The organism is Carboxydothermus ferrireducens DSM 11255 (assembly GCF_000427565.1).
In the GTDB taxonomy this organism is placed as follows: domain Bacteria; phylum Bacillota; class Z-2901; order Carboxydothermales; family Carboxydothermaceae; genus Carboxydothermus; species Carboxydothermus hydrogenoformans.
Map to the genome: position 1 here is coordinate 20,874 of NZ_KE386561.1, position 56,218 is coordinate 77,091.

General features: G+C 39.2%; 63 protein-coding genes (1 of these 63 running past the window's edge). 53 read left to right on the top strand and 10 right to left on the bottom strand.

Going from position 1 to position 56,218, the window contains the following annotated elements; all coding sequences use genetic code 11:
- A partial coding sequence (gene ylbJ, locus CARFE_RS15220) for a sporulation integral membrane protein YlbJ (protein ID WP_084138952.1) occupies positions 1-839 on the bottom strand: 839 nt, incomplete at its 3' end.
- Positions 840-976: 137 nt separating this feature from the next.
- Here ylbJ and pta point away from each other — a divergent pair.
- From pta to CARFE_RS0112725, 20 genes are all read left to right on the top strand, one after another.
- Complete coding sequence (gene pta, locus CARFE_RS0112630) at positions 977-1,981, top strand: phosphate acetyltransferase (RefSeq protein WP_028052992.1); 1,005 nt, start codon at positions 977-979, stop codon at positions 1,979-1,981.
- A gap of 45 nt (positions 1,982-2,026) precedes the next feature.
- Positions 2,027-3,223 (top strand): acetate/propionate family kinase, encoded by a 1,197-nt coding sequence (locus tag CARFE_RS0112635; RefSeq protein ID WP_028052993.1) that lies wholly within the window; start codon positions 2,027-2,029, stop codon positions 3,221-3,223.
- A 60-nt stretch (positions 3,224-3,283) separates the two neighbouring features.
- Entirely contained in the window at positions 3,284-3,784 is a 501-nt protein-coding gene (locus CARFE_RS15800; RefSeq protein WP_051250321.1) for a YceD family protein, read from the top strand.
- 3 nt (positions 3,785-3,787) lie between these two features.
- Positions 3,788-3,964, top strand: a complete 177-nt coding sequence (rpmF, locus tag CARFE_RS0112645; protein ID WP_028052994.1) for a 50S ribosomal protein L32 — start codon at positions 3,788-3,790, stop codon at positions 3,962-3,964.
- Positions 3,965-4,066: 102 nt separating this feature from the next.
- Complete coding sequence (gene fapR / locus CARFE_RS0112650; RefSeq protein WP_028052995.1) at positions 4,067-4,627, top strand: transcription factor FapR; 561 nt, start codon at positions 4,067-4,069, stop codon at positions 4,625-4,627.
- 8 nt (positions 4,628-4,635) lie between these two features.
- Positions 4,636-5,622, top strand: coding sequence for a phosphate acyltransferase PlsX (gene plsX, locus CARFE_RS0112655; protein ID WP_245570803.1), 987 nt, complete (start codon positions 4,636-4,638; stop codon positions 5,620-5,622).
- The gene (locus CARFE_RS0112660) at positions 5,606-6,598 is read left to right on the top strand and encodes a beta-ketoacyl-ACP synthase III (protein WP_028052997.1); all 993 of its coding nucleotides are present in this window, start codon (positions 5,606-5,608) and stop codon (positions 6,596-6,598) included. Before plsX ends, CARFE_RS0112660 begins: the two co-directional genes overlap by 17 nt.
- Positions 6,599-6,610: 12 nt before the next feature.
- Positions 6,611-7,555: an enoyl-[acyl-carrier-protein] reductase FabK gene (gene fabK / locus CARFE_RS0112665; protein WP_028052998.1), complete on the top strand. Its 945-nt coding sequence runs from the start codon at positions 6,611-6,613 to the stop codon at positions 7,553-7,555.
- Positions 7,548-8,486: an ACP S-malonyltransferase gene (gene fabD / locus CARFE_RS0112670; protein WP_028052999.1), complete on the top strand. Its 939-nt coding sequence runs from the start codon at positions 7,548-7,550 to the stop codon at positions 8,484-8,486. Before fabK ends, fabD begins: the two co-directional genes overlap by 8 nt.
- Before the next feature lies 1 nt (position 8,487).
- Positions 8,488-9,231 (top strand): 3-oxoacyl-[acyl-carrier-protein] reductase, encoded by a 744-nt coding sequence (gene fabG / locus CARFE_RS0112675; protein WP_028053000.1) that lies wholly within the window; start codon positions 8,488-8,490, stop codon positions 9,229-9,231.
- Positions 9,232-9,246: 15 nt separating this feature from the next.
- A complete protein-coding gene (locus CARFE_RS0112680; RefSeq protein WP_011344353.1) occupies positions 9,247-9,480 on the top strand; it encodes an acyl carrier protein in 234 nt (77 codons plus the stop codon).
- A gap of 53 nt (positions 9,481-9,533) precedes the next feature.
- Positions 9,534-10,772 (top strand): beta-ketoacyl-ACP synthase II, encoded by a 1,239-nt coding sequence (gene fabF, locus CARFE_RS0112685; RefSeq protein WP_028053001.1) that lies wholly within the window; start codon positions 9,534-9,536, stop codon positions 10,770-10,772.
- A gap of 4 nt (positions 10,773-10,776) precedes the next feature.
- Positions 10,777-11,484 (top strand): ribonuclease III, encoded by a 708-nt coding sequence (rnc, locus tag CARFE_RS0112690; protein ID WP_028053002.1) that lies wholly within the window; start codon positions 10,777-10,779, stop codon positions 11,482-11,484.
- 1 nt (position 11,485) lies between these two features.
- Positions 11,486-15,043, top strand: a complete 3,558-nt coding sequence (smc, locus tag CARFE_RS0112695; protein WP_028053003.1) for a chromosome segregation protein SMC — start codon at positions 11,486-11,488, stop codon at positions 15,041-15,043.
- Positions 15,044-15,076: 33 nt separating this feature from the next.
- On the top strand, positions 15,077-15,988 hold the full coding sequence (gene ftsY, locus CARFE_RS0112700) for a signal recognition particle-docking protein FtsY (RefSeq protein WP_011344349.1): 912 nt from the start codon (positions 15,077-15,079) through the stop codon (positions 15,986-15,988).
- A 26-nt stretch (positions 15,989-16,014) separates the two neighbouring features.
- A complete protein-coding gene (mtnP, locus tag CARFE_RS0112705) occupies positions 16,015-16,812 on the top strand; it encodes an S-methyl-5'-thioadenosine phosphorylase (RefSeq protein ID WP_028053004.1) in 798 nt (265 codons plus the stop codon).
- A 26-nt stretch (positions 16,813-16,838) separates the two neighbouring features.
- Positions 16,839-18,074, top strand: coding sequence for an adenosylhomocysteinase (locus tag CARFE_RS0112710; protein WP_028053005.1), 1,236 nt, complete (start codon positions 16,839-16,841; stop codon positions 18,072-18,074).
- A gap of 15 nt (positions 18,075-18,089) precedes the next feature.
- Entirely contained in the window at positions 18,090-18,722 is a 633-nt protein-coding gene (locus tag CARFE_RS0112715; protein WP_028053006.1) for a class II aldolase/adducin family protein, read from the top strand.
- A gap of 9 nt (positions 18,723-18,731) precedes the next feature.
- Positions 18,732-20,030 carry an amidohydrolase gene (locus CARFE_RS0112720; RefSeq protein ID WP_245570799.1) on the top strand — a complete coding sequence of 433 codons (1,299 nt, stop codon included), beginning with the start codon at positions 18,732-18,734 and terminating at the stop codon, positions 20,028-20,030.
- 5 nt (positions 20,031-20,035) lie between these two features.
- Positions 20,036-21,208: a class I SAM-dependent rRNA methyltransferase gene (locus CARFE_RS0112725; protein ID WP_028053008.1), complete on the top strand. Its 1,173-nt coding sequence runs from the start codon at positions 20,036-20,038 to the stop codon at positions 21,206-21,208.
- Here the strand turns inward: CARFE_RS0112725 and CARFE_RS0112730 are convergent.
- A complete protein-coding gene (locus tag CARFE_RS0112730; protein ID WP_051250322.1) occupies positions 21,198-22,571 on the bottom strand; it encodes an aspartate aminotransferase family protein in 1,374 nt (457 codons plus the stop codon). The genes CARFE_RS0112725 and CARFE_RS0112730 overlap by 11 nt on opposite strands.
- An 88-nt stretch (positions 22,572-22,659) precedes the next feature.
- Here CARFE_RS0112730 and ylxM point away from each other — a divergent pair, with 88 nt between their 5' ends.
- The 24 genes from ylxM (at position 22,660) to CARFE_RS0112850 (ending at position 41,223) form a co-directional block, all read left to right on the top strand.
- Positions 22,660-23,001, top strand: coding sequence for a YlxM family DNA-binding protein (ylxM, locus tag CARFE_RS0112735; RefSeq protein ID WP_028053010.1), 342 nt, complete (start codon positions 22,660-22,662; stop codon positions 22,999-23,001).
- A 14-nt stretch (positions 23,002-23,015) separates the two neighbouring features.
- Positions 23,016-24,356, top strand: a complete 1,341-nt coding sequence (gene ffh / locus CARFE_RS0112740) for a signal recognition particle protein (RefSeq protein WP_028053011.1) — start codon at positions 23,016-23,018, stop codon at positions 24,354-24,356.
- A gap of 36 nt (positions 24,357-24,392) precedes the next feature.
- Complete coding sequence (gene rpsP / locus CARFE_RS0112745) at positions 24,393-24,653, top strand: 30S ribosomal protein S16 (protein WP_011344340.1); 261 nt, start codon at positions 24,393-24,395, stop codon at positions 24,651-24,653.
- Between the two features lie 18 nt (positions 24,654-24,671).
- Entirely contained in the window at positions 24,672-24,899 is a 228-nt protein-coding gene (locus CARFE_RS0112750; protein WP_028053012.1) for a KH domain-containing protein, read from the top strand.
- Positions 24,900-24,940: 41 nt separating this feature from the next.
- The gene (gene rimM / locus CARFE_RS0112755) at positions 24,941-25,459 is read left to right on the top strand and encodes a ribosome maturation factor RimM (RefSeq protein WP_028053013.1); all 519 of its coding nucleotides are present in this window, start codon (positions 24,941-24,943) and stop codon (positions 25,457-25,459) included.
- Entirely contained in the window at positions 25,459-26,220 is a 762-nt protein-coding gene (gene trmD, locus CARFE_RS0112760) for a tRNA (guanosine(37)-N1)-methyltransferase TrmD (protein ID WP_028053014.1), read from the top strand. Before rimM ends, trmD begins: the two co-directional genes overlap by 1 nt.
- A 2-nt stretch (positions 26,221-26,222) precedes the next feature.
- Positions 26,223-26,795, top strand: a complete 573-nt coding sequence (locus CARFE_RS0112765; protein WP_028053015.1) for an RNA methyltransferase — start codon at positions 26,223-26,225, stop codon at positions 26,793-26,795.
- 101 nt (positions 26,796-26,896) lie between these two features.
- Complete coding sequence (gene rplS / locus CARFE_RS0112770; protein ID WP_011344335.1) at positions 26,897-27,238, top strand: 50S ribosomal protein L19; 342 nt, start codon at positions 26,897-26,899, stop codon at positions 27,236-27,238.
- 74 nt (positions 27,239-27,312) lie between these two features.
- Entirely contained in the window at positions 27,313-28,143 is an 831-nt protein-coding gene (gene ylqF / locus CARFE_RS0112775; RefSeq protein ID WP_034542151.1) for a ribosome biogenesis GTPase YlqF, read from the top strand.
- 87 nt (positions 28,144-28,230) lie between these two features.
- Complete coding sequence (locus CARFE_RS15230) at positions 28,231-28,884, top strand: ribonuclease HII (RefSeq protein WP_049752085.1); 654 nt, start codon at positions 28,231-28,233, stop codon at positions 28,882-28,884.
- Between the two features lie 80 nt (positions 28,885-28,964).
- A complete protein-coding gene (locus tag CARFE_RS0112785; RefSeq protein ID WP_011344332.1) occupies positions 28,965-29,321 on the top strand; it encodes an NADH-quinone oxidoreductase subunit A in 357 nt (118 codons plus the stop codon).
- Positions 29,312-29,812, top strand: coding sequence for an NADH-quinone oxidoreductase subunit B (locus CARFE_RS0112790; RefSeq protein WP_011344331.1), 501 nt, complete (start codon positions 29,312-29,314; stop codon positions 29,810-29,812). Before CARFE_RS0112785 ends, CARFE_RS0112790 begins: the two co-directional genes overlap by 10 nt.
- Positions 29,812-30,243, top strand: coding sequence for an NADH-quinone oxidoreductase subunit C (locus CARFE_RS0112795; RefSeq protein WP_028053017.1), 432 nt, complete (start codon positions 29,812-29,814; stop codon positions 30,241-30,243). The genes CARFE_RS0112790 and CARFE_RS0112795 overlap by 1 nt, the downstream gene beginning before the upstream one ends.
- 12 nt (positions 30,244-30,255) lie before the next feature.
- A complete protein-coding gene (locus CARFE_RS0112800) occupies positions 30,256-31,353 on the top strand; it encodes an NADH-quinone oxidoreductase subunit D (RefSeq protein WP_011344329.1) in 1,098 nt (365 codons plus the stop codon).
- A 23-nt stretch (positions 31,354-31,376) separates the two neighbouring features.
- Positions 31,377-32,429, top strand: coding sequence for an NADH-quinone oxidoreductase subunit NuoH (nuoH, locus tag CARFE_RS0112805; RefSeq protein ID WP_028053018.1), 1,053 nt, complete (start codon positions 31,377-31,379; stop codon positions 32,427-32,429).
- Between the two features lie 5 nt (positions 32,430-32,434).
- Positions 32,435-32,857, top strand: coding sequence for a NuoI/complex I 23 kDa subunit family protein (locus tag CARFE_RS0112810; RefSeq protein ID WP_011344327.1), 423 nt, complete (start codon positions 32,435-32,437; stop codon positions 32,855-32,857).
- The gene (locus CARFE_RS0112815; protein WP_011344326.1) at positions 32,850-33,359 is read left to right on the top strand and encodes an NADH-quinone oxidoreductase subunit J family protein; all 510 of its coding nucleotides are present in this window, start codon (positions 32,850-32,852) and stop codon (positions 33,357-33,359) included. The genes CARFE_RS0112810 and CARFE_RS0112815 overlap by 8 nt, the downstream gene beginning before the upstream one ends.
- Positions 33,356-33,664, top strand: a complete 309-nt coding sequence (gene nuoK / locus CARFE_RS0112820; RefSeq protein WP_011344325.1) for an NADH-quinone oxidoreductase subunit NuoK — start codon at positions 33,356-33,358, stop codon at positions 33,662-33,664. Before CARFE_RS0112815 ends, nuoK begins: the two co-directional genes overlap by 4 nt.
- 22 nt (positions 33,665-33,686) lie before the next feature.
- A complete protein-coding gene (gene nuoL, locus CARFE_RS0112825) occupies positions 33,687-35,618 on the top strand; it encodes an NADH-quinone oxidoreductase subunit L (RefSeq protein ID WP_028053019.1) in 1,932 nt (643 codons plus the stop codon).
- On the top strand, positions 35,618-37,138 hold the full coding sequence (locus CARFE_RS0112830; protein WP_028053020.1) for a complex I subunit 4 family protein: 1,521 nt from the start codon (positions 35,618-35,620) through the stop codon (positions 37,136-37,138). Before nuoL ends, CARFE_RS0112830 begins: the two co-directional genes overlap by 1 nt.
- On the top strand, positions 37,139-38,569 hold the full coding sequence (locus CARFE_RS0112835; RefSeq protein ID WP_028053021.1) for an NADH-quinone oxidoreductase subunit N: 1,431 nt from the start codon (positions 37,139-37,141) through the stop codon (positions 38,567-38,569). It begins immediately after the preceding gene.
- A gap of 44 nt (positions 38,570-38,613) precedes the next feature.
- Positions 38,614-38,970 (top strand): YraN family protein, encoded by a 357-nt coding sequence (locus CARFE_RS0112840; protein ID WP_028053022.1) that lies wholly within the window; start codon positions 38,614-38,616, stop codon positions 38,968-38,970.
- A 107-nt stretch (positions 38,971-39,077) separates the two neighbouring features.
- Positions 39,078-39,764, top strand: a complete 687-nt coding sequence (locus CARFE_RS0112845) for a response regulator transcription factor (RefSeq protein WP_011344320.1) — start codon at positions 39,078-39,080, stop codon at positions 39,762-39,764.
- The gene (locus CARFE_RS0112850; RefSeq protein WP_028053023.1) at positions 39,757-41,223 is read left to right on the top strand and encodes a sensor histidine kinase; all 1,467 of its coding nucleotides are present in this window, start codon (positions 39,757-39,759) and stop codon (positions 41,221-41,223) included. Before CARFE_RS0112845 ends, CARFE_RS0112850 begins: the two co-directional genes overlap by 8 nt.
- On the opposite strand, the gene CARFE_RS0112855 is transcribed toward CARFE_RS0112850, so the two are convergent.
- From CARFE_RS0112855 to CARFE_RS0112865, 3 genes are read right to left on the bottom strand one after another with little or no spacing between them, the layout of a single operon-like run.
- Entirely contained in the window at positions 41,177-42,127 is a 951-nt protein-coding gene (locus CARFE_RS0112855) for an acyl-CoA dehydratase activase (RefSeq protein ID WP_011344318.1), read from the bottom strand. The two genes, CARFE_RS0112850 and CARFE_RS0112855, sit on opposite strands and share 47 nt — an antisense overlap.
- 14 nt (positions 42,128-42,141) lie before the next feature.
- Positions 42,142-43,242 (bottom strand): acyl-CoA dehydratase activase-related protein, encoded by a 1,101-nt coding sequence (locus CARFE_RS0112860; RefSeq protein ID WP_028053024.1) that lies wholly within the window; start codon positions 43,240-43,242, stop codon positions 42,142-42,144.
- 11 nt (positions 43,243-43,253) lie between these two features.
- Positions 43,254-44,222 (bottom strand): acyl-CoA dehydratase activase-related protein, encoded by a 969-nt coding sequence (locus tag CARFE_RS0112865; RefSeq protein WP_028053025.1) that lies wholly within the window; start codon positions 44,220-44,222, stop codon positions 43,254-43,256.
- A 205-nt stretch (positions 44,223-44,427) separates the two neighbouring features.
- Between CARFE_RS0112865 and CARFE_RS0112870 the strand changes: the two genes are divergently transcribed.
- The 3 genes from CARFE_RS0112870 to CARFE_RS0112880 are packed head-to-tail and all read left to right on the top strand — an operon-like array spanning position 44,428 to position 45,795.
- Positions 44,428-44,613, top strand: a complete 186-nt coding sequence (locus CARFE_RS0112870; RefSeq protein ID WP_011344315.1) for a hypothetical protein — start codon at positions 44,428-44,430, stop codon at positions 44,611-44,613.
- Positions 44,614-44,673: 60 nt separating this feature from the next.
- The gene (locus tag CARFE_RS15235; RefSeq protein ID WP_051250323.1) at positions 44,674-45,258 is read left to right on the top strand and encodes a DUF3786 domain-containing protein; all 585 of its coding nucleotides are present in this window, start codon (positions 44,674-44,676) and stop codon (positions 45,256-45,258) included.
- Positions 45,259-45,270: 12 nt separating this feature from the next.
- Positions 45,271-45,795 carry an NUDIX domain-containing protein gene (locus CARFE_RS0112880; protein ID WP_028053026.1) on the top strand — a complete coding sequence of 175 codons (525 nt, stop codon included), beginning with the start codon at positions 45,271-45,273 and terminating at the stop codon, positions 45,793-45,795.
- Here CARFE_RS0112880 and minC read toward each other — a convergent pair.
- Positions 45,792-46,415: a septum site-determining protein MinC gene (gene minC / locus CARFE_RS0112885; protein ID WP_028053027.1), complete on the bottom strand. Its 624-nt coding sequence runs from the start codon at positions 46,413-46,415 to the stop codon at positions 45,792-45,794. The genes CARFE_RS0112880 and minC overlap by 4 nt on opposite strands.
- An 86-nt stretch (positions 46,416-46,501) precedes the next feature.
- Here minC and CARFE_RS0112890 point away from each other — a divergent pair, with 86 nt between their 5' ends.
- The gene (locus CARFE_RS0112890) at positions 46,502-47,581 is read left to right on the top strand and encodes a GerAB/ArcD/ProY family transporter (RefSeq protein ID WP_028053028.1); all 1,080 of its coding nucleotides are present in this window, start codon (positions 46,502-46,504) and stop codon (positions 47,579-47,581) included.
- On the opposite strand, the gene CARFE_RS0112895 is transcribed toward CARFE_RS0112890, so the two are convergent.
- Together CARFE_RS0112895 and CARFE_RS0112900 are read right to left on the bottom strand one after the other, a co-directional pair.
- Complete coding sequence (locus tag CARFE_RS0112895; protein WP_028053029.1) at positions 47,564-48,343, bottom strand: NAD(P)-binding protein; 780 nt, start codon at positions 48,341-48,343, stop codon at positions 47,564-47,566. The two genes, CARFE_RS0112890 and CARFE_RS0112895, sit on opposite strands and share 18 nt — an antisense overlap.
- Positions 48,340-49,407 (bottom strand): NAD(P)/FAD-dependent oxidoreductase, encoded by a 1,068-nt coding sequence (locus CARFE_RS0112900; protein WP_028053030.1) that lies wholly within the window; start codon positions 49,405-49,407, stop codon positions 48,340-48,342. Before CARFE_RS0112900 ends, CARFE_RS0112895 begins: the two co-directional genes overlap by 4 nt.
- A 30-nt stretch (positions 49,408-49,437) precedes the next feature.
- Between CARFE_RS0112900 and CARFE_RS0112905 the strand changes: the two genes are divergently transcribed.
- Positions 49,438-49,872 carry a hypothetical protein gene (locus CARFE_RS0112905; protein ID WP_028053031.1) on the top strand — a complete coding sequence of 145 codons (435 nt, stop codon included), beginning with the start codon at positions 49,438-49,440 and terminating at the stop codon, positions 49,870-49,872.
- Here CARFE_RS0112905 and CARFE_RS0112910 read toward each other — a convergent pair.
- Both CARFE_RS0112910 and CARFE_RS0112915 read right to left on the bottom strand, forming a co-directional pair.
- Positions 49,858-50,082, bottom strand: a complete 225-nt coding sequence (locus tag CARFE_RS0112910) for a hypothetical protein (protein ID WP_011344307.1) — start codon at positions 50,080-50,082, stop codon at positions 49,858-49,860. The genes CARFE_RS0112905 and CARFE_RS0112910 overlap by 15 nt on opposite strands.
- Positions 50,073-50,300 carry a hypothetical protein gene (locus tag CARFE_RS0112915; RefSeq protein ID WP_028053032.1) on the bottom strand — a complete coding sequence of 76 codons (228 nt, stop codon included), beginning with the start codon at positions 50,298-50,300 and terminating at the stop codon, positions 50,073-50,075. The genes CARFE_RS0112910 and CARFE_RS0112915 overlap by 10 nt, the downstream gene beginning before the upstream one ends.
- Positions 50,301-50,390: 90 nt before the next feature.
- Between CARFE_RS0112915 and miaB the strand changes: the two genes are divergently transcribed.
- The 4 genes in view from miaB to CARFE_RS0112935 are tightly spaced (at most 19 nt apart) and all read left to right on the top strand, a layout consistent with a single transcriptional unit that may run on beyond the window.
- On the top strand, positions 50,391-51,713 hold the full coding sequence (gene miaB, locus CARFE_RS0112920) for a tRNA (N6-isopentenyl adenosine(37)-C2)-methylthiotransferase MiaB (protein WP_028053033.1): 1,323 nt from the start codon (positions 50,391-50,393) through the stop codon (positions 51,711-51,713).
- Position 51,714: 1 nt separating this feature from the next.
- Positions 51,715-54,240, top strand: a complete 2,526-nt coding sequence (gene mutS, locus CARFE_RS0112925) for a DNA mismatch repair protein MutS (protein ID WP_028053034.1) — start codon at positions 51,715-51,717, stop codon at positions 54,238-54,240.
- 1 nt (position 54,241) lies between these two features.
- Positions 54,242-55,978 (top strand): DNA mismatch repair endonuclease MutL, encoded by a 1,737-nt coding sequence (gene mutL, locus CARFE_RS0112930; protein WP_161625145.1) that lies wholly within the window; start codon positions 54,242-54,244, stop codon positions 55,976-55,978.
- Positions 55,979-55,997: 19 nt separating this feature from the next.
- A protein-coding gene (locus CARFE_RS0112935) for a class I SAM-dependent methyltransferase (RefSeq protein WP_028053036.1) crosses the window boundary here: on the top strand, positions 55,998-56,218 show its beginning. Its footprint extends 553 nt past the window's final position; the window shows 221 of its 774 coding nt (coding positions 1-221); its start codon is at positions 55,998-56,000; the stop codon falls past the right edge of the window.

Genomic DNA, 56,218 nt, shown 5'->3' on the forward strand with positions numbered 1-56,218 from the left:
ATTTGGGCCAGTACTGAAATTCCTCCAAAACTTAAAATAAAACTCGTTAAGATAAATTTTGTTAGCGGAGTGAAATTTAACTCCGCAATTTTTTTTATTCCGTTGGAAATTTCCAAGAAACCAGCAAAAAGAGCTGTTATTATTCCGGAATTTGGTAAAAAAGTTTTTTCGGCTAACGATATTACCACAGCAAAAAAGATAATAAAGCCTCCTACTAAAAATATTTTGTGAAAAGCAGTTTCAATGGCTTCCTGGAGAGTTTTGCCGAATGGAAGATTGGAAGAAGAAGTTATGATCGCAAAATTTGTCGATTTACTTATTTCTCTTTTTCTCCGTGCACCAATTCCCAAGATCAAACCTATTGTTATACTTGCACCGTAATGGCCGATTAACAAAAATGAACCGTAAAGGGGGTTGTTAAACAATGTTATGCCTACGGTTGATATAAGAAAAAGGGGACTTACGTTATTGGTGAACGCTAAAAGCCGTTCTCCTTCTTCCCGGGTGATTAACCTTTGCTCCCTAAGGTTTGCAACCACAATGCTGCCTACCGGGAAACCGGACATAAATCCCATAACAATCGATAGGGCTGCAACTCCCGGAACGTTGAAAAGAGGCCTTAAAATAAACTCGAAAATGGAACCAAGCATTAAAAACACATCGTTTTTATTTAAAAGTTCAGCTACTATGAAAAAAGGAAGTAAGGTAGGAATGATGATTTGCAGCCACAGGTCTACCCCGGACTTTGCACCCTGGTAAACTGCCATTGGGTTTGAAATGAAAATAAGAAAAAACAAAAATAATAACCAGGCTTTATTTTTTCTTACTAATAACCACAAAGCTTTTCACTCCTGAGTCTGAAATATAAGAAATATAAAAAAATTTAAAATTTAATATTTTGGATAGAAAAACTTTATTGGGTATGATATAAATAAATTGGTAAAAATAATGTTGAAAAAAGTCGGGAGGCTTTTTTATGTTAAATTTTATTGAAAAAGTGAAAAGCAAAGCCCGAGAATTTAAAAGAACAATTGTACTTCCGGAAAGTAAAGATGATCGTGTTATTAAAGCTGCGAGTGAAATTATCAATCAACAATTAGCTAAAATAATTTTATTAGGCAACGAAAAAGAAATTGCCGAAAGAGCAAAAAATTTAAATGTGGATCTTAATGGAGTTACTATCATTGATCCGTTAAAAGATAATAACCGGGATAGATATGCTAATCTTTTGTATGAACTTAGAAAAAATAAGGGAATGACCTTGGAAAAAGCGTATGAACTAATAAATGATCCCCTTTACTATGCAACGCTTATGGTTAAAGCTGAAGATGCCGATGGTTTAGTGGCAGGATCATTAAGTCCAACCCCCAATGTTTTACGTCCGGCCTTACAAATAATAAAAACCAAGCCGGAGTTTTCAGTTGTTTCCGGAGCATTTATTATGGTAATTCCTAATCCGCAATTTGGCGAGCATGGAATAATGCTTTTTGCCGATTGCGCTGTTAACCCCGATCCTAATTCCCAGCAGTTAGCGGAAATTGCTATTGCATCAGCTATGACTGCGCAAAAGTTGTTAGGAATAACTCCTTATGTGGGATTGTTATCTTTTTCAACTAAAGGAAGTGCCGAACATGAGCTGGTTGAAAAAGTGCGGGAGGCCGCACGAATTGCCAATCGTCTCCGACCCGATTTAAAAATTGAAGGAGAACTTCAGGTAGATGCGGCAATTGTCCCTGCGGTAGGTGCCCAGAAAGCTCCTGGAAGTGAAGTGGCCGGACGAGCAAATGTTTTGATATTCCCCGATTTGCAGTCGGGAAACATAGGATATAAACTTGCTCAGAGAATGTCTGGGGGAGAAGCGATCGGACCAATATTGCAGGGTATGGCCAAGCCGGTAAATGATTTGTCCCGGGGCTGTAGTGTGGATGAAATTGTAAACTTGGTAGCTATAACTGCTGTTCAATCATATTATGGTATTTAAGGCGCCTTTGGCGCTTTTAAATTTTCGTAAAAGGGGGCATATTTTGTGAAAGTACTCGTGCTAAACTGCGGTAGTTCATCCCTTAAATATCAGTTACTGGACATGGAGAAGGAAACGGTATTAGCAAAAGGCTTGGTAGAAAGGATTGGGTTAGAAGGTTCGCGGTTAATAATTGATCTTCCCGGCCGGGAAAAAATCAAAAAGGAACAACCTTTTGCCAATCATGAGGTTGCAATTAATGCAGTTTTAGAAGAGTTAGTACGGGAAGAATACGGCATTTTGCGTAATTTAGAAGAAATTACTGCGATTGGCCACAGAATTGTGCATGGTGGAGAAAAATTTTCCGGCTCAGTTATTATCAATGAAGAAATCCTTAAAGCTGTTGAGGAATGTGTTAACCTGGCTCCTTTGCACAACCCTCCAAATATTTTAGGCATAAGAGCTTGTCAAAAACTCCTGCCAAATACTCCGCAGGTGGGTGTTTTTGATACGGCTTTTCATCAGACCATGCCCAGGAAAGCGTACCTTTACGGTGTACCGTATTACTGGTATGAAAAATACGGTATTAGACGGTATGGTTTTCACGGAACTTCCCACAAGTACGTTGCCTATAAAGCTTCTGAAATCCTTGGAAAGCCACTAAATGAACTAAAAATAATTACCTGTCACCTGGGAAATGGTTCAAGTGTGGCGGCGGTAAAAGAAGGGAAATCGATAGATACTTCTATGGGTTTTACTCCTTTAGAGGGTCTTATGATGGGAACCCGTTCGGGGAATATTGATCCAGCTATTGTGACCTTTATCCAAGAAAAGGAAGGATTGTCGGCCGCTCAGGTTAATGATATTTTAAATAAAAAGAGCGGTGTTTTAGGAATATCTGGCTACAGCGACTTTAGAGATATTGAGGAAAGGGCATCCGCCGGGGATGATAAAGCTAAGCTTGCTCTGGAAATGTTTTGTTACCAGGTAGCAAAATACATTGGGGCTTATGCCGCTGCCATGAATGGCGTTGATGCCATAGTTTTTACGGCAGGTGTGGGGGAGAATTCGGATGTGGTTCGCAAGGAGGTTTGCAAATATTTGGAGTTTCTCGGGGCAACCCTTGATGAAGAGAAAAATAAAATAAGAGGTAAGGAAGCAATAATTTCTAAGCCGGATTCTAAAGTGAAAATCATGGTAATTCCAACCAATGAAGAATTGATGATCGCTAAAGAAACCCTTGAACTGGTAGCTAACAAGTAAAATAGTTGACAGTATTTTTTACCCCGGTTATAATGTTACTTGTTATTGGGGGTTTTAAAGATGTACTTAGATTTAACTTCCATAAAAAATGACAAAAATGTCGTGCTGGAGTTTGCCGAAAAAATTAATCTTGAAACGCTGGGAGAGGGCTTTGGTAATTTTACCAGCGATAAGCCTTTTTTAATTACCGGCACCGTGCAAAATACCAATGATGGTTTTTATTTAAAAGGGAGAATAACCGGGGAAGTTCATACCAACTGTAGCCTTTGTCTTAGCAATATCGAGCTAAAAATTGATCTTTTTGTGGAACGTTTATATAAGTTAGTTGCCGATGAAGATAGTTATGCTCTGGTTGATTTTAAAATAAATCTTGATGAACTGGTTTTTGAAGAAACGGTATTAAATTTACCTTTGAAACCTGTTTGCCATCATGATTGTAAAGGCCTGTGCCCGGTTTGTGGTGAAAATTTAAATGAGCGGGAATGCAGCTGTACCCAGGAAGAAATCGATATTCGGCTGTTGCCGTTAAAACAGCTCTTAGAAAAGCAAAAGGGGGTGTAAGGTATGGGAGTACCAAAAAGACGGGTGTCAAAGGCAAGAAAAAATAAACGGCGTTCGCAGTGGAAGATTGCTGCTCCTAAACTTGTAAGCTGTCCCCACTGCCATCAATTAATGATACCTCATCGGGTGTGTAAAAGCTGCGGGTATTATGATGGCCGGCAGGTTGTGAATATGGAATAGTCAAAAATCTCCAGTTGCAACTGGAGATTTTTTTTTACTTGCAAGACAATCGGGGATAAGTTAAACTATTATATAGTAGCAGGTAATAATAGGTGGTGTTAAATGAGTAAGTCTCCGGAAGCGAGAAGAAAAAAATTACTGGAAATAATTGAAAAAAACCCTTTTTTGACTGATGAACAATTGGCAGCAACTTTAGGGGTAAGTGTGCAAACTATCCGTTTGGACCGGATGATTTTAGCCATCCCCGAACAACGGGAACGTATTGAAATGATGGCGCAACGAGCTTATCAAAATTTAACATCGCTTGCCAAAGAGGATATTATTGGACGGTTGCTTTTATTAGAACCGGGAGAAAAGGCGGCATCAATGTTGGAAATTACACCGGAAATGTGCTTTAAGGATGGAAATATTGCTCGCGGACACTTTCTTTTTGCCCAGGCAAACTCTCTGGCAGTTGCTTTGTGTCCGGGTAAAAATGTCTTGACGGGGATTGCCCGGGTGAGCTTTAAAAAACCGACATATTTGGGTCAAAAGGTTATTGCTACCGCGGTGGTTCGGGTAAAAAAACAAAATAAATATTACATAAAAGTTGTGGGCAATGTAGAAAATGAAATTGTTTATGTTGGAAGATTTGTGGTTTTTAAAATTTCAAGGGAGGGTTAGGATTGTTAGTGGTTGACGCCATGGGGGGAGATTATGCTCCCCGGGAAATAGTTTTAGGGGTCCAGGATTTTGTTGAAGAAACCGGAGAGAAAATTGTCTTAGTTGGTCGGGAAAATGAAATAAAAAAGGAATTAACAAAAAAAGGAAAATCCCTTGGTTATATTGAAATAATAAATGCCGACGAAGTTGTAACGATGGAAGAAAAACCAACAGTTGCGATAAAGAAAAAGGAAAGCTCGGTATGGAAAGGTCTTCAATTAGTAAGGGAAGGAGTAGCTCAGGGTTTTTTCTCTGCCGGCAATACCGGAGCGGTGATGGCTTCGGCGGTGCTATGCTTGGGTAAGATTAACGGAATTGATCGACCGGCAATTATTACCCTGCTGCCCACCCTGACCGGGCAGACGTTTTTAATTGATGCTGGTGCCAACGTTGATGTCAAACCTGAAAACCTTTTTCAATTTGCGGTCATGGCCCAGGTTTATTTAAAAACTGCGTACCAAATAAAAAATCCTCGGGTGGCGTTGTTAAGTAACGGAGAAGAAGAAGGAAAAGGTAATGACCTGATAAAAAAGACCTTTCCCATTTTAAAGGAAAAAATTTCTGGCTTTATAGGGAATATTGAAGGGAAGGACATTTTTAGAGGTGTGGCGGACATAATTGTTGCCGATGGGTTTGTTGGTAATATCGTTCTTAAAACTGGAGAAGGACTGGCAGAAAGTATTTTTGTTCTTTTGAAAAATGAGGTTTTTACCGGTTTAAGGGGGAGTCTTGGGGGATTAATTTTAAGAGAGTCTTTACAAAAAATAAAAAAGCGTCTTGATTATGCAGAATATGGCGGTGCTCCGCTTTTGGGGGTAAACGGGATAGTTTTTATTGCCCACGGGCGCTCCCGGCGACTGGCGGTACGCAATGGTTTAAAAGTAATGACAAAGACCGTTGAATCCGGTTTTTTAACTGAATTGATAAAGGGGGATTTTAATGTCTGGAAGGATTGAAGGCATTGAAATTTTAGGAACAGGGTATTATGTGCCGGAAAAGGTTTTAACGAACAAAGAGCTTGAGTCAAGATTGGATACTACCGATGAATGGATAGTAACCCGAACTGGAATCAGGGAAAGGCGTATTGCCTCCCCGGAAGAAACTACCCTATCAATGGCGTACTATGCTTCAGAAAAGGCAATACAGAGGGCAAAAATCGAACCAGGGGAAATTGGTTTAATAATTGTGGCTACCGCTACTCCGGATATGATTTTTCCCGCAACGGCGGCCCAGTTGCAGGAAAAGATTGGGGCTACCAATGCCGGGGCTTTTGATTTGTCTATTGGTTGCACCGGGTTTATTTATGCTTTAGTTACCGGGGCTTTATATACTAAAGTGCTGTATCCGCAAAAGGTACTTGTAGTGGGCGCTGAAAAGCTTTCAGCAATAGTTGACTGGCAGGATAGAAGTACCGCAGTTTTATTTGGTGATGGTGCAGGTGCTGTGATATTGGGTGTAAATCCTCAAAAAGCGGGGATTTTGGCCTTTGAACTTGGAGCCGACGGAAGCGGTGCTGAGCTATTAAAATTGCCTGCCGGTGGGTCTAAACTTCCAGCATCAGCAGAAACTGTCGAAAAAAGGCTCCATTTTATTAAAATGAATGGAAGTGAAGTTTTTAAATTTGCTGTAAAGAAAATTGAAGAGTCGGTAAACGGTTTACTTGAAAAAGCCAAATTACAACCGGACGATATTGATTTATATTTATTTCACCAAGCCAATCGTCGAATAATTGTTAACTCTTTGGAACGTTTAGCTTTAGATATTGAAAAGACCTTTATTAATATCGAGCTTTACGGAAATACCTCGGCGGCGTCTATACCAATAGCATTGGATGAAGCTATTCATGCGGGAAAACTAAAGAAAGGTGATAAGCTCTTACTCAGTGGTTTTGGAGCGGGGCTTGCCTGGGGCGGTTTAATTATGGAATATTAGGGGGGCGATAAATTGAAGACGAAGATTACGGAACTTTTAAAGATAAAGTATCCCATTATCCAGGGGGGAATGGCCTGGGTGGCAACCGCGCGCTTAGCAGCAGCGGTTTCCAATGCCGGTGGCCTTGGGATTATAGGTGCGGGTAATGCACCGGCGGAATGGGTTTTAGCGGAGGTTCGGAAGGTAAAAAACCTTACCGATAAACCCTTTGGGGTGAATGTAATGTTGCTTTCTCCCCATGTAGATGAAGTTATGGAAGTAATCATTGAAGAAAGGGTTCCGGTGATAACTACCGGTGCTGGCAATCCCGGCAAATATATAAAAAAACTCAAGGAAAATAACGTAAAAATAATTCCAGTGGTGGCTTCGGTGGCCTTGGCAAAGCGCCTGGAAAAAACGGGAGTGGATGCGGTGATAGCTGAGGGTCATGAATCGGGGGGACATATAGGAGAACTTACCACCATGGCCCTGGTACCGCAAGTTGTAGATAATGTTTCGATTCCGGTAGTTGCAGCCGGTGGAATTGCTGATGGTCGGGGATTGGTTGCTGCTTTAGCCTTAGGAGCCCAAGCGGTACAAATTGGAACCCGTTTTCTTTGTGCGGAAGAAACGGAAATTCATCCAGCAGTGAAAGAAGCGGTAATTAAAGCCGGCGACAGAGATACGGTTATTACCGGGGCTTCGACCGGTCATCCTGTGCGGGTCATAAAAAATAAGCTTGCCCGGCGTTTTTTGGAGTTAGAACAAAAAGGAGCTCCTCCCGAGGAACTTGAAAAACTTGGTGCGGGAAGTTTGAGGCGATGCATGCAGGAAGGGGATATAGAAGAAGGTTCACTGATGGCGGGACAAATTGCCGGATTAATAAAAGAAATAAAACCGGTTAAGGAAATTATTGAAGAAATTATGCATGAGGCGAGAGAAATAATGAAAAGGATTGTGAGGGAATTCGATGAGTAAAACTGCTTTTGTTTTTCCCGGTCAAGGTTCCCAGTATGTTGGTATGGGCAAAGATTTATATGATGAACTACCAGTTGTACGAAAATACTTTAATTTAGCCAATGAAATTTTAGGTTATGACCTAACTAAAATTATTTTTGAAGGACCCGAAGAGGAACTCAATAAAACCGAAAATACCCAGCCGGCAATCTTAACTTTAAGCTATGCTCTGTATGTAACTTTAGAAGAAAAGGGAATAAAAGCTAAAATTTATGGCGGTCATAGTTTAGGAGAGTTTACTGCCCTTACCGCTGCCGGAGTAATAAATTTTGCCGATGCAGTTAGACTTGTACATGTCAGGGGAAAACTGATGCAGGAAGCTGTTCCGTTGGGGCAAGGGGTAATGCTTGCGGTTATGGGCATAGAAAAAGAAGAACTTGTGGCTACGGTAAAAAAACTCCAGGAATATGGTATCATGGAAATCGTGAACTTTAACGGTGGGGGCCAGTACGTATTGGCCGGTGAAAGTAAAATAAAAGAGCTTACAAAAACCCAATTAAAGGAAGTGGGGGCTCGAAAGATTGTAGAACTTCCGGTTTCAGCACCTTTTCATTCGTCCCTGATGAGGGCTGCCGCGTTAAAGTTTCAGGAGTACTTAGAAAAGGTTGAGTTTTTACCTCCTAAAGTACCGGTTATCAGTAATGTTACCGCTGAAATCTTAACTGACCCTGTGAAAATAAAGGATTTACTTTCTAAGCAAATGGCTTCTCCGGTTTTATGGGAGCAGTCGGTGCTGGAAATGGCTAAGGCCGAAGTTACGAAATTTATTGAAATAGGTCCTGGCAAGGTATTAACTAACTTAATTAAGCGCATTGTCCCTGTTGCCACTTTTAGTGTAAATAATCTTGAAAGTTTGCGGTTTTTACTTGATAACCCCGGGGAGGTTGGATAAAATGAATTTTAGCGGTAAAGTTGTCCTGGTTACTGGGGCAAGCCGCGGTATCGGACGTAAAATAGCCGAAAGATTTGCTCTGGCAGGAGCAAAAGTTGGAATAAACTATGCTCATAACGATTTGCTGGCCACCCAGTTAAAAGAGGAGTTAGAAAGTAAGGGTGCAGAAGTTCTTCTTGTAAAAGGTGATGTCAGCCAAAAAGAAGAAGTTGAGAGAATTTTTAAGGAATTAGTAACGACTTTTGGCAAAATTGATATTGTTGTAAATAATGCGGGTATTACCAAAGATAAACTTCTTTTACGCATGTCATATGACGACTTTGACTCCGTTATAAAAACAAATTTATATTCAACTTTTCTTGTAACCCGCGAAGCTGCCAAAATAATGCTAAAACAGCGGTTTGGAAGAATCATTAATATCAGTTCGGTGGTTGGCATTAAAGGAAATGCCGGTCAAGCCAATTATGCTGCAAGTAAAGCCGCTATAATCGGCTTTACCAAAGCCGTGGCCTTGGAACTTGCCAGCAGGGGAATAACCGTTAATGCCGTTGCGCCCGGGTACATAAAAACAGATATGACCGAGAAATTAGACGATAAAGTAAAAGAAGCTTTGCTTAACGCCATCCCTGCAGAAAGACTGGGTACCCCCGATGATGTGGCGGCGGCGGTGTTGTTTCTGGCAAGTGAAGGCGCAGGCTATATAACTGGGCAAACAATTGTTGTGGATGGCGGAATGGTGATGTAGGAAGGAGGTGAATTTATGGCAGGAGTGTTTGAGCGGGTTAAAAAAATAATCGTGGATCAATTAGGAGTCGAAGAAGATGAAGTTACTATGGAAGCCTCGTTTATTGACGACCTTGGAGCGGATTCATTGGACATTGTGGAGTTAATTATGGCTTTTGAAGAAGAGTTTGAATTAGAGATACCCGATGAAGATGCGGAAAAAATTCGCACCGTTGGGGATGCTGTTAACTATATTCAGGAGAGAGTTTAAATTTAAAGTCCCGCGGAATTGTTTCCCGGGACTTTTTTAAAAGAGGTGAAAAAATGAAAAGGGTTGTAGTTACTGGTTTGGGTCTAATTTCCCCGCTTGGTATTGGGATTAAAGAAAATTGGGATAACTTAATGAAAGGAGTATCGGGGGTTAGAGAAGTAACTTCCTTTGATACCACTGGATTTGCAACCCGTATTGCTGCTGAAGTTAGGGATTTTGACCCTTTAAAATTTATTGATAAAAAAGAAGCCCGGCGCATGGACCGTTTTACCCAGTTTGCTGTTGCGGCAACTAAATTGGCAATCGAAGATGCGGGGCTTGAGCTCAGTAAAATTAATCCTGAAAGAGCAGGAATATTTATTGGAAGTGGAATTGGTGGGATAAAAACTCTGGAAGAGCAGGCTGCTATTTTACGGGAGAAGGGGCCAGACCGTGTCAGTCCCTTTTTTGTACCTATGATGATTGCCAACATGGCTGGGGGACAGATAGCAATTACCTTTGGCTTAACCGGCCCCAATGAAACGATTGTTTCGGCGTGTGCTTCGGGAGCTAATGCGGTGGGGGATGCTTTTCGCTGTTTGCAAAGGGGCGAGGTTGATGTTGCCATTGCCGGTGGTGCGGAAGCAGCGATAACTCCTCTCTCTTTTGCCGGGTTTTGTTCTATGAAAGCTATGTCTACGAGAAATGACGAGCCGGAAAAAGCTTCCCGGCCTTTTGATAAAGACCGGGACGGGTTTGTTATGGGTGAAGGTGCCGGAATTTTGATATTAGAGACTTTGGAACACGCCCTGGCCCGCGGAGCACGGATTTATGGAGAGATTGTGGGGTATGGCGTTACGAGCGATGCATACCATATCACCGCTCCTGATCCTGAAGGAAAAGGTGCCGCCCGAGCAATGGAGTTAGCCCTAAAAGATGCTCGGTTAAATCCCGAAGATATCGATTACATTAATGCTCACGGGACTTCGACGCCTTTAAATGACAAAGTAGAAACTTTAGCAATAAAAAAGGTTTTTGGTGATCATGCTTACAAGCTGATGGTAAGCTCAACGAAGTCGATGACGGGGCATTTGTTAGGAGCGGCCGGGGGGATAGAAACCATTTATTCGATTTTGGCAGTATTTTTCAATCAAGTTCCCCCAACTTTAAATTGCGATGAACCGGAGGAAGGATTAGATCTTGATTATGTTCCCAATACCGGTCGGGATACGGTGGTAAAAGCTGCCCTTTCTAACTCATTAGGATTTGGCGGTCATAATGTAAGTTTAATTGTAAAGAAATTTAACGGGTGATATCATGGATAAAGAGAATTTAATGTCCTTGGAAAAAATTCTGGGGTTTAATTTTAATAACCCCAGTATTTTACTTTCTGCCATAACCCATCCTTCTTATGCTTTTGAACATCCCGAAGAGGGTATAGAGCATAACGAACGGCTTGAATTTTTGGGAGATGCCGTTTTGGAACTTTTTGTTAGTGATTATTTATTTCGAACCTTTCCCCAAAAAAGTGAGGGAGACTTAACAAAACTTCGTTCCCGCCTGGTTTGTGCTGAATCGTTGTACGAGCTTGCTTTTAAAATTAATCTCGATAAATTTTTGCGTCTGGGAAAAGGGGAATTTAAAGCAGGAGGAAACCAAAGGATGTCGAATTTAGCTAATGCAGTAGAAGCGGTAATTGGAGCAGTTTATTTTGATTGTGGAATCGAAGCTGCCTTTAGTTTTATTACCAGGCTTTACGGAGAAAAACTAAAGCCAGAAAACCTTGAACAATTACCCAAAGATGAAAAAACCACTTTGCAAGAACTATTGCAGAAAGAAAAAAATAACGTTTTGCGGTACGAAATTTTACTGGAAGAAGGTCCTCCCCACCAAAAAATTTTTACCGCTGGAGTTATTATTAACGATAAGCTGATTGCTACGGGTAGGGGAAAATCAAAAAAAGAAGCTGAACAGGAAGCCGCTAAAAAGGCCCTGGAGCTTTTAAAAAACGAGAAGGAGGTTTGATGTGTTAAAGAAAGTAGTTATCCAGGGTTTTAAATCCTTTGGTGAAAAAACGGAAATAACTTTTGAACCTTCGATAACGGGTATCGTGGGACCAAACGGCAGCGGTAAAAGTAACGTTGCGGAAGCAATTCGCTGGGCTTTGGGAGAAACAAAAACAAAGATTTTACGTTCTGAGCGACAGCAGGATGTAATCTTTACCGGTTCGCAGGGAAGAAAACCGGTAGGAATGGCTGAGGTAACATTAATTTTAGACAACAGTAATAAGCATTTTCCCTTGCCTTACGCTGAGATAGCAATTACGCGGCGCTTTTTTCGTTCGGGAGAAAGTGAATTTTACATAAATAAATCTCCCTGCCGACTTAAAGACATTCATGAGTTATTGGTGGATACTGGGCTTGGGAAGCATGGCTATGCCATTATCGGTCAGGGCCAGGTGGATGAGATTCTGTTTTCGTCACCGGAAGAAAAAAGAAGCTATCTGGAAGAGGCTGCAGGAATTAACCGCTTTCGGATGCGGGAGTTGGAAGCGAAGAAAAAGCTGTTGGAAACTCAGAACGGGATTACCAGGCTTAATGACCTGACCAACGAGTTAACTAACCAATTACAGGCTAAAGAACAGGATGTTATTAAAGCAAAAACGTATTTAACATTAAAAGAAAAACTTACTTTTAAAGCAAAGAATTATTATGGAATAAAAATAAAAAATTTACTGGATAAAGTTCGGGAAAACGAAGAAAAAGTCACCCTGTTACATAATCTTATTGAAAAGTATCAGGACCAGATTAACCGCCTGGAAGCAAGTTTTGCAAAGATTCTTTCCGAGGAAGGAAATTTAGCTCTTTTTTGTGATAACTTGCAGAAAATTGTTTTAAACTTAGAAAGTTGTTTGGAGAAACTTGATAGCAGCAAAAAATATCAACAAGAAGAAGAAAATCGCCTCTGGTTGGAGCTTAAAAGCTTAAAAGAACAGATTAAAGCAAATGGCAGGAAACTTGTTGAAATAAATCAAGAATTAAATTCGTACCAAAGACAAGTAAAGGATTTAAAAGCCAAAGAAAGGGAGATTATCAGAAATCTTAAAGTGCAGAAGCAAAAGCTTGGGATAAACGAAGAGAAACTTTTGGAATTAAAGAAGAGCTTGGAAAATTGTAAAGATGAACAATTTGAGTTAAATTTTCGTGAAGTGTCGTTAAGGAATGAAATTAATTTTATTTCTGACTCCTTAACAAGGTTAACTAACGATTCTTTAAAGCTTGAAAAAGATATATATGAACTAAATAGGGAAATTGGTGAAATAGAAAATACTCTGAGAAGCTTAAACGATTTTAAAAAGGAAAATCTGAGAAAGCGGGAAGTGTTAAAAAATAAACGAAAGAAACTGGAAGAAGAATTGAATTTATTAGCCAAAAATATTTTAATCCTGCAAAACGAAAAAAGGGTTTTGGAGAAAAAATATAATGAAAATATTACCCGCTTACAAATATTAACTAAGCTTGAAGAGAGTTATGAAGGTTACGGAAAAGACGTAAAAAATTTATTTGAGGCAAAAAAAAGTGGCTTACTGCCTAATCCGGAAAATATCATAGGAACTGTTGGGGAGTTTTTAGAAGTTGATGAAAGATATCGATTAGCAGTTGAAACTGCTTTGGGTGCGGGGATAAAAAATGTTATTGTGAAAAGTTCTCGGGATTTAGAAGGTATTATAAGATACTTAAAATTAAAAAATCTCGGCAGAATAACCTTTTTGGCCCTTGATTTGCTGGAAACGGAAAGTTTAAAAGGTGACTTCAGCAATTTAACGGATAGTGATGGTTTTATAGGTACTGCCCTTGATTTAATTTCTTTTCCCCAAGAGCTTTCTAAAGCTTACGAAAGCCTTTTAGGTAAAGTTCTGGTAGGAAAGGATTATCAATCCTGCTTAATCATTGCGAAAAAGACCAAACATCGTTATAAAGTAGTGAGTCTTGAAGGAGAATTGCTGCTCCCAGGTGGAATTATTATTGGTGGTAGTTTTAATCAAACTGTTTCGGTTTTACAAAGAAAGAATGAAATAAAGTTACTTCAAAAACAAGTTGATGAGCTTTTACAAAAGAATAATGAAGTGGAAGAGGCATTAGGAGCAATTTTAAAAAAACAGGAGGATATTGATGCAACAATAAAATTAACTGGAGAAAGGCTAAGCGACATAGAAACCCAGATAACTGAGGCCGATTTAAAAGAACAAACTATCAAAAATAAAAGGAATTTAATAGAAAGTAGGTTAATTGAGCTAAAAGGGCAGTTAGATAAAAATAATAGGGAAAAGAAAAATTTATTAGTGGAAAAAGAAAATAGGGAACAACAAATCAACAATATTATTTCTCTTAAGAAAAAATTAGAGGAAAAGATTGCTTTTCTTGAAAAGGAAATATCCAGAATCAATGATTTAATATATGAAAATCAAAATTACTATCAAGAACTAACGTTACAGCAGGTTCAATTAGAAAAGGCGCTGGAAAATATTTTTAACCTTATAAATGAAAAAAGTCTCCAAAAAAAAGAACTCTTTGAAAGACAGAAGGTAAGTGCTAAAAAAGCCTTAGAGTTTAAAAATAAAATTTTAAATCTTAAAAAAGATTTTTTAACTTTAGAGCGCAAGATAGCGGTCCATGGGGATTTACTTTCTGTGAGTAAAAAATATTTTAAAACTGTTAAAAATAAGCATGAGGAGTTAAAGGATAAACTTTCGGAAATGCAAACGACTCTGACAAAAACCCAAAAACTAATACAAAAACATTTTGCCGAGATTTCGCGTTTAGAAACGGAACAGCGCAACCTTTTACAGGAAATCAACAGGTTAAAGTTGTTATTAAATGAAAAATACGATATAGTGTTGGAAGATGAGGAAGTATTAAAATTAGAACCGGTTTATATTGAGGAAAGGGAAATTGAAGAGCTTTACAATCAAATTCAGGGGTTGGGCCCGGTAAATCTTTTTGTAATTGATGAAGTTAAGCGATTGGAAGAACGCATTAATTTTTTAAATCAGCAAAGAAATGATCTTAATGAGGCTAAAGAACAATTAGAAAAACTTTTAAGCCAATTAACCGAAGAAATGGAGCAAAGGTTTAACGAGTTTTTAAAGTTACTTAACGAAGAGTATGACTTAGTATTTAAAGAGCTATTTGGGGGAGGACGTGCTGCCTTAGAAAAAGTTGTTGGAGAAGATCAAAAAGAGGGAATTGAGATTATTGTGGAGCTTCCAGGGAAAAAGCGCCAACCTCTGGGGCTTCTTTCCGGTGGCGAAAGGGCTCTGGCCTCAATAGCCTTGCTTTTTGCCCTGTTTAATCTAAAACCGTCACCTTTTTGCGTTTTGGATGAAATTGATGCTGCTTTAGATGAAGCAAATGTTCAGCGTTTTGCTGCTTACTTAAAAAAAATTGGGGAAAGAAACCAGGTGATCCTTATCACCCACCGGCGGGGAAGTATGGAAGTTTGTGCAAAGTTAATTGGCATTAGCATGCAAGATGGATGTTCCAAAGTTCTTTCGCTTCCCATGGAAAATATTAAAGCAGGGTAAGAAAAAAGATAATGTAATGGCAGGTGAGGAAGTTTGGGATTTTTTGACCGTTTAAAAGAGAGTTTAATAAAAACCAAGCAAAACATCGTAGCTAAAATTGAGGATGTCTTCAAAAAGTCGACGGTCGATGAGGAGCTTTTTGAAAAACTGGAAGAAATATTGATTGAAGGTGACGTGGGTGTTAAACCAAGTCTTGAGCTGGTGGAAAAGCTAAGAAAAACGGCAAGAGAACGACGGATTACCGATAGTGAGCAATTAAAGCAGGTGTTAAAAGAAGAAATCTTAAAAATTTTAGAAGCGGGAGACAATAAACTGAAGAATGTCCCAAGAACGCCCCTGGTAATATTGGTAGTAGGGGTAAATGGTGTAGGTAAAACTACCACTATCGGGAAATTAGCTTACTACTTCAAGCAACAAGGAAAGCAGGTATTGTTAGCAGCTGGCGATACTTTTAGGGCTGCTGCCATAGAGCAATTGGAAATCTGGGGTAATAAAGTAGGATGTCCGGTGATAAAACAAAAAGAAGGTTCGGATCCGGCAGCGGTGGCTTTTGATGCAGTTAAGGCGGCCATTGCCCGAAAAATAGATGTATTAATTATTGATACCGCTGGTAGGCTTCATACAAAAACAAACTTAATGGAAGAACTAAGAAAAGTAAAAAGAGTAATAGAAAGGGAGTTACCGGGGGCTCCTGATGAAGTTTTATTAGTTTTGGATGCCACTACCGGACAGAATGCTTTAAGTCAAGTGGAGTATTTTAATAAAGCCCTGGATTTGACCGGTCTGGTTTTAACAAAACTGGATGGAACAGCTAAAGGCGGTGTAATTATAGGGATTAAAAGTAGTTATCAAATTCCAATAAAATTTATTGGGGTTGGGGAAAAAATGGATGATTTAAGACCCTTTGACCCCCAAGAATTTGTTGAAGCGTTATTTTCATCTTAAAAAATAAACCGCAGGGAGGAATTCCAATGTCTGTAAAAATTGCAGTAATTGGTGGTACCGGTGTTTATGACCCGAAGATGTTAAATAATCTTTCCAGAGAAAAAGTAGCTACGCCTTATGGCGATATTGAAGTTACGATAGGCGAACTTTCAGGTAAAAGGGTGGCATTTCTTCCACGCCATGGAGCTGGCCATACGGTTCCACCCCACCTTATTAATTACCGGGCCAATATCTGGGGGTTGAAAACGCTGGGAGTTAAGCAAATTATTGCAACGACTGCCGTTGGTTCGTTGAATTTAAATATGAAAGGTGGTGATTTTGTTTTGATTGACCAGTTTCTTGATTTTACGAAAAACCGCATTTATACCTTTTATGATGGGGGCGAACGAGGCGTAATTCATACCGATGTCACCGAACCATATTGCCCGGAATTGCGAAAAATTATTTATAACGCTGCGAAAGAGTTGGGATATACCGTACATCCTGCGGGTACCTATGTTTGTACCGAAGGCCCGCGTTTTGAAACGGCAGCGGAAATAAAAATGTTTGCAAAATTAGGTGGAGACCTTGTGGGAATGACCAGCGTTCCGGAAGTTGTGTTAGCAAGGGAAGCCGAAATGTGTTATGCTTCAATTTCCTTAGTGACCAACTATGCCGCTGGTATTTCACCTAATCCTTTAACCCATGAAGAAGTTGTGGAAATGATGACCGCTAAAAGTGAACAATTAAAGAACCTTATTGCTAAAACTATTGAGAACCTTGATCCCGACCGGAGCTGCTGGTGTCAGAGGGCAGTGAGTGGTCAAAGTCAGTTAGGGAAATAAAAAAACAGGGGAATGGGGAGAATTTTATGAGCATTATCAGGGATAGAAAGCTTGCTCCTTTAGGGCAGCAAAAAATTAATTGGGTCAAAAATTACATGCCGGTTTTAAATTATTTAAAAAATGAATTGCTTGGGAAAAAACCCTTGTCCGGAAAAAAGATTACGATGAGTATCCATTTGGAGGCAAAAACTGCTTACCTTGCATTAATTTTGCGAGATCTTGGCGCAGAAGTTGCCGTGACCGGCTCAAATCCACTTTCAACCCAGGATGAGATTGCTGCTGCCTTGGTTGAAGAGGGTTTAGAAGTTTTTGCCTGGCATGGGGCTACGCCTTCGGAGTACGAAGAACATTTAATAAAAGCTTTAGAAATTAAGCCCGATATTATTATTGATGACGGAGGAGACCTGGTTCACATCTTACATCATGTTCGCCCGGATTTGGCGCTAAACGTAATTGGTGGTGCGGAAGAAACAACTACGGGCGTCCATCGTTTGCGGATTCTGGAAAAAAAGAATGCCTTGAAATTTCCAATGATTGCGGTAAATGATGCTTTAACCAAGCATATGTTTGATAATCGTTACGGTACCGGGGAATCATCTCTTACGGCCCTCATGGCTACTACCAATTTATTAATTGCTGGAAAGAATCTTGTGGTTGCAGGGTACGGCTGGTGTGGTAAAGGTGTAGCACAAAAAGCCCGGGGACTTGGTGCGCGGGTGATTGTTACAGAGGTTAATCCCATTCGTGCTTTAGAAGCCTATATGGATGGTTTTGAAGTTACTGATTCGCTGACCGCTGCTAAAATAGGAGATATCTTTATAACAGTTACCGGTTGCAAAGATGTGTTCCGGGGAAGACATTTTGAAGTAATGAAAAACGGTGCAATTCTTGCCAATGCCGGTCATTTTAATGTGGAAATCAACCTCGATGAGTTAAAAGCTATGGCAGTGGAAATCCGCGAAGTGAGGCCAAAGGTAACCGGTTATATCCTCCCTGATGGCCGGCAGCTTAACGTTATTGCCGAAGGCCGTTTGGTAAACTTGGCTGCGGGACAAGGGCATCCGGCGGAAATTATGGATCTTTCTTTTTCATTACAGCTCTTGGCGGTTTTGTATCTTTTGGAAAAACATGATGAATTATTACCTAAAGTTTATAATTTACCAAACGAACTTGATGAAAAAGTTGCTCTATATAAATTAAAATCGCTTAATATCGAAATAGACAAGTTAACCGATGACCAAAAAGAATATTTATTTGGTTAAAGAGAAGGGGTTTAAATGAAGCTAAGTGTTGAAAAATTAAAGGAAAAGATAGTTAGAACAACGCAAAAACTTTGCCAGTACGGGTTAATGTTTTATAACTGGGGTAGTTTGAGTGTGTATATACCGGAAGAGAAAGTGGTAGTAATTACTCCCCTTACTCCAGATATGGCTTGCTTAAGTACCTTTGACGTCTTAATTGTGGATATGGAGGGGAATATTTTAGAGGGAGAAAATCAAGCAAAATTTAATTTAAAACTCCACCGGCAAATTTATAACGTTCGTCCGGATGTCCGTGCTATCATTCATGCTCACCCCGTACACTGTACTGCACTTTCGGTATTACATGAACCATTGCCGGTTATTTTGCCGGAAATGGTACGGTCTATTGGAAAAGACGTGCCTTTACTTAAGTCGGTTTATATTGATTCTGAAAGTTATTTGTTAGAAATAAAGGAAAAGGCTTTTGCCAATAATGCTTTTTTGCTGGCCAACAATGGTCTTATTACCATGGGAGAAAATCTTGATGTCTGCTTTAACCTTTGTCGAATTGTAGAAAAATGTGCGGAAATTTATTTAGCGGCATTAAAGGTACGTAGGCCACATATTTTAAGTTCGGAAGAAATTAATTACCTAAAAAAACTTTTTTAACCGGGGATGGTGAACGAATTGACAATCCTAATAAAAAATGCTACGGTTTTAGACTTAAAGAAGTTTGCAGCGGTTGAAAACGATATTTTAATTGAGGGAAACAAGATTTCTAAAATCGGTGTAGATATTGAGGTAAATGAAAAAGAAAATTTAAAAATAATTGACGGGAGCAATAAAGTAGCTTTACCGGGTTTAATTAATGGCCATACGCATGTAGCCATGACCTTATTTCGGGGAGCAGCCGATGACCTTCCTTTAATGGACTGGTTAAATAATGTTATTTGGCCCAGTGAAAGCCGCTTAACCGGCGAAGATGTTTACTGGGGAAGTCTTTTGGGAATAGTGGAAATGATTAAGAGCGGAACTACTACATTTTGCGACATGTATTTTTTCATGGATGAAGTTGCTCATGCTGTTGAACAAAGCGGTATTCGGGCTATATTAAGCCGTGGTATGGTTGCTATAGACCCGGCTAACGGCGAAAAGGGACTTAAGGAAAGTGTAGATTTTATTGAAAAGTGGCAGGGGAAGGCCAATGGTCGGATAACTACCGCATTGGCACCTCATGCTCCCTATACATGTCCTCCAGAATTTTTAAAGGATGTAATTTGGGAAGCAAAAAGATTAAATGTTCCGATAAACATCCATATTAGCGAAACTTTAGATGAAATAAGTATTATCAAGGAAAGATATGGAACAACGCCGGTCAGACATTTAGAAAGCTTAGGCTTATTTGAGGTAAAAACCATAGGAGCCCACTTAGTATATGTTGATGACGAGGAAATTCAGATTCTCAAACGTTATCAAGTCGGTGCCATTCATAACCCCCAAAGCAATATGAAGTTAGCATCGGGAATTGCTCCGGTGGCAAAAATGTTAGAAGCCGGGGTTTTAGTAGGATTGGGCACTGATGGGGCTGCAAGTAACAATGACCTGGACATGATTGAAGAATTACGTACGGCTTCTTACTTACAAAAAGTAAGCAGCATGAATCCGGAAGCCTTAAACGCCAAAACTTCTATCGCAATGGCAACGAGTTTGGGTGCCAGGGCCTTGGGGTTAACGGAAGTTGGTTTACTTCAGGAAGGATATAAAGCCGATATAATTTTACTTAATACCAATGAAACCAATTTTTATCCCAGGCATAACATTTTTAACTTAATTGCTTATTCGGCCAAAGGAGCCGATGTGGATACGGTAATTGTCGATGGGGAAGTTATCATGGAAAAGAGACAGCTAACACGCCTTGATGAGGAAAAAATTAAATTTGAAGCAAACAAACGCGGATTAAAATTAGTTGCGGGGTAGATAATGTGCAAACGGTACGTCTAACAAAAGGGAGAAACCATCGGGTTTACAGAGGCCATCCCTGGATTTATAAAACCGAATTAGCCGCTCAATACCCGTATTCTCCGGGGGAATTAGTTCGTGTTTTGGACCATAATAACCGTTTTGTAGGAATTGGTTATTATAATAGTAACTCTCAAATTGCGGTAAGAATAATGTCTTTTCACGACGAAGAAATAAACTATGACTGGATTAAAAAGAAAATAATTAAAGCTTATCAGTATCGTTCCTCGGTAGTTTCCAATACCGATGCTTACCGTTTGATATACGGAGAAGCCGATCAAATTCCCGGTTTAATTGTGGACCGCTTTGGAGATTACTTGGTGTTGCAGAGTTTAACTTATGGTATTGAAAAATTAAAACCGTTAATTGTTGAGGCCTTAATGGAAGTTATAAACCCCAAGGGTATTTATGAAAGAAGCGATGTTCCGGTGCGGGCCAAGGAGGGATTACCCCTTGCAACCGGACTCTTAGCTGGCGAAGTACCGGAACTGGTGGTAATTAACGAAAATGGCTTTAAATTTTCGGTGAATATAAAAGAAGGTCATAAAACCGGTTATTTTTTGGACCAGAGAGAAAATCGTTTAGCTTTAAAACCTTTTTTCCGTGGAAAAAAAGTACTGGATTGTTTTTGTCATACGGGAGCTTTTTCCGTTTATGCTGCCGGGTTTGGAGCAAAAGAAGTAATTGGGGTAGATATTTCTTCCGAGGCGATAACCCGGGCCCAGGAAAATGCTGTATTAAACGGATTTCAGGATAAAATTTTCTTTATCGAGGCGAACTGTTTTGACTACCTGCGCGAACTGGAAAAGAATAGAGCAAATTTCGATATTGTAATTTTAGATCCTCCTGCCTTTACCAAAAGTAAAGAAGCTTTACCTGGTGCCATAAGGGGTTATAAAGAGATAAATCTAAGGGCCTTAAAGCTTTTAAATGAAGGGGGTATTTTAGTCACCAGTTCCTGTTCGTATCATTTAACCGAAGATTTATTCTGGAATGTGATTTCTGAGGCGGCGTTTGATGCCAAAAAAAGAGTGAGGATTATTGAAGCCCGGCGGCAAGCTAAAGATCACCCGATGCTCCTCTCCTCACCCGAAACGTATTATTTGAAGTTTTTCATTTTACAAGTTATCTCTTAAAAAGGGAGCCGATAACCGTTTTAAGGTTGGCCGATGCTACCCCTAAAAAACTACTGTGGCTTTCAAAAATATCCTTTAAAGCATAGATTAACCTGTCCAATTCTTCTTTTTCTACAATAAGGGGTGGTTCTAAGCGAATTACATTAGGATTATTCAGGGTATATGCGGTAATAATCCTGTGCTTATTCATTAACAGTCCAGCGACAAAGCTGCCGGTATACTCCCGGGCGAGATTTGTTAGCCCGGGAATTTTATTTAATAAGCCCTGGGGTTCGTTGAATTCGAGCCCAATTAAAAGACCTTTACCTCGGACTTCTTTAATCAGGGGATAGGAGGTTTGCAGTGAACTTAACTGGCTCAATAAGTAATCCCCAAGTTCTTTGGCTTTTTTTGCTAAATCCCACTTCACTAAAAGTTCAATTGCTTTGATTACTGCTGCCATTGCCTTAGTATTTCCACCAAAAGTAGAAGTATGCAGGGTTGCTTTATCGGTGGACCCGTAAGCTTTTTTCCAGATAGTATCAGTGGTTATATACGCACCCACAGGCATAACTCCACCGCCCAGGGATTTAGCCACACACATGATATCGGGGACAATTTCGTCATATTCTACCGCAAAGACTTTGCCAGTTCTACCAAAACCGGTTTGGATTTCATCCACTATTAACAGCGCTCCGTATTTATGGCAAAGTTCTAATGCATTTTTTAAATAGCCTTGCGGAGGAACAATAACGCCACCCTCACCTTGAATCGGTTCTACAATAAAGGCTGCGATGGGTTTAGATTTTAAGATATTCTCCAATTCGTCTAAATCTCCGTATGTTACGGGATAGCATTCGGGTAAGAGGGGGGTAAAAGGTGTTTGGTACTTTTGCCTACCGGTAACGGAAAGGGCGCCAAAAGATTTTCCGTGAAAAGAATTGTGAGCATAAACAATGCCCGGACGCCCGGTATAAATTCTGGCGAGCTTCAGCGCTCCTTCCACAGCTTCTGCTCCAGAATTACCAAAAAATACCCGCTTTAAATTACCAGGAGTTATTTTTGCTAAATTGTAGGCAGCTGCTCCAATTAACTGACCTATCGAGGCCTGCAAAAGATTGGGCAGTTCTTCCACCATTTTTACCGCTTCCCAGATTTCCTCTGGATTGTGACCGAAGTTTAAGCTACCATAACCTCCTAAAAAGTCGAGATAAATATTTCCCTCATTGTCCCAAACTTTTGTTCCCTTAGCTTTAACAAACTGTTTATCAAATTCCAATAAACTTAAAAGGGTTGCTAAACTTTCGTTAACGTACTCACGGTAGAGGTCCCGGATATCCTGACGGGTTAAGGTTAAAGCTTGCTCCAAGGTAATAAGTTCCATTTTCTTGCCTCCTTCTTTTTTCCTTGACAATTTAAGTATATATAAATAAAATACTACTGTAAAGGTTAAATACTTGACAGGTGAAAAAATGATTGATGAATTTGCCCGAAACGGAAGCTTGTTAGAACTTTATGGAGGTTTATTGACCGAAAAACAACGGGAAATTCTTGAACTTTATTATATCGAAAATTGGTCTTTAGCGGAAATTGCCGAGTATTTAAAAATAAGCCGGCAGGGAGTTTATGACATTTTACAGCGGGCTATACGGCAGTTAAACATTTTTGAAGAAAAACTCGGTTTATTAAGAAAAAATGAACAAAAAATAGCCCGGTATAATAATATCCTAACGAAAATGCAAGAGTTACTGGGTGAAGATAACTATAAACTTTTATTACCTTATTTTGAAGAAATTAAAAATTTATTTGATTAGCGGGAGCGGATGAAATGGTTTTTGAAAACCTGTCAAATAAACTTCAGGAAGTTTTTAAAAAGCTAAAAGGTAAGGGAAGATTAACCGAAGAAGATGTTAACCTGGCACTCAGGGAAGTGCGGATAGCTCTTTTGGAAGCTGATGTTAATTTTCAGGTAGTCAAAGATTTTATTGCTAAAGTAAAAGAAAAAGCAGTTGGTCATGAAGTACTGGAAAGTTTAACCCCAGGGCAGCAGGTAATAAAAATTGTTCATGAAGAATTAATAAATTTAATGGGAAAAACCAATGCAAAATTAAATGATGCTGGTTCGCCTCCAACGATTATTATGCTTGTGGGCTTGCAGGGGGCCGGTAAGACTACTACCGCTGCCAAGTTAGCCTATTTATTAAAAAAACAGGGGAAGAAACCGCTTTTAGTAGCTGCGGACGTTTACCGCCCAGCGGCAATCAAACAGCTCCAGGTTTTAGGCGATTCCATTGACGTGCCGGTATTTACGATGGGAGAGCAGTCACCGGTAGATATTGCCAAAGCTTCGATTAATTTTGCCAAGTCAAACTTAAAAAATTACGTCATAATTGATACTGCAGGACGCTTGCACATCAATGAAGAATTGATGGATGAACTAAAGAAAATCAAGGATGTGGTTCATCCCCACGAGATACTGTTGGTTGTGGACGCCATGACCGGTCAGGATGCGGTAAATGTGGCAAAAAGTTTCAACGATGAGTTAGGTTTAACCGGGGTGATTCTTACCAAATTAGATGGGGATACCAAAGGGGGTGCAGCCTTATCGGTTAAGGCTGTAACCGGATGCCCGATTAAGTTTGCGGGAATGGGTGAAAAAATTGAAAACTTGGAGCCCTTTTATCCAGATCGAATGGCTTCCCGTATTTTGGGTATGGGTGACGTTTTAACCCTGATTGAAAAAGCTAAAGAAGCCTTAGATGCAGAAAAAGCCCAGAAAATGCAGGAAAAATTAAAAAGCAGGGAGTTTGATTTAGAAGATTTTTTGGATTCCATGCAGCAAATAAAGAAGATGGGGCCGTTAGAGCAATTACTGGGAATGATTCCTGGGATGGGTAAAGTAAAAGATATTGCGGGGATGGTTGATGAAAAAGAGCTAAAACACATCGAAGCTATTATTTATTCCATGACTCCCGAAGAAAGAAGAAAGCCGGAAATTATTGATGGTAGCCGAAAAAAGCGTATTGCTAAAGGTAGCGGAACTTCGATTCAAGAGGTTAACCGGTTGTTAAAGCAATTTGAACAGATGAAGAAATTGATGAAACAATTTGGTGGTATGGAGAAACAGTTAAAAAAAGGCAAAAAAATTAAGTTTCCCTTCTTTTCATAAAATAGCAATTGGAAACCTAATAAGGGAGGTGAAATAATGGCAGTAAAAATACGCTTGAAAAGAATGGGGGCAAAGAATAATCCCTTTTATCGGGTGGTAGTGGCCGATGCCCGTTCGCCGCGGGATGGCCGCGTTATTGATGAGATTGGTTATTATGATCCGGTGAAGCAGCCGGCGGCAGTAGTTATTAACGAAGAAAAAGCTCTGGACTGGCTTAAAAAAGGTGCCCAGCTAACCGAAACTGCCCGCGCTCTTTTTAGAAAAGCCGGGGTTTTACAAAAATTTCAGCAAAAATAGACACCGAGAGGTGGACTTATGAAAGGATTAGTTGAGGTTTTAGCAAAATCGTTGGTTGATAATCCGGATGAAGTGGTAGTAACCGTTGCCGAAGGCGAAAAAGCAATCTTAATTGAATTAAAAGTTGCACCTCAAGATGTGGGAAAAATTATTGGTAAGCAAGGTAGAATTGCTAAAGCTTTACGAACACTGGTTAAGGCTGCAGCTTCGAAAGAAAAAAAGAAAGTAATCTTAGAGATAGTATAAAAAGGGGCTTTTTGCCCCTTTTTTTTAAAAGGTGATGGGAAATGAATAATTTAATTGCTATAGGCTACGTTCTTGGAACCTTTGGGATTGATGGATGGGTAAAAGTAGAACCCTTAACCGATCATCCTCAGCGGTTTTTAAATACCGAAAGGGTATTTTGGGAAAAAGAAGATGAGATTTTTCCCCTGCGTATCGAAGAGGTGCAATTACAGGCCGAGCGAATTTTAGTAAAATTTATGGAAATTAATGATATTAAAGAGGCAAATAAGTTAATCTTTGGTTACCTGAAAATCCCAAAAAACGAAATTGTCCAGCTTAAAGAAAATGAGTTTTACCTTTTTCAATTAAAAGGCCTTACCGTTTATGATTTAAATTACCAGAAAATAGGGGTAGTTCGTACGGTTTTAAAAAATCCCGCTAATGATTTGTTGGTTATTGATACCATCCATGATAAAGAATTGCTCCTGCCTTTTATTAAGGTATTCGTTAAAGAAGTAAATTTACCCGAAGGTTTTATCAAGGTTGAACTTTTGCCGGGGATGTTGGAGGAAAAAAAATAATGAAAATAGATATCTTAACTCTTTTTCCTGAAATGTTTTACGGACCCCTTAACAGCAGTATTTTAAAAAAGGCCCAAGAAAAAGGGATAATAACAATAAACTACATTAATATTCGCGATTTTACTACTGACCGGCATCACCAGGCCGATGATAAACCTTACGGTGGTGGTGCCGGTATGGTCATGAAAGTTGAACCTATAATTAAGGCATACGAAGCAATTCCCAAGAACAATTCATTTACCATCATGCTTTCACCTCAAGGAAGAAAATTTAATCAAAAGCTTGCCCGGGAGCTTTCCCAAAAGGAACATTTAATTTTTATTTGCGGTCACTATGAAGGTATTGACGAGCGAGTTCGCCAGTTAATTGTTGATGAAGAAATTTCGATTGGTGATTACATATTAACCGGCGGTGAAATTGCCGCTATGGTAATTATCGATGCGGTGGCTCGTTTGGTTCCCGGAGTGTTGGGTGATGAAGTATCGGCCGAGGAGGAAAGTTTTAGTGACCTGCTCTTAGAGTATCCTCACTATACCCGTCCTCGAAATTTCCGAGGACTGGAAGTTCCGGAGGTCTTGCTTTCGGGTAATCATAAAAAAATAGATTTATGGCGAAAAAAACAATCCCTTCTAAATACTCTTTTTCGGCGCCGGGATTTACTAAAAGTAAGGGGGCTTACCAAAGAAGAAAAAATTCTTTTATGGCAGGGCTTTTTTGAATTGGCGATGTTAATAGATGAGATTCCAGAAAGGAGCGAATAGGTTTGGGCAATGTTTACCTGGCCCTTGTCCATCACCCGGTTTATAATAAGCATTTGGAAGTTGTTACTACATCGGTTACCAATCTGGATATCCATGACATTGCGCGTTCTTCGCGGACGTATGGTATAAAAAATTATTATATTGTGCATCCTTCCTCTACCATGAAGCAATTAATAAACAAAGTGTTGAACTTTTGGCAGGAGGGCTACGGGGCCAGTTATAATCCAGACCGTAAGGAAGCGTTTCGTATTGTAAAATTAGTTGATAGTTTAGAAGATGTAATGCTTGATATAGAAAAAATTGAAGGGAAAAAACCATTAACTGTAAGCACTGATGCGCGCTTATATCCCAACACGGTGAGTTATAATTTTTTAAGGAAAAAGATTAAGGATGACGAAAATCCGTACCTTTTACTTTTTGGTACCGGGTGGGGACTGGTCCGAGAGGTTATGGAAAGTGCTAACTATATTTTAGAACCGATATACGGACCTACCGATTATAACCATTTAAGTGTTAGAAGCGCTGTAGCTATTATTTTAGACCGCCTTTTGGGGGAAGAATGGTTTTGTAAATAAGGCTATTGCATGGCCAAGAAATAAATGTTATAATTTTTACGCTTACCAAACGTTCCGCTGGACAGGGGCTCCATGAACGTGCCGGAAGGAGGGAAAAAGTAATGGATTTACTAAAATCTTTGGAAGAAGAACAGTTACGAAAAGACCTTCCTGAGTTTCGTCCCGGTGATACTGTAAAAGTTTACTTTAAAGTTATTGAAGGTAACCGGGAAAGAATCCAGCCCTATGAGGGAGTTGTTATAAGGAAAAGAGGCTCTGGATTAAGTGCCACATTCACCGTTCGCCGGGTTTCTTACGGTATTGGCGTTGAGCGGACATTTCCCTTACACTCCCCGCGAATTGAAAAAATTGAAGTTATCCGTCGTGGTAAGGTAAGAAGGGCAAGACTTTACTACTTAAGAAAGCTCACGGGTAAAGCTGCCAGAATTGCTGAGCGGCGATAAAAAGGGACGAGGATTCGTCCCTTTTTTCATTGTAGGTAAATTTGTAAATTTTTAAGAAGGGAGAAGCCTTTTTGATGATAAATTGGTATCCTGGTCACATGTTCAAAACAAAAAAAGCCTTACTTGCTCAGGTAAAACTTGTGGATGTAGTTTTGGAGATAAGAGATGCTCGTATTCCTTTGTCCAGTAAAAATCCCGATATTGAAGAAATATGCAAAAATAAACCAAGAATTGTTTTGTTCAATAAAAAAGATCTGGCCGATGTCGAAAAAACCGAAGAAATTTTAAAAAAACTTCCCTGGCCAGAAGGAGTTTATTACTGTTTGGTTGAATCGAAAGCAACAGGCGGTTTAAAAGAGGTCTGGAACATTATCGAAAAAGTTTACGGACAGTATAAAGAAAAGTGGTCCGGAAAAGGGCTTCGCCCCAGGCCTTTACGGGGAATGGTGGTTGGGATTCCCAATGTAGGTAAATCAACCATTATCAATCGGTTATTAAAGCGTTCGGTAAAAACCGGTGCCAAACCGGGGGTGACGAGAGGTGTACAATGGATTAAACTTTCCGATAAACTGGAATTAATGGATACTCCAGGAGTTTTATGGCCGAAATTGGGAGATATGGAAGTTGGCTTAAAGTTAGGCGCCACTGGTTCCATAAGTGACGAAGTATTACCGGTTATTGAAGTTGCCAATTGGCTATTAAAAATACTGTGCACTTATCGTAAACCGGAATTTTTTAATAGATTTAACTTAAACGGTTCGGAAAATCTTAATGAAATTTATGAAAAAATTGGGCGTAGAAGAGGCTTATTTTTACGGGGAGAGGAAATTGATTACCAAAAAGTAGCTTTGGTAATTTTAAAAGAATTTCGTCAGGGTCTCTTAGGTAAATATACACTGGATTAAATGTGAAAAATATAACTTTAAAATTACTTTAAAATTAATTTAATTTTGCAGGGAAAATTCGATAAAATAGCGAATATTACCTTGGTTATGAAAACATTAGACAATAATTTACCTTTTAATCTGCAAATTGAAAACCAGCTATTTTCTTCCGGTTATGAACTGGTTGCTGGGGGCGATGAAGCTGGTCGCGGCCCAGTAGCGGGGCCCGTGGTGGCTGCTATTGTGGTAATTAAACCGGGGATTTATATTCCCGAGGTTGACGATTCTAAAAAACTCTCGTCGAAAAAACGGGAAAAACTTTTTGAGGAAATCATCAATTTGGTAACCGATTGGTCGGTGGCGGTGGTAGGGCCGGACTTAATTGACCGGTTAAACATCTACCAAGCGACAAAATTTGCCTTTAAAGCTGCCCTCGATAGTTTAAGTATAAAACCCGAAGCGTTAATTTTGGATGCCCTGAAGCTTACTGGATTTTCGGGTAAACAGGTATCCATGGTTAAGGCCGATGAGATTTCGTTTGCCGTTGCCTGTGCGTCGATTTTGGCAAAAGTTATCAGGGATAAAATTATGGAACAGTACGATAAAGATTTTCCCGGTTACGGCTTTAAAAAAAATAAAGGGTACTTAACAAGAGAACACCGGGAAGCTTTAGAGCTTTTAGGCCCTTCACCGATTCATCGTAAAAGTTTTGAACCTATAAAAAGTTTTTATGGACAATTAAAGCTGTTTGAAAAGGTATAAGCGATATTTATGTTGAATATAATTAAATGGGTGTATTATGTATTTTTTATATAAACAATAAAAGGGAAGGAGGGAAAGGGGTGCTAAGCCCAAAAGGTGCTATTTTAATCTTTTTTCTCACGGGTTTCTTCTTATCCATAATTATTTTAGTTTTAAATTACTTACTGTCACCCAAAAGTAAGTCTCTCATAAAGCGGGAGACTTATGAATGCGGACTGGAAACTATTGGACCGACCTGGGTGCAGTTTAAAGGGAATTATTTTATGTATGCTTTGGTATTTGTTTTGTTTGATGTGGAGACAATATTTCTTTACCCGTGGGCTGTCCGTTTTAATGTTTTAGGCTTGTTTGCCTTTGTTGAAATGGTAATATTTATTGGAATCTTAGTTTTAGGCTTGTGGTATGCCTGGAAGGAAGGGGCGTTAGAATGGAAATAAAAACTATTCAAAGCGAAGAAGAAAAATTAATTGGGAAGAACGTCTTTCTCACTACTTTGGATGCAGTATTTAACTGGGCTCGGGGTAATTCCCTTTGGCCGTTAACCTTTGGTCTTGCCTGCTGTGCTATTGAAGTTATGGCAGCTGGGGGACCAAAGTATGATTTTTCACGTTTTGGATATGAAGTTTGGCGACCCTCCCCGCGACATGCGGATTTAATGATTGTTGCAGGTACAATCACCAAAAAGATGCAGCCTCTGGTATTACGGTTGTACGAGCAGATGGCGGAGCCGAAATATGTCATTGCGATGGGAAGCTGTGCTATATCCGGCGGACCGTTTGTTGATTCTTATCATGTTGTCCCCGGGGCAAATACCTTTTTACCGGTGGATGTTTATATACCTGGTTGTCCTCCAAGGCCTGAAGCCCTTCTTTATGGCTGGTTAGAACTTAAAAGAAAGATTCAAAATCCCCGGGTGGTGAAAAGATAATGAACGTTAATGAGGTTTATGACCGTTTGCATGGAAAGTACGATGTGGAATTAAATAACGATGCTATTATTGTGAAAAACAAGGATGAAATATTAAACGTTTTGCGGGAAATTAAAGATATGGGTTTTGAACTTTTAACCAATTTAACTGCCGTTGATTATCCGCCGGAAAGATTTGAAATTGTATACCACGTGGAATCTTTTTTAAACAACTATGACATTATTACCGTAAAAACAAGCGTTAACAGAGAAAATCCTCGGATACCTTCAGCTTTTTCCATCTGGCCAGCTGCTGACTGGCAGGAGCGGGAGGTTTATGATTTAATGGGGATTGTTTTTGAAAATCATCCCCATTTGACCCGGGTGTTTTTAGGCGAGGATTTTGAAGGTTTTCCCTTAAGAAAGGATTATAAGGTTCAATCCAACAGGTAGAGGTGGATTTAAATGCTAAAAACCCAGGAAATATCAATAAACGTTGGTCCGCAGCACCCAAGCACCCACGGGGTGTTTCGGATTATCTTAAAGTTAGACGGTGAAACCATTGTCGATGCCGAACCAGTGGTTGGTTACTTGCATCGTGGAATTGAAAAATTAGCGGAAGATCGTACTTATACCCAGGTAATTCCCTATACCGACCGTATGGATTACCTTGGTGCGATGTCCTACAATTTAGGATATGTGCAGGCTATTGAAAAACTTATGGGAATTGAAGTCCCGGAACGAGCTGAATTTATCCGGGTTATTGCTACAGAGCTATCTCGGATTGCCAGCCACCACGTTTTTTTAGCCAGTATGTCTTTGGATATGGGAAGTTATACCGGCTGGATGTATCCCTTCAGGGACCGGGAGTTAGTGTTAGAACTTTTGGAAATGCTGACTGGCTCCCGCATGACCTTTAGCTTTATGCGGATAGGTGGAGTAGCCGACGATCTTCCCGAAGGATTTATTGAAAAAGCAAAGGAATACCTGCCCAAAATCCTGGATGGGGTTGATGAAGAAGAAGGACTTTTGGCGGGAAATGAGATTTTTCTTGCCAGAACTAAAGGGCTTGCACCGGTTTCCGTTGAAAAAGCGTTAGCCTGGGGATGGGGTGGTGTAAATTTAAGGGCTTCTGGCTATAAGTTTGATTTAAGAAAAAATCGGCCCTACAGCGTATATGACCGTTTTGAATTTGATATACCTACTGGGGCTAACGGTGACTGCTGGGACCGTTTTTATCTTAGGTTGGCAGAAATCAGGCAATCGGTAAAAATTATTGAACAAGCTCTGGAGATGATTCCGGAAGGTCCTATCATGGCCAAGGTGCCAAAGGTTATTAAACCGCCGGTGGGGGAGGTTTACCACGAAGTAGAAGCTCCCAAAGGGATTCTTGGTTACTATGTGGTGAGTGATGGTTCAACCAAGCCTTACCGGATGCATGTAAGAAGACCTTCATTTATCAATATTGGGATGTTAAAGGAATTATTAATCGGAACTAAATTGGCGGACTTTATCACCATTTTTGCAAGTATTGATGTTGTTTTGGGTGATGTGGACTGTTAATTTAACAGTAGGGGAGAGAGTCTATGGGTGAAAATTTATTTGTAGGAATGGCTAAGGGTTTAAGAACTTGGCTGGAAAGTCAACATTTTTTACCGTTGGTAACCGATGTTTTTTTAATGTTACTGGCTGTAGTGGGTGTTTTAGCGTTTTTATTCCTAAACGCCTTATTTTTAATTTACTATGACCGGAAGTTTGGTGCCTGGGTACAGGCTCGCTTAGGTCCTAACCGGGTTGGACCCCGGGGAATTTTCCAAACGGTTGCCGATACCGTGAAGTTATTTGCGAAAGAAATCTTTATTCCAAATAACGTTGACCGCTGGCCGTACCTCTTAGCTCCGGTTTTAATATTTACCATTCCCGTAATGCTATTTTTGGTAATTCCTTTTGGTAAGGGAATGGTACCATACGACTTAAATCTCGGGGTTTTATATCTTGTGGCAATTACTTCCGTTGAAACCATTGTTTTGTGGATGGCAGGTTGGTCGTCTAATAACAAATATTCGCTTTTGGGAGCAATGCGCTCTGTTGCCCAGATGTTGAGCTATGAAATGCCCGTAATTTTAGCAATGTTAAGCGTAGTGATGATGGCGGGGTCGATGAAGCTTTCCGATATCGTTGCAGCACAGCAAAAGGTTTGGTTTATCTTTTTACAACCGGTTGGTTTCTTAATATACTTCATTGCCGTAAATGCGGAGTTTAAAAGAACACCTTTTGACCTGGTGGAAGGGGAATCGGAAATTATCTCCGGACCTTATACCGAATACAGCGGCATGAACTTTGCACTTTTCTTCTTGGCTGAGTATACCAATTTCATGATTGGGGCAATAATGGTTACTACCCTGTTCTTAGGCGGGTGGAATGCTCCCTTTGGATGGACATTTATCCCTTCCTGGCTCTGGTTTATCATCAAAATGTACTTTGTGATTACACTTTACATGTGGACCCGCTGGACTTTCTTGCGGATCCGGATAGACCAGATGTTAAATTTTGCCTGGAAATTCCTTTTACCGGTCTCGTTAGCCAATATTTTTATTACGGGCTTTGGATTGTATCTTTACCGGATGATTAGGTGGTGATAAAAATGACAAAGTTAAATGGTACTGGTTTATTAAAGGGACTTGCAATTACTTTTAAGGAATTATGGAAAAAACCGGTGACTTTGGAATATCCGGAACACAAGGAAAAACTGCCTCCAAGGTTTCATGGTTCATTTACCCTCCACAGTGAAAAATGTATTGCTTGTGGGTTATGTCAGCAGGCTTGCCCAAATAAAGTAATCAAAGTGGGGAGCATTAAAGATGAAAACAACAAGCGAAAACTTGCTTCCTACGAAATGGAGATGAAATACTGCCTCTTTTGTGGTCTTTGTGTTGAAGCCTGTCCCACTAATGCTCTTGTTTTTAATCAGGAATACGAATTAGCAAAGTACCGGATAGAAGACATAAAATTAACTCTTTTTAAAAGAGAGGAGATAACGACCGGGGAGGGGAGCGAAAATGCTTAATGGAGAGGTTATAGCCTTTGCTATTGTAGCTTTCTTACTTATTTTCTCGGCTTTAGGGGTTGTCTTTATGCGTAACATTGTTCACAGTGTGCTTTTTTTAGCAGCAACCTTTGTCTTAATGGCAGTAACTTACCTTATGTTAGATGCGGGTTTTCTCGCAGGAGTTCAGCTGGTGGTTTATGCGGGTGCGGTCTCAATAATGGTCGTTTTTGCGGTGATGTTAACCAAAAGAAGTGATTTACACGAAACCAACCTTTTTAACCGCTTAACCATCCCCGGAGCAATTATCAGCTTCTTGGTATTTATAGGATTATCCTGGGTAGTTGTTAAAACCCCCTGGAACTTAGCCGAACGTCCTTTAGTTGATCCGATGGCCATTAATAAACTGGCTGATTTAATGTTTGGGAAGTTTGTAATTCCCTTTGAAGTTGCGGCAGTCTTGCTTTTAGTGGCTCTTATTGGTGCCATTATCTTGGCTTTGGAGGTGAAGCCGCAGAAATGATTACCTTAGCCCATTACATGCTTTTAAGTGCGGTGTTGTTTGCAATTGGCCTATTTGGCGTTCTTTCCAAGAAAAATGCCATTACAGTACTGGTATCAACGGAGATAATGTTAAATGCCGTAAATTTAAATTTAATTGCCATAAACAAATATATAGGTGTTGATGGTTTTTACGGACAGTTAATGGCCCTTTTTGTAATTGCGGTTGCTGCTGCAGAAGTTGGGGTAGGTCTTGGTATAGTAATATCTATGTACAGAAATAAAGAAACTATTTCCTTGGATGAATTTAATTTCTTAAAATGGTAGCTATTGAAGGGTAGGTGAAAAAATGGTAGAGTTTGCAATGCACAATGCATGGTTAATTCCGCTCCTCCCGGCAATCTCGTTTGCGGTGATAGCCCTTTTGCTGTGGCCGTGGCCCAAGGCAAGTTCAACCTTTTCCATTTTAATGATTCTTACCTCCTTTGTTTTAGCTGTAGCTGTAGTATATGGTGTTTATACTCAACCCGAATTAATTGAGAAATCCATGGTTTATACAACCCGCTGGTTTTCCATGCCGGGTCTTAGGATAGATGTGGGGATTATGCTTGATCCTACCTCGGCTATGATGCTGTGGGTAGTTACCCTGGTTGCCTCACTGGTACAAATTTACTCCCTCGGTTACATGGAAGGAGACCCAGGATTTTCGAGTTTTTATGCTTATCTTTCGTTGTTTGCGGCATCAATGTTGGGGCTTGTTTTATCGAGTAACTTGCTGCAGATGTTTGTTTTCTGGGAATTAGTTGGTCTTTGTTCATATCTGCTCATTGGTTTCTGGTTTTATAAAGATTCCGCCCGGGAAGCTGCTAAAAAGGCTTTTATAACCACCCGGGTAGGGGACTTTGGTTTATTGATCGGTTTATTGTCTCTGCAACTTATTTTTGGAACCTTAAACATTCCCGAACTTGCGGAAAAAGCCGTTAACTTTCAGAATTATGTTTCAGCGGGAACCTTAACCTTGGTTTTGGTTGTTTTATTCTTGGGTCCAATTGGTAAATCCGGCCAGTTTCCGCTACACGTCTGGCTTCCCGATGCTATGGAAGGTCCCACACCTGTTAGTGCTTTAATTCACGCGGCCACCATGGTTGTGGCAGGTGTTTACCTGGTAGGTCGAATCCTTTTCCTCTTTAAAGCCGTACCTACCGCGATGCATGTTGTGGCGATAATTGGTGGTTTTACAGCCTTTTTTGCCGCAACCATTGCTTTAACTCAAACGGAAATGAAGCGAATTCTTGCTTATTCTACCATAAGCCAGCTTGGGTATATGATGTTAGCTTTAGGGGCAGCAAGCTTAACCGCTTCCATGTTTCATTTAATGACCCATGCTTACTTTAAAGCTTTAATGTTCCTGGGTGCCGGGTCAGTTCTTCATGCACTTCACGGAAAAGCCCATATTCACGAAATGGGTGGTTTGTATAAAAAGATGCCCTGGACTACATGGACCTTTGTCATAGGGGCTTTAGCCATTGCCGGAATACCACCTCTTGCAGGATTCTGGAGTAAGGATGAGATTTTACTGGTAGTTAAAGAAGCAGCCCATGAAGCTCCGGGTATTTATACGCCGCTTTTTTGGTTAGCGCTGGTAACTGCCTTTTTGACTGCCTTTTATATGTTTAGACAGGTCTTTACCGCCTTTTTTGGACCGGAAAAGCCTGAGAATCATCCGCATGAAGCTCCCTGGAATATGCGTATACCTTTGTTGATTTTAGCATTCTTTTCCATTGTAGGGGGTTGGGTCGGGCTTCCCTGGTTAGAAAAAGGGTTTGGCTACTGGGTGAGAATGGGTGAGTTTCACCATGCTGAACCGGATTATGTTTTAATGGGAAGTTCTGTCTTGGTGGCCTTAGCCGGTATCTATCTTGCCTATTTAATGTACCTGAAAAAAGCTATTGACCCGGATAAAGTTGCCGAAAAATTTGGGGTTCTTTATAAGCTTTCTTACAACAAATATTACATTGATGAAATCTACCTCTGGTTTAACCAAATGGTTGTGGACGGCATGGGGAAAATTTTGTACTGGTTTGACCTATATATCGTTGATGGAATTGTTAATGGTATAGGGGCAATTACCCGTGGTTCCGGAGCGGTACTGCGTTATACAACCACCGGAAATCTGCAAACTTATGCCTTCGTAATATTTATGGTAATTGTTGTCATCACTTTATACTTTGCTTTTGGTGATGCCTCCTTTGCATCGCTATTCTTGGGAGGTGGGAAATAATGCATTTTCCATTACTGACTGCAACCCTTTTGGCGCCGATCATTGGGGCATTAGTTATTGCCTTTATTCCCAAAGATGAACACAAGGCGATTAAATCAGTGGCAGCTTTTGCCATGTTTGTAGCTTTGTTTTTATCAGTATTTGCCTTTTTCAGCTACGATTTAGCCAAGGGCGGCTTTCAGTTTGTCGAAAAGTATAACTGGGTTCCGGATTTAGGGGTTCAATTTTACCTCGGGGTAGATGGTTTGAGTTTACCGATGTTACTGTTAACCAATCTTCTTGGATTTGCAGCTATCTTTGCATCCTGGAATGTGAATAACCGGCCCAAAGAATTTTTCGTGCTGTTTTTACTATTAATTGCCGGTGTTATGGGTACCTTTATAGCCCAGGATTTGTTTATTTTCTTGTTGTTCTACGAAGTTGTGGTTATTCCAATTTATATCATGGTTGTAATTTGGGGAAGTTCCAAGCGAGTTACAAAAGAATATGCCGGTATGAAGCTTACTATTTACCTTTTAATAGGTAGTGCCTTTCTCCTTTTTGGTTTAATATCAATTTTTGTAAAGAGCAGTGATTTGCTGGGATATCCAACAATGAATATTGAAGCATTAGGAAAAGTTGCTTTTCCCAAAGATTTTCAAATAACAATCTTTCCCTTTTTACTCTTTGGCTTTGGTTCTCTTTTATCGATGTGGCCATTTCATTCCTGGTCGCCCGATGGTTATGCCGGAGCACCAACGGCAGTATCGATGATTCACGCCGGGGTCTTGAAAAAGATAGGCGGTTACGGTTTGATCAGGATTGCCCTTTATTTACTGCCGGAAGGTGCAAAATACTGGGCGCCGATTATTGCGATCCTGGCAACGGTTAACGTTGCCTATGCGGCTTTAATTGCCTTAGCTCAAAAGGATTTAAAATACGTCGTTGGGTACTCTTCGGTAAGCCACATGGGATACGTGCTTTTGGGAATCGCCTCATTAAACATCATTGGAATAAACGGGGCTGTTGCCAATATGTTTGCCCATGGTGTGATGGCCGCTCTCTTCTTCTCGATGATCGGTTTTGTTTACGAAAAAACTCATACCCGCTATATACCTGACTTAGGTGGCCTTGCCCATCAAACGCCTAAGTTAGCTATAGGCTTAGTTATGGCCGGTATGGCTTCCCTCGGACTACCGGGGTTAATTAGCTTTGTACCGGAATTTACGGTTTTTGTTGGAATCTGGAAAAACGAAGCAATGATTCCTAAGTTCCTGGCGGTAATTGCTATTGCCGGGGTTATCATAACTGCTCTTTATGTATTACGTGCCTTGGCTTATACTCTATTTGGGCCTCGTCGGGAGGAGTACGACCATTTAAAAGATATCCAAGGTGCCGAACTGGTTCCTTTGGTCGTTTTAGGTTTTGTCTTAATTGCTGGTGGCGTGCTACCGTTTTTAATCATGGATATGGTTAATAGCGGTGTCGCTCCTATCTTGGCCAAACTTGGTGCAACAATGGCGATAGGGGGGAAGTTTTAAATGAGTGTTAATATCAATTATCTCTTGCTGATTCCGGAAATTTTAGTTTTATCCCTGGGGATATTACTCTTTGTATTAGCTTTAATTACCCCCCGCAATCTGCAAAAAGGTATAGGCTATCTTACCACTATTGGTTTATTGGGAATCTTCCTTTACATGCCCATTGCCTGGAAACATACCGGAATGGCAATTGAAGGAATGTATCAGGTTGACAAAGTTGCTATTTTCTTTAAAGCTTTGTCTTTGTTAGCTGGTGTTTTTGTTACAGCCATTGCTCCAAGATATATGGAAAAGATCGGTTATTACAGTGAATTTTTCGTCTTTGCAGTGTTTGCTGTCTTGGGTATGATGATTTTAGTTTCAGCAACGGACTTTCTGACGCTTTACCTGGGTCTGGAGCTAATGACAATTACCTTTATTATTCTTGCCGCTTATAAGCGGGAATCGGCAATTGGAGCCGAAGCCGGAATAAAATATTTAATTTTGGCAGGGGTTTCCTCGGCGATTTTACTGTACGGTTTATCGTTGTTCTATGGACTAACCAGAACGTTAAATATTGTGGATATTGCGGCAATTGTAACAAATAATGGAATAAGTCCGACCTTTGTTTTAGCTATGGTTTTTGTTCTTGCCGGTTTTGCCTTTAAAATATCGGCGGTGCCCTTTCACATGTGGGCTCCTGATGTCTATCAAGGAGCTCCGACACCGGTTACTGCTTTTTTGGCTACCGGTTCCAAAGCGGCATCTTTTGCCATATTCTTTAGGTTTTTCTACTTGGCATTTCCGGGAATTAGAGAACACTGGGTAGGTTTATTGGCAACGTTAGCAGCGTTAACAATGGTTGTAGGTAACTTGGTTGCCATTCCACAAACCAATTTAAAGAGAATGTTGGCCTACTCCAGTATTGCTCAAGCAGGGTATATTTTAGTTGGGTTTTTGGCAGCGGATTTTGCTGGCTTTAAGGCTATAATGTTTTACTTAAGTGTGTATCTTATTGCAACAATTGGAGCTTTTACGGTAGTTACAGTATATGAAAATGTAACTGGAAAGGAAGAAATTCGCGATTTTGCAGGCCTTTCCCAACGTTCACCAATAATGGCGGCGGTTTTGGTTGTTTCCCTCCTATCTATGGCGGGAATACCTCCTCTGGCAGGATTTGCCGGTAAGTTTTACCTGTTCTACCCCATTATTAAGAACTGGGGTTGGCTTGCTTTGTTGGCCTTAATTATGAGCATGGTTTCCGTCTATTATTACTTAAGGGTGGTTTTAGTGGTATACCGGGATGAACCCGAAGACCAAACTCCAATAACTCTTCCCAATTCCATTTACTTTACCCTATTAATAACTATGGCGGTAACAATTGTTTTGGGGGTTTACCCAACTCCGCTGGCTAAAATTGCTCAACAAGCTGCCATGATTTTCATGAAGTAACGGAAAGCCTTTTGGCTTTCCGTTTTTTACTACTGGAGGGAAAAATGAATCGAAGAGAGTTAGGGCAAAAATGGGAAGAGTTGGCGGAACAGTATTTAAGAAAAAAAGGATATAAAATTCTTACGCGAAATTATCAAATTCGCGGTGGGGAAATAGATATTGTTGCTCAAGATGGTGAGTTTCTGGTTTTTATTGAGGTAAGATTTCGTTCGGATATTTCTTTTGGTACTCCCTCAGAAACGGTAAATAAGAAAAAGAAAGCGGCCTTAAAAAAAGCAATAAAGGTTTATATTCATGAAAATTTTTTATATCATCTGCAACCGCGAGTTGATTTTATTGGTATCGAACAAAAAGAAAATAGATATTTTGTAAAACATTACCAAAACGTCTTGGACTTTTAAGTAGAAGGAAAATAATAGAAATTACGTGGAAGAGAAACTGAGGTAAATAATATCCGGATTATGTTATAATGAAAGCAGAAGTTGCTGAAAGGGAGGTTTTAAATAAAATGAAAACAATACTTCTGGTGGATGATGAAGAAAAGATCCGGGAAGTATTGCGGCTTTATCTTGAAAAGGAAGGTTTTCTGGTTTTGGAAGCTCAGGATGGAAAAGAGGCATTAAAGCGTTTTTCCGAGCATAAAATAGATTTAATTATTCTTGATTTGATGCTTCCGGAGATTGATGGGATGGAGATTGCCAAAGAAATACGTAAAACCTCGCTGGTTCCTATAATCATGCTGACCGCGCGGGGAGAAGAGATTGACAAAATTTTAGGCTTAGAGATTGGTGCTGACGATTATGTGGTAAAACCGTTTAGTCCGAGGGAAGTGGTTGCCCGGGTAAAAGCGGTTTTACGGAGGAGTTCTGGTATCCCAGAAAAAGAGGCGAGTTCGGTTATAAAGCAGGGTATTTTAGAAATTCATCCGGAGGCCAGAGAAGTAAAGGTTAATGGAGAAGAAGTAGTGTTAACACCATTAGAGTTTGATCTTCTTTTATATTTGGTTACTAATCGAGGGAAAGCTCTTTCGCGGGAACAGTTGCTTGCCAATGTTTGGGGATATGATTATTTTGGCGAAGCCCGAACGGTTGATACTCACGTTACCCGTTTGCGGGAAAAGTTGCAAGAGGCAGCTTCCTATATCAAAACTGTTTGGGGAGTAGGTTACAAGTTTGAGGTGAAAAACGGTGATTAATTCCCTTAAATTAAAATTTTGGCTTGCATTAGTATTGCTGGTGGTTGCCGCCACCAGTTCTATTTTATGGACCACTACTATTTATATGGGGCAAAAATATTTTTCGCAGCAACAGGAAAACTTATTTCGAGCGGGTGAAAAACTTGCTGAATATATAGTGGCCGAAAGAGATATAGAAAAAATATTTCATCAAATGGAGATTATGGGAAGCTATTTAAATGCTAATATTACATTGACCGATGCTGTAGGTAGAGTAATAATTTGTACCGGTCGCGCCGGTTTTCCCCAAAATAGCTGTCAAATGTGGGCTGCCGATATTATTCCGCAGGAGCTGGTAAAAAATTTACTTTCCGGGAAAAAAGTTGCGGTTAGAGTAGAGAGTAAGCTATTAAAACAGGATGTTTTATTTACGGGAGTTCCGGTGGTATTACAAGATCGAGTGTTATTTGCCATTTTACTTCAGGCACCGGTTAAAGAAATTAGTGGTAATTTTTTTGAGCTAATTAAAATTAATATTTTTTCCACAATTATCGGGATTATTTTGGCAACGATTTTGGCCTTTTGGTTATCCACGTCCATTACAAAACCGCTGGTGCAAATCAAAACTGCCGCCCAAAAAATTGCCAATAGAGATTTTAGTCACCGGATTTCCTATCAAGGTAAGGATGAGTTGGGGGACATAGTCCAAACGATAAACCAAATGGCTGCTCAGTTAGAAAAATATATAATTGCTTATAATAAAAGAGAACAAAATCGCCGTGAGTTTTTGGCAAATGTTTCCCACGAGTTACGAACTCCTTTAACTATTATACAGGGCTATACCGAGGCACTTTTAGATGGTATAGTAACAGATGAAAAAATACGAGAAGAGCACTTAAAAAATATTTTACAGGAAGCAGAAAGACTAAAAGCTATGGCAAATGAGCTTTTAGATTTAGCCAGTATTGAAGAGGGGAGAGAAAAACTAAAATTTGAAAAAATAGATTTAGCTAATTTTGCCCAGGATTGTTTTAATGCATTTAAAACCCAATTTTTCGAAAAAGGAATCGAACTTGAGCTGGAAGTAAATGTTCAGGATGGAAAGGTTGTTGGCGATAGAAGCAAGCTTTTACGAGTGGTAGGAAATCTCTTAAGCAATGCCTTGAAATTCACTCCAGCAGGAGGTAAGGTGAAGTTTGAAGTTATTGAAGGGGAAAAAGATTACCAAATACACGTCAAGGATTCCGGTCCAGGGATTCCGGAGCAAGATTTGGAAAAAATATTTGAAAGGTTTTATAAAGTAGACAAAGCCCGAAGCAGTAAAGGCTTCGGGCTTGGATTGGCCATAACGAAATCGATTGTGGAAGCCCATGGGGGGCAAATCTTTGCCCGGAATAATCCCGAAGGGGGGGCAAAATTTACAGTGGTTTTACCTAAATTACCTCCCAGCGCGGACAACGACCTCCCCAACGACCAATAACTTTTCCTTCCTCGGAAATTTCGGCGATTTCGCAATGGTTGGGACAGTAAGTACATTCAAAACTGCGAGTTTCGTAATTATAATCGGCAATAGCAAAACCTTTAAAGTTGGTTTTTTGACCGTTGGTTGCTTCCCTGGCTAAAATTGCAGCTCCTATTGCTCCCATAACATTATAATGTTTTGGTACGATAATGTCCTGCCCTAAAGCGCGGGCAAACGCCTCCCGAATACCACGGTTGGCGGCAACGCCTCCCTGGAAAACGATGGGGGGAAGGATTTCTTTATTTTTCCCAACGTTGTTTAAGTAGTTTCTTACTAAAGCTTCACATAATCCATTGATGATATCTTCGATTTTGTATCCTAATTGCTGTTTATGGATCATATCCGATTCTGCAAATACCGTACAGCGACCGGCGATACGCACCGGGACGGTAGATTTTAAGGCTAATTCTCCAAACTGTTCAATGGGAATATTTAAACGGGACGCCTGCTGGTCCAAGAAAGAACCGGTACCCGCAGCGCAAACGGTATTCATAGCAAAATCAGTTACTACGCCATCCCGGATGATTATTATTTTTGAGTCCTGTCCGCCTATTTCAATTATTGTCTGGACCTCGGGGACAAAAGTGGTGGTAGCTATGGCATGAGCCGTAATTTCATTTTTAACTATATCGGCGCCAACGATAACGCCGGCTAAATAGCGACCGCTTCCTGTAGTACCGACTCCTTTTATTGTTACTTTATTTTCATATTTTTCTTTAAGGATTTGCATTCCTTCCTTTATTACTCGAATTGGTTGTCCTCTGGTCCTTAAATATAAGCTTTCATGAACATTATTTTCTTCATCAATTAAAACAAGATTTGTACTTACCGAGCCCACATCAATTCCAAGATATAGGTCCATTTATCTTGCCCCCTTTAGCTTTTGCTAAGTTTTTGAAGTTTTTTTCTTTTTAAAAGGTCAATAAATGCTTCTAAACGGGTTTCCATTCCGGCTTTGCCCGTTTGCTCGTCCAAGAAAAAGGTTAAAATCGGGAAATTATGTTCTTGACTAATTTTGGTTAAGATGGTTCGGGCCACAATTTCCGGAATACAGGTGAAAGGAGCAAGTTGAATTAAGCCATCAAATCCTTGTTTTATATAAAGAATGGCGTTTCCAATCGAATCCTGACCGTGGCCACCGATTAATTCTGGAAGATAAGGTTGTGCTGCGGCTTTAACACTGACTAACTCTTCGCTTTTTCCGGGTAAGGTATTATCCCGGGTCCACCCGGTTAAAAACATAGAACGCTTAACTTCTGCCCCTAAGTGGCCGATGGTTTCTTCAATTTCAAAGTTACTGCTTGGTTCAAGTAAAACGTAAATTTCGCCCACCATTCCGACTTTAACCACTAATTTTTCTAAATCCACGGGAATTTTATCCAACTGTTTTAAAGCTTCTTGCTCCGCTTCAGCAATTTCCTTTTCGGAATAGGCATTTATGACATACTGCAGGACTTCTTTGTACTTTGCTGAAACACTACCTTTTTTAAGTTCCCGGGGTCTTAAAAATAAGGCTTTTTGTTCAATGGTATCCAGTGCCTTTATTTTCCGCCAATTTCGTTTAATTGCTTTATATATGTACCATAAAGAGTAGTTTTTGTAATTTAACTTCTGTACCGTCTTGTAAAAACCTTTTAAATCAACAAGTGGTGGTTCCAACACAATAAATTCAACGTTATAACCCATTTTTTTTAAAATCTTTTCGTGCAGGCTGGCATACAAACCGGCTCGACAGGGCCCGACACCACCGCTGGTAACAATGCGGTCAACGCCTTTTGGTAGTGTTTCCAAGTAGGTACCAAGTACAATTTTGTAGGGAAGGCAGGAAAACTCCGGTGCATATTTAACTCCTAAATCTAAGGTTCGCTTGGAAGGTTTTACTGGCATTACCACTTCATAACCCAAATCTTCTAACAACCCGCGAAAAGCGTGGACATAGTTTCCCATGTAAGGGAAAGTAATTCTTAGAGTTTTCATTCCATCACCTCTTACCGGGATTTACGCTTTATCATGTCTAAGAAAGCTTCCACTCGGGTTACGAGTCCTGCTTCTCCAGTATGCTCATCTATGGTTAAAGTTAAATAGGGAATTTGCTGCTCTCCAGCGTCTATTTCCATTATACGGTCGACGATAAAATCGGGACCGCAACCGAAAGCTGTTAAATGAATAATACCTTTTAAGTCGGGGACATTTTTTAAAAAATACTGAAAACTACTTAATACTCTATCGCTAAAAGTCCAGAAAAGGCGCTTTTTATTTGTAAAGGGGGCATATTTATTTCTAATCGGCCAGGGTACCTGTTCGGCAGTTAGAACCTGAACGTTGTTTTTATGTAGAAATTCTAAAATTTTAAGATTTACATAATTATCGTAGACGAGATAGGGGTAACCCAGTAAAGCAATTTTAAACGATGATTTAACAGAGAATAATTTTGGTGAATTAACGTTAACTTCATTTACCGGCAGGTAACCTTTTTGAAGTAAATTTTCGTAAAGGTTTTGCCGCCTGATTCCTTCCCGATACGCTTTAAAACCCTGTAACTTTGAAAATCCAAAGAATGAAGCCAATTTTAAGGATGAGAGTAGTAAACTATCTTTTAAATTACGGTTATCCACCCGGATGTCGATAACCGGAGGAAGATTTTCATAAGAATATTTAATCATATCCGGAAGTCCAAGAAATTTTGGACAGTAAACAGTTTTCCTGTTTAAATTTACTATTCTCGGAATAAAGAGATAATCCACTTTTGTTTTTAAAGTTGCTATATGTCCAAAAAAAAGCTTAATTGGAAGGCATGCTTCGGCCAAGGCGTCTTTTACCCCTTGGTCTAAAATTTCTTTTGTAGTTGGTGAGGAAACAACGGTTTTTAAATTTAAGCTGTCAAAAAAACCCTGCCAAAAAGGATAATAAGCATAATAGTTTAGGGTTCGAGCAATTCCAATAACTGGTGCATTCATAAAACCATTCCTTCCTGCAGCTGGATTTTAGAGAATACCCCATAAGATATCTATATACGGCGTCTTAAGCCAAAATCCTTCTTAAAAAATTCATTATAAAATAATAAAATTTTTAAAAAAATTTAACCATTCTTGCAGGAATTTTAACTATAATGTTTAATATAAAAAAGTAAATGTGAGGACTTTCACAGGAGGGTAGAAAAATATGCGCAAAAGCGATAAATTGAGAAGTTTAAGAACGCGTCTTTTGGATCGGTGGGCTGTTGCTGAAAATGAAGAAAGATTAAATTTACTTGTCAGAATAATGGATATCGAAGAAGAAATGGGTTTGAGTTTTATTTCACAAAAACAGAAAAAATCAGGAATGCCCAGAAAAGCAAAAGCTATTTAACCACCAAAAGGTGGTTATTTTTTTATGTTATAATATAGGAAAAAACGGGAGTGGGTAAAAATGGGGGTACCTTATCGCTTGGATCTTACTTTAGAAATTGCACGGGAAAAATATGCCAAAAGTATTCCGGAACTTCTTGTGAAAAATGCCGGAGCTGAATTACAGGATAAAAAAATTTTTTTGCCGTATTTTAATGATAAGGTTACCATTACTTGGCCCGAAGCTGAATTTATTCCGGAAATTTCAATTCAAGAAAAAATTTTAGTGTTGCATTATTTAACCAAAGCCATAGACCTACCGCCTTTGGGCACCTGGGTGGGATTTGCAGAATTAAAGGACGGTTTATTGTATTTAGAGCCCTTTCGAAAACGGACTGTAAATATACTTATAAAAACCTTTGGCCAGGCGCCAAATTTATTAGAAGAAAAGGCCAAAAAGCTTGGGGCAAAGTTTTATAATAAAGGAGATATTTCCTTTCAATTAAAGGTCTTTCCCAAGGTTGATTTATTTTTTGTTTTTTGGGCGGAAGATGAAGAATTTCCGGCCAATGCTAATATTTTATTTGACGCTCGGGCCCGTCTTTACCTGGAAATTGAGGATTTGGTGCAGTTAGCTTCCCTTGCGGTTCTTAAATTAATAAAATAAGGAGGCAAAAAAATGGAAAAAACTATAAAGTCTAACTGTCTTTTTAAAGGTAATATCTTAACCGTAGTTAAAGATGAAGTTCTTTTGGAAAACGGGAAAATATCTACCCGGGAAGTGGTACTGCATCCGGGTGCTGTAACAATTATTCCTATTTTTGAAAACAAAATTGTTTTTGTGGAACAGTATCGCTACCCGGTTAAAGAACGGCTTTTAGAACTTCCGGCCGGAAAATTAAATAAAAATGAAGCTCCAGAAGTAACGGCCTATCGGGAATTACTTGAGGAAACGGGATTTATAGCAAAAAAGCTGCAGCACTTAACCACCTTTTATACTACACCGGGATTTTCCAACGAGGTAATGTATCTTTATCTGGCTAAGGAATTACAAAAAACTGATCCTCGTCCGGATGAGGATGAGATCGTTAAAACTGTTTTTATAGAAATTGATAAAATAAAGGAGCTTTTACACAGTAACCAAATAAAAGATGCTAAAACCTTAATCGGGCTTTTTTGGTTTTTAAATTTCATTGCTTCTTAATATTTTTCAATAATTACCTGGCCATCCTCTACCCTTGCTTTTTCGGGATAGGGTCGATTACCAGGATTTTCTTGAGCTCTGGTAACGAATTTTCCTATGCGGATTTGTGCTGGTACCAGGTTTATTGCGATAACCTGGGCTTTTTCATTATTGGGATAACCGGCATGAGCAATTCCCCGAAGGCTGCCCCAGACAATGATATTTCCGTGCGATATAATCTCGGCACCCGGATTAACGTCGCCAAGGATGAGAAGAGATTTATCACTAAAATAAGTTTGGCCGCTACGAAAGTTTTTAAGTACGATTTCACATTCTTCTCCCTCTACTGTTTCTAAAGAAGTGGCGATATTCTTTAAAAGTTCACCGGTTTTAGACATAGGTAGGGAAAAAGATTCGGCGATTAAACCATAACGGTTGCAGATGGCTTCTAATTCTTCTTTTTCGGCATTGGTTAAACTAATATCGTCATTGTACATAATTGTATATTTTGCACCTTTAAAAAAACCTTTGGCTTTTTCCATTTTTTCTATTAAGGATGCTTTTAGAAGAGCAAAATCCTGGCTGTTTAACATTACCAGTAATCCTTTGGGAGTTCCTTTAATTTGGACCGGTTCGGGCATTTAAATCACCTCAAATTCCAAATTTCGACACCTGTATGCAAAAATCCTCCTGGATTTGGTTAAAATATGCCAGGAGGGAAGATAAAATGAAAATTACCGGAATCCAGCTACTTTTTATTCAGTTTATCCTGATATTATCAGCGATTGATATTTTTATGCCAAGCGTAATCGCCAAGGAAGTTGGTCCCGATGCTTGGTTATCAATAATTTTGGCTTTTATTTTTAGTGTTTTTCTGGCATGGATTTATGCTTATATCGGATGTAAAATTTACCCTGATAATTTAACAAGTTACTTAAAAAAAAGAGGAACACTTGGTAAAGCAATCCTTTTTGCTTATTTTTATCTTTATTTTATTTTAATTATTACCGTGTATAGAGAATTTTTAGAATTAGTGAAGGTATTTTTACCCCAGACACCGCTTTTAGTAATTGGAATTTTAATGCAGTTGGTCATTTTCTACGGGGTCTTATCTGGTACCGAAACGATGGCCAGGGCCACAGAAATTTTAACTCCCTTTGGGATATTCGCCCTAATTCTTGTTGCTGGTTATGCATTAACAAAGGCGGATTTTGGAAATTTTAAGCCGTTTTTACTTAGGGGAATATTCCCCGTAATCAAAGGTAGTATTGAAATTATTAATTTTTTTGGTGATACGTTGCTATTGTGGTTTTTTGCGATAAATTTTTATAGTAGGCCGGAAAAATTATTTCGCTTGCTGGTGTTGGGTTATTTTTTTATTTGTATTGCCCTTTTTGGAGGAGTATTGGGGGTAGCGGTGTTTGGGGTCAAATGTGCGGCCAAAATGGAACTGGTAGCTTTAGAAATGGTTAGGATAGTCAATATCGCTGATTTTTTAAAACATTTGGATAGTGTCATGTTAGGGGTGTGGTCAATTGGTGGGGTTTTAAAGCTAACCTTTTTATATCTGGGGTTAGCCGAACTGTTTAAAGCCGTAATAAATGTTAAGAAAGCAGAACTTCATATTCTACCTTTAAGCGTTTTGGCCTTAATTTCTGCGATTTACGGTTTTGAGAATATGGGAAAATATTTTAGCTACTTGGGAGAATTAACGTATTTTACTTTAATTTTTTCTGTATTAATTCCGCTTCTTTTTGTTTTCTTCTTGTTCCTGACAAAAAATAAAAAGCTACAACAAAAAATCTAATGCTTTTAAAACCGACAGTATTGCAAAATAATCGTTACGATACCACCGGGGAGATGATATCCCTGATAAGCCTACGAAAAAAATATTTTGGAAATTAAAAGGCCTTGCCAAACCAAAATTTTGCATCCAATCATTAATTTCCACAAAGTGTACGTTAAAACTATCTTTGACAAGTACAAAATCCCAGTAAAAAGGTAAGGTGCGGAATGTTATACCTTGAATTCCCATCACTAAAACGCCACTTTGCCGATCTATCGGCATATTTAAGATAAATCCTGGATGGTTTCCGGGAATTTTTTTAAAGAATTTTTCTGGGGGATTCATTAATGTGGTGTAAAAGCCGGCTCGAAAGTGCATAGTTCCCCAATCCTGCCAAAGGCCTACCTTGCGGGTGTTTAACGGATTTCCGGTTGCGTTAATTATAAGATCAAATTTATTTTTTAAAGAAAGAATGTCAACGGGAGAAAAAAGCTTTACTTTTTTGCTTGGAAGATAAGAAATAAGCTTATTTTCAAGTCCCTGCCCTATGTTTCCGTGCCAGAAGACCTGGGCGTTAGAAGCAAAACTACTTGGTTTTGGTAAAAGTTTTTTAATGTTTTTAGGTAATTTTTGATAATCCCTTTTTAAAATAAGGGCGGGATAAGAAAAGCTTTTTCCCCAAATTCGTTTTTCTTCAAAAAGAAGATAATCTATTTTCTTTTTTTCCAGCAGGCAGGCTGTTAAAAGTCCAGCAAATCCTCCACCAACGATAGCTACCTTCAACGTTTTAAACCTCCTTTAGCAAACAGGTAACTTATCAATTTTACGGAATCAAAGGGCAGGTGATAGAGAAGATAATTTAAAGGTCTAAAAGAAAGTAATCCTGTTAAAAAGTCAAAGGAGTTGTTGTTTAATTTATTTAGACCGATGCGAAGAATATCGAACTGCCGAACCGCTTGCTTTATGGGATTTAATAATGCATCATAGGATAAATTTCCTTTGATGGCTTTTGCAACTAAAATACCTGAAATAATTGAATAAAAAATACCAAAACCCAAGAAAGGCTCGATTAATCCTCCAGCCCCGCCGGTAAAATAAATATTATTAAGCTGATTTGTAGTAAGGTAGCCCACGATGTGATTTACCGTAAAAGTTTCGATAATTTTATAGGGTAATTTTTCTTTTTGCCAAAAAACCTGCCAGTAGTGGCTGAGCTGATTTTCTGTTATGTCGTTTATGGCGAGGCATAAGGAAGCGTTTTTTGTATCAAAGGGGGTTAAATAAGCATAGCCGTTTTTGGCATAGTCGGTATCAATCCACATTACTAACTCTTCTGGATCAAAATTCCCTGAGATATTCGAGCCTATGACCCATCCATCAAACAATTTATGAAATATACCATAAGAATTAGCGATAATCGGACTACCGGTAGCAACAACTACGTGAGAAAAAGCATCTTTTAAATGTTCTGGATCCTGGGGTGATTTAAATCTTACTTCTCCCTTGATTAACCTCAATAGCTGGTTTTCTAAAGAGTTGTGAAAATGTCCTCTCAGCCAAAAATAGCCAAGATTACTGCCGCGAACTGTTGCAAAGTTTCCTGGTGAATTCATCAATATTTTTGTAATTTTTCGATAAGGGACAAGGGGTAAATCATATTTTTTATAAAAATAGCTTACAATATCTTTAACAGGGCGGTTTATAACTTTTAAACTTACCGCAATGTGAGGGGTAGGATCGCCCGGCTGATAGCGACGGTCAAAAACTATGTAAGGTATTTTATACCTGTCTAATTGAAAAGCAGTAGCAAGTCCCGCTAAACCGGCACCAATTATCGCAACTTTCATAAGTAATCCCTCGCTTACCAGGAGGTAAAGATGTTCTGGTACTTGTACTTTTTATTTAATTTATTGATTATTGTCGTATTTTTAAGACCGAGAAAAAAAATTTCTTACTTAACGGGTCTTATTACCATTTTGCTCATGTTTATTGTGGACTACACAGCGGTTAAGTTAAGATTATATGTTTTTTACGGTATGCCCAGTTTTTATAATTTGCCTTTATTTTATTTACTTAACGGTTTTTTACTGGGTATCATCTTTTGGGGTTTTAAGCCGAGGGAACGTTGGCTTTGGCTTTATATTCCGTTAATTTCCCTGCTTTTTACCGGAGTGGAAAGGTTAGCAGAAATTTTTGGTGTTTACCGACATTTAAAATGGAGCTACTGGTATAGTTTTGGTTTAAATATCGTTGCCTTAATTGTAGTAACTGCCTTAAAGTATTATATTGACGATGTGTTATTTTCTAAATAAAGAAATTAGTTTTTTAACTACCGGGGGTGAACTCAGTTTTTCTTCGACCAGGGTTTCTAAAAGAAATATCTGCCTTAACGTTTCCGCTTGTAGTTCGGAAAATAAACTTCTTAATTCGGGGTGTTTAATTTTAACGGTCATTTCGGCCAAGAAAAGATAGTTTTGCCTCTCAGCCTTTAAAGCCATTAGCAAAAGATCTTTTAGTTCCATTCAATCCCCCGCTTTACTTTAAAGTTATAGGCATTGGCAATTTCTAAGAGATTTTTTATTTGTTTTTGTTTTCCTTCTAAACCTTTAAGAGCGGCTTCCCGAATTACTTTATCGGAATGCTTTGAAATTATGGTTTGATAAATCCGGCAGGTTTGTTCTAAATTTTGAATACCTTCGCTTAAGGCCAAAGTAATATACTCTTCCTGCAGGTCGCCCACCTTCATCCTCCTTTCTGTTAGATTACCTTTATTTTAGGATTTTCCTTTGCTATACTTTTTATGAGAAAAAGAAGATTGGAGGCAATAAAAATGGCAGAGAAAAGCTACTATATAATAACCCATGGTTGCCAGATGAATGTTCATGATTCGGAAACAATTGCCGGGATTTTGGAAAGTATGGGATTTGTGCCGAGTCCTGAAGAAAAAACTGCCGATTTAATAATCATAAATACCTGCAGTGTTCGGGAAACTGCGGAAAATAAAGTTTTTACTAAAATCGGAGAACTGAAAAAATTAAAAAGGGAAAATCCCGATTTAGTAATCGGGGTTGGAGGATGTATTCCCCAGCAGGAAAAAGTTGCCAGACGTTTATTAGAAAGATTTCCCCACTTAGATTTTATCTTTGGAACCCATAATCTTCCTGAACTACCGAAAATTTTAGAAAGGGTTTTTGAAAAGCACGAGCGGGTTTTGGAGGTCTGGCAGTCGGAAGGGCAAATTGTAGAAGGTATTCCGGTCAAAAGAGAGCCGGGCGTGCGGGCCTGGGTAACGATAATGTACGGGTGTAACAATTTTTGTACCTATTGCATTGTCCCCTATGTGCGCGGGCGGGAAAGAAGTCGTAAAAAGGAAGATATATTACAGGAAATAAGGCAGTTAGTGGCTGAAGGCTACAGGGAGGTGACGCTCCTTGGCCAGAACGTTAACTCTTACGGAAAAGATTTAAAGGGAAAGCCTATGTTTGCCGAACTTTTAGCGGATATCGAGAAGATAGATGGACTTTGGCGGGTACGGTTTACCACTTCCCATCCACGTGACTTAACTGACGATGTTATTGAGGTGATGGCTTCTTCCCGGAAGATTTGTGAACACCTTCATCTTCCGGTACAGGCCGGTTCCAATAAAATTTTAAGCGCAATGCATCGCGGATATACGCGGGAATATTATTTAAACCTGGTGGAAAAGATACGCGCCAAAATTCCCAAGGTAAGCTTCACTACCGATATAATTGTGGGCTTTCCTGGAGAAACCGAAGAAGATTTTGAACAAACTTTAGATTTAGTGAGAAAGGTCAGGTATGATAGTGCTTTTACCTTTGTGTATAATAAACGGACGGGAACACCTGCTGCTGAAATGAAAGACCAGGTGCCCGAGGAGGTAAAAAGTAGAAGGATTCAGGAACTGATTGAATTACAAAATGGGATTAGTTTAGAATTAAACAAAAATGAGGAAGGTAACATTCACGAAATATTGGTGGAAGGAAAAAGCAAGACCGATGAAACAAAATTAGCTGGCCGGACCCGAACTAACAAGCTGGTAGTATTTAATGGAAATGAGGATTTAGTAGGAAAGTTAGTAAAGGTAAAAATTACCGAAGGTAAATTATTCCACCTGGAAGGGGTTTTAGTTTAGTATGAGCTTTACGCCAATGATGAAGCAGTATCTTGACATTAAAAAGCAATACAGCGACTGTCTTTTATTTTTTCGTTTGGGAGATTTTTATGAACTTTTTTTTGAAGATGCGGTAATTGCTTCCCGGGAGCTGGAAATTGTTTTAACCGGCCGGGATGCTGGCCAGGAAGAAAGGGTGCCCATGTGTGGGGTTCCCTATCATTCGGCTCAGGGCTATATTGCCAAGCTTTTATCCCGGGGATATAAAGTAGCAATTTGTGAACAGGTGGAAGATCCGAAAAAAGCCAAGGGACTGGTGAAGCGGGAAGTTACCAAAATATATACTCCCGGAACGGTTACCGAAGAGTTTTTTTTGCAAGAGAAGACCAATAATTATATTATTGCTCTGGCGGAAAAAGATGGGTTAATTGCCCTGGCGGTTGCGGAAGTTTCTACAGGATATTTGGGAATAACGTCTGTTGATGAAGGTAAAATAGAAGTCTTGGCAAGCGAAATTCGCCGGTTGGCACCCACTGAAGCGGTGGTATTAAAAAATTTTAAAAAGAATTTTCTGTTAAAAGATATTACCGGTATTGTTAATTACTTAGAAAAATTGCCGGCGGAAGAAATTGAAATTGCTTTTAAAGGTCCTGAAGCATCAAAAGAAGCTTATAAAATTTTAATTAGTTATTTAAAAAGAATTGAACCAGCGGTTTTAAGTATCTTTGGGCAACCGGAGTTTTATCAAATTGATAGTTATTTATATTTTGATGAAAGTACTCGCAAAAATTTAGAAATTTTACGAAACCGTGAAGACAATTCTTCTTCTTTATTGGGAATTATTGATTTTACCCAGACCGCTATGGGCGCTCGAAAATTAAAGGAAGAGCTCACAAAACCGTTGTTAAACTTAAAAGCAATTACTGACCGCTTGGATGCTGTGGAAATTTTGGTAAAGGATTATGAATTGAGAGAAAACTTACGGGAGAACCTGAAGAATTTATATGACTTAGAAAGACTTTCCATTAAATTAGTTTGCGGAACAATAAATCCAAAAGATTTAATTAAAATCAAACAATCTCTTCCCCAAATATGGCATATTAAAAACAGCATTAACCATGTAAAAAATAAATCAGTTTTATTTGCCGAAATTTATGAAAATCTTCCAGAAATGCGTGAGGTTTATAATTTAATTGATAAAAGTATAGTCGATGACCCGCCAGGCTCACCAAAAGACGGCGGTATTATAAAAAATGGATATAATTCAACCGTTGACGAGTACCGGAAAGCCCGGGAGGAAGGGCAGGATTGGATAATTAATTACGAAAAGAAAGAAAGGGAAAGAACGGGAATAAAGTCATTGAAAGTTAATTACAATAAAGTTTTTGGCTATTTTATCGAAGTAACGAAAGCAAACTTGCATTTAGTACCCGCTGATTATCAAAGAAAGCAAACAATGGTTAATGCCGAAAGGTTTATTACTGAAGAATTAAAACATTATGAAAACCTTATTTTAGGTGCAAGTGAAAAGCTTGCCAATTTGGAATATGAGCTTTTTTGTGAAATCCGCTCGGAAATTTTAAAATATCAGGAAGATTTAAAAAGAGCTGCAAGCGCTGTTGCGCTTTTGGATTTTTTAATTTCCCTGGCGGTGGCCGCAATTGAGTATGACTTTACGCGACCGGTCATTACCGCTGAACCGGTTTTGGAAATAAAAAATGGCCGCCATCCGGTGGTTGAAAAGAGTGTTGGCCGGGCCAATTTTGTTCCCAATGATTTATACCTTGACACTAAGGAAAATTCGCTTCTTTTAATTACGGGCCCCAATATGGCCGGTAAAAGTACTTACATGCGACAGGCTGCTTTAATTGTAATTTTGGCACAGATTGGTAGCTTTGTTCCTGCGGAATATGCCAGGGTTGGATTGGTGGATAAAATCCTAACCCGAATTGGTGCCACCGATGATCTGGCCAAAGGACAAAGTACTTTTATGGTAGAAATGATTGAATGTAATAATATTTTAAGAAATGCAACATCCCGGAGTTTAATTTTGTTAGATGAAGTTGGTAGAGGAACATCTACCTATGACGGTATAAGTATTGCGGAAGCAATTATTGAATATATTCAAAAAAAAATCAAAGCAAGGACGCTTTTTTCAACCCATTACCACGAATTAACGGGCTTAGAAGGGGAAATTCCTGGAGTCAAAAATTTTACGGTCCTGGTTCAGGAAAAAGGTGAAGAAGTTAAGTTTCTCCATAAAGTTGTGCCCGGCAAAACCGATAAAAGTTACGGGATCTATGTAGCAAAGCTTGCTGGCTTACCGCGGGAAGTGGTGGAAAGGGCCTATGAAATATTAGCAAGGTTCGAGGATAAGGGGCTAAAAGTTAAAGATACAGTACCGGTTCAGTTATCGCTTTTTGAGGAAAAGCCAGAGCCTTCGGGTGTAATAAAAGAATTAATTGAATTAGACCTGATTCGTATGACACCGTTGGAGGCTTTAAATAAATTATATGAACTACGGCAAAAAGCTTTGGGGGAAAAATAAAATGCCAAAAATTAAGCGTTTACCTGATGAAGTAATAAAAAAAATTGCCGCAGGCGAAGTAGTAGAACGCCCTTATTCGGTGGTAAAAGAGCTGGTAGAAAATAGCCTTGATGCCAAAGCCCAAAATATAAATGTTTATATTGAAGAAGGTGGATTAGGGAAAATTGTAGTGGAAGATGATGGTATTGGAATTCCGCCAGAGGAACTGCCAGATGCCCTTTTACGTCATACTACCAGTAAAATAGCAAGCTTTGATGATCTTTATTATTTAGAGAGCTTTGGTTTTAGAGGAGAGGCTTTATATAGTATTGCGGCGGTAAGTAAAATATCAATCAAAAGTAGAGTTCGGGGAGAAAATAATGGCTATGAATTAATAGCCCATGCCGGGGAAGTAATAAATTTAACCGAAGTCGGTATGGCTTATGGTACCGTTGTTACTGTTTCCGACCTTTTTTTTAATACTCCTGCCCGCAAAAAATTTTTAAAGTCCGGACAAACGGAAGCAGGACTTATTAGGCAATTTATAGAAAAAATAGCAATACTGTACCCCGGGGTTAAATTTTCCCTTTTTATTGATGGAAAAAAGATTTACAGTTCGGCGGGAATTCAGGAGCAATTGGGGTTGCTGGCCCGATTTTGGGGTTTAGAAAAAGGCAATTTGCTTATGTTAGAGGAAAAACTGGGTGAAGGATTTTTTATAAAAGGTGGATTTGCCTTGCCACCTGCAGGGAAACCCCACCGTAAATTACAGGTGTTTGCTGTTAATAAACGTTTGGTGAAAAGCGGAATCTTAACTAAAGCTATCGACGATGCTTATGAAAGCTTACTTCCAACTGGTTTAAAGCCTCTTGTTTTTTTAGAAGTGGTTGTTCCGGGTACCTGGGTGGATGTAAATGTACATCCCCAGAAGTTGGAAGTCAAGTTTATGGATGAACAAAAAATCTATTTGGATGTTCGGACGATAATCAGAAATAAGTTGGTAAATGCTAAAAGTTCTTCCCTAAAATCTTTATCCCCTGCAAGAGAAACAAATACTAAAAGTGAAGACAATGATTATTGGCAGGTTACTTATTTTGCTGAAGAGTTTTCTGGTAGTAGGGACAAATTATTGGATAAAGAAGATATTTTTTCCACAAACGACAATCTGACCTTTTCACTAAATAAAGACTTTGCGAAGGAATTAAACTTTCAGGTTATAGGGCAGTTTTCTTTAAAGTATATAATTGTGGAAAAAAATGATAAACTACTTATAATTGATCAGCACGCAGCTCACGAGCGAATTTTATACGAAAAATACCAAACTAAATTAAATCCCTTTTACAGCCAGGTGCTTACTTTTCCCGTGAGGATAAAAGCTTCTCCCGAATTGGAAGCTTTTCTTCAGGAAAATTACCAAAACTTCCTGGAAATTGGCTTACATATTGAACCGTTTGGTCCGGGTGAATATCTTGTTCGGGAAATTCCAGAGGATTTTCCTCAAAATAATATCGCCAATGTTTTGGAAGAGTATTTATACGAAATTATGGAGCAAAAAGAGCAGGTTAGTTTTCGGGAAAAAGCCCTAAAACTTTTTGCCTGCAAAAATGCTGTTAAATTTGGTGAAAAATTAACGTACAGCGAAATGACTAATCTGGTAAAGGAGTTATTTAAAACCAATTATCCTTTGAGCTGTCCTCACGGGAGGCCAACAATTTATGAATTATCTTTAACTGAAATAAATAAAAAGTTTTTTAGGTAAAAAGGAGATAATTTAATTTATGGAGAGGGCAATAATTACCACAAGTCTAAATCCGACTGAGGAACAAATAAAAAAAGCGCTAAGTTTAGCGCTCGATTCTGGTTTTCCCTATGTTGCCAGAAATAAAAGAAGCTTAATGGAAATTGCCCGAGATATGCCGGTTTTAGTGGTAACAAAAAAAAACTTGGAATTAGTTTTTTCTGATATGTCTAAGTTATATTTTCACCCCGGAATGGCAAA

Bases quoted from the DNA above. Each gene is read 5' to 3' on its own strand.
- nuoK (WP_011344325.1), top strand. From the start codon at position 33,356: ATGATTACCTTAGCCCATTACATGCTTTTAAGTGCGGTGTTGTTTGCA.
- CARFE_RS0112800 (WP_011344329.1), top strand. From the start codon at position 30,256: ATGCTAAAAACCCAGGAAATATCAATAAACGTTGGTCCGCAGCACCCA.
- rimM (WP_028053013.1), top strand. From the start codon at position 24,941: ATGAATAATTTAATTGCTATAGGCTACGTTCTTGGAACCTTTGGGATT.
- fabG (WP_028053000.1), top strand. From the start codon at position 8,488: ATGAATTTTAGCGGTAAAGTTGTCCTGGTTACTGGGGCAAGCCGCGGT.
- CARFE_RS0112730 (WP_051250322.1), bottom strand. From the start codon at position 22,571: ATGGAACTTATTACCTTGGAGCAAGCTTTAACCTTAACCCGTCAGGAT.
- mtnP (WP_028053004.1), top strand. From the start codon at position 16,015: ATGTCTGTAAAAATTGCAGTAATTGGTGGTACCGGTGTTTATGACCCG.
- pta (WP_028052992.1), top strand. From the start codon at position 977: ATGTTAAATTTTATTGAAAAAGTGAAAAGCAAAGCCCGAGAATTTAAA.
- CARFE_RS0112910 (WP_011344307.1), bottom strand. From the start codon at position 50,082: ATGGAACTAAAAGATCTTTTGCTAATGGCTTTAAAGGCTGAGAGGCAA.
- CARFE_RS0112890 (WP_028053028.1), top strand. From the start codon at position 46,502: ATGAAAATTACCGGAATCCAGCTACTTTTTATTCAGTTTATCCTGATA.
- CARFE_RS0112880 (WP_028053026.1), top strand. From the start codon at position 45,271: ATGGAAAAAACTATAAAGTCTAACTGTCTTTTTAAAGGTAATATCTTA.
- rnc (WP_028053002.1), top strand. From the start codon at position 10,777: ATGGATAAAGAGAATTTAATGTCCTTGGAAAAAATTCTGGGGTTTAAT.
- CARFE_RS0112830 (WP_028053020.1), top strand. From the start codon at position 35,618: ATGCATTTTCCATTACTGACTGCAACCCTTTTGGCGCCGATCATTGGG.
- CARFE_RS0112860 (WP_028053024.1), bottom strand. From the start codon at position 43,242: ATGAAAACTCTAAGAATTACTTTCCCTTACATGGGAAACTATGTCCAC.
- rplS (WP_011344335.1), top strand. From the start codon at position 26,897: ATGGATTTACTAAAATCTTTGGAAGAAGAACAGTTACGAAAAGACCTT.
- CARFE_RS0112660 (WP_028052997.1), top strand. From the start codon at position 5,606: ATGTCTGGAAGGATTGAAGGCATTGAAATTTTAGGAACAGGGTATTAT.
- CARFE_RS0112790 (WP_011344331.1), top strand. From the start codon at position 29,312: ATGGAAATAAAAACTATTCAAAGCGAAGAAGAAAAATTAATTGGGAAG.
- nuoL (WP_028053019.1), top strand. From the start codon at position 33,687: ATGGTAGAGTTTGCAATGCACAATGCATGGTTAATTCCGCTCCTCCCG.
- CARFE_RS0112815 (WP_011344326.1), top strand. From the start codon at position 32,850: ATGCTTAATGGAGAGGTTATAGCCTTTGCTATTGTAGCTTTCTTACTT.
- CARFE_RS0112750 (WP_028053012.1), top strand. From the start codon at position 24,672: ATGAAAGGATTAGTTGAGGTTTTAGCAAAATCGTTGGTTGATAATCCG.
- CARFE_RS0112900 (WP_028053030.1), bottom strand. From the start codon at position 49,407: ATGAAAGTTGCGATAATTGGTGCCGGTTTAGCGGGACTTGCTACTGCT.
- CARFE_RS0112710 (WP_028053005.1), top strand. From the start codon at position 16,839: ATGAGCATTATCAGGGATAGAAAGCTTGCTCCTTTAGGGCAGCAAAAA.
- CARFE_RS0112715 (WP_028053006.1), top strand. From the start codon at position 18,090: ATGAAGCTAAGTGTTGAAAAATTAAAGGAAAAGATAGTTAGAACAACG.
- CARFE_RS0112680 (WP_011344353.1), top strand. From the start codon at position 9,247: ATGGCAGGAGTGTTTGAGCGGGTTAAAAAAATAATCGTGGATCAATTA.
- rpsP (WP_011344340.1), top strand. From the start codon at position 24,393: ATGGCAGTAAAAATACGCTTGAAAAGAATGGGGGCAAAGAATAATCCC.
- ffh (WP_028053011.1), top strand. From the start codon at position 23,016: ATGGTTTTTGAAAACCTGTCAAATAAACTTCAGGAAGTTTTTAAAAAG.
- CARFE_RS15800 (WP_051250321.1), top strand. From the start codon at position 3,284: ATGTACTTAGATTTAACTTCCATAAAAAATGACAAAAATGTCGTGCTG.
- miaB (WP_028053033.1), top strand. From the start codon at position 50,391: ATGGCAGAGAAAAGCTACTATATAATAACCCATGGTTGCCAGATGAAT.
- CARFE_RS0112795 (WP_028053017.1), top strand. From the start codon at position 29,812: ATGAACGTTAATGAGGTTTATGACCGTTTGCATGGAAAGTACGATGTG.
- CARFE_RS0112810 (WP_011344327.1), top strand. From the start codon at position 32,435: ATGACAAAGTTAAATGGTACTGGTTTATTAAAGGGACTTGCAATTACT.
- fapR (WP_028052995.1), top strand. From the start codon at position 4,067: ATGAGTAAGTCTCCGGAAGCGAGAAGAAAAAAATTACTGGAAATAATT.
- ylxM (WP_028053010.1), top strand. From the start codon at position 22,660: ATGATTGATGAATTTGCCCGAAACGGAAGCTTGTTAGAACTTTATGGA.
- CARFE_RS0112835 (WP_028053021.1), top strand. From the start codon at position 37,139: ATGAGTGTTAATATCAATTATCTCTTGCTGATTCCGGAAATTTTAGTT.
- ylqF (WP_034542151.1), top strand. From the start codon at position 27,313: ATGATAAATTGGTATCCTGGTCACATGTTCAAAACAAAAAAAGCCTTA.
- CARFE_RS0112840 (WP_028053022.1), top strand. From the start codon at position 38,614: ATGAATCGAAGAGAGTTAGGGCAAAAATGGGAAGAGTTGGCGGAACAG.
- minC (WP_028053027.1), bottom strand. From the start codon at position 46,415: ATGCCCGAACCGGTCCAAATTAAAGGAACTCCCAAAGGATTACTGGTA.
- CARFE_RS15235 (WP_051250323.1), top strand. From the start codon at position 44,674: ATGGGGGTACCTTATCGCTTGGATCTTACTTTAGAAATTGCACGGGAA.
- CARFE_RS0112865 (WP_028053025.1), bottom strand. From the start codon at position 44,222: ATGAATGCACCAGTTATTGGAATTGCTCGAACCCTAAACTATTATGCT.
- fabF (WP_028053001.1), top strand. From the start codon at position 9,534: ATGAAAAGGGTTGTAGTTACTGGTTTGGGTCTAATTTCCCCGCTTGGT.
- CARFE_RS0112845 (WP_011344320.1), top strand. From the start codon at position 39,078: ATGAAAACAATACTTCTGGTGGATGATGAAGAAAAGATCCGGGAAGTA.
- CARFE_RS0112870 (WP_011344315.1), top strand. From the start codon at position 44,428: ATGCGCAAAAGCGATAAATTGAGAAGTTTAAGAACGCGTCTTTTGGAT.
- CARFE_RS15230 (WP_049752085.1), top strand. From the start codon at position 28,231: ATGAAAACATTAGACAATAATTTACCTTTTAATCTGCAAATTGAAAAC.
- trmD (WP_028053014.1), top strand. From the start codon at position 25,459: ATGAAAATAGATATCTTAACTCTTTTTCCTGAAATGTTTTACGGACCC.
- CARFE_RS0112855 (WP_011344318.1), bottom strand. From the start codon at position 42,127: ATGGACCTATATCTTGGAATTGATGTGGGCTCGGTAAGTACAAATCTT.
- rpmF (WP_028052994.1), top strand. From the start codon at position 3,788: ATGGGAGTACCAAAAAGACGGGTGTCAAAGGCAAGAAAAAATAAACGG.
- mutL (WP_161625145.1), top strand. From the start codon at position 54,242: ATGCCAAAAATTAAGCGTTTACCTGATGAAGTAATAAAAAAAATTGCC.
- fabD (WP_028052999.1), top strand. From the start codon at position 7,548: ATGAGTAAAACTGCTTTTGTTTTTCCCGGTCAAGGTTCCCAGTATGTT.
- CARFE_RS0112905 (WP_028053031.1), top strand. From the start codon at position 49,438: ATGTTCTGGTACTTGTACTTTTTATTTAATTTATTGATTATTGTCGTA.
- nuoH (WP_028053018.1), top strand. From the start codon at position 31,377: ATGGGTGAAAATTTATTTGTAGGAATGGCTAAGGGTTTAAGAACTTGG.
- mutS (WP_028053034.1), top strand. From the start codon at position 51,715: ATGAGCTTTACGCCAATGATGAAGCAGTATCTTGACATTAAAAAGCAA.